This window comes from Halorubellus amylolyticus, from assembly GCF_034808145.1.
In the GTDB taxonomy this organism is placed as follows: domain Archaea; phylum Halobacteriota; class Halobacteria; order Halobacteriales; family Natrialbaceae; genus Halorubellus.
The window spans coordinates 1-56,125 of record NZ_JAXHGM010000005.1 but is presented as its reverse complement, the minus strand read 5'-3'; the positions used below and the strand labels follow the sequence as shown (position 1 = coordinate 56,125).

Genomic DNA, 56,125 nt, shown 5'->3' with positions numbered 1-56,125 from the left:
TCCCTCGGTCGTGCGCGAGCGGCGCCAGACCGTCCGGGGTCCGCGCCGACGATGGTCGCGTCAGGAGAAGTCGGTGAGTGTCGTCTCGGAGGCCTCCCGGGTCTCGACGTCGAACTCCGCGAGCCGCACGAACTCCATGTCGTTGTCCCGGAGCGCGCGCTTCACGCGGTCGCTCGTCGACGGTGCGACGAGCATCCCCCGAACCTCGGGATTGGACTCGCGGTAGAGCTCCATGTAGCGCTTCAGCTGGTCGAAGTGATTGAGCGTCGCCTGCCGGCGCTTGACCTCGACGACCACGGGCGTCCCGTCGGCGTCCTGCGCGAAGAAGTCGAGGTACCCGTACTGGGTCTCGCGCTCGTGCTCGACGAGACGGATCCCGGGTTCGAGCGCGGACTCGGGGTTCGACTCGATGTACTCGTGCATCTCCGCCTCCGTGCCGCGCTCCTGGTACTCGACCGCGTCCTCCGCGTCGAACCGCGACACCGAGTAGACGTCCTGGAGGTACACGCGCAGGAACTCGTTCGGGTTCGACCGGCGCGCGTACAGCAACGGCGCGTCCTCGTCGCTCTCGCCGGGCTCGACCTTGATCGTGGCGCCGCCAGGCATCCAGTTCACCGGCTTGTGCCCGGACGGCCGATGCACGAGGAGCGTGCCGTCGGGCTTGCAGACGACGAGCCGGTCGCCGGGCGCGAGGTAGCCGCCCGACCGGCCGTCGTACTCGACCTCGCACTCGGCCTCGATGGAGACGACCGCGCCCTCGCGGAGGCCGTCGCCGACGACGCGAGCGACCGTGGCCGCATCCGGAGTCGCGAAACGTTCGACAGTCACGACGACTCCGTTCCCCGGGGACGCCCAAATAGGTATCGTCAGCGGACGACGCGACGCCGCGTCGCGCCCGAGCCGTCGAAAGGGACGACCGAGGTCAGAGCGGGAGCGGGACCGCGACGACCGCCTTCACGAACTCGAAGCCGTAGATGTGGTTCAGCATGAGGTACGTGACGACGCCGAGGGACAGCGAGACGATCCACGCGCCCGCGGCGACCCGACCGACGCGCCGGTGCGGGGTCTCCTGGCGGAGTTCCCGCGGCGTGTGCGTGACGCCGAGGAGGATGGCGTACAGCACGACCGGCACGGAGACGATGGAGAGCAGGATGTGGATGGCGAGCATCGCGAGGTACGAGTAGTAGAGCGCACCGGATTCGAGCGCGATCTCCTTCGTACCGCCACCGCCGGTCTTCAGCAGGTACAGCACGAGGAACACGAGGATGAGCGCGAACGCGCCACCCATGAGCGCGCGGTGCCGGTCGACGTTCCCGCGTCGGATCTCGACCCAGCCGAGGACGAGGCACGTCGTCGCGAGCGTGTTTATCACCGCGATCGCGTCGCTCAGTGCGTTCACCGTGTCCAGTCCGATGTCGGGGTAGATCGGGAGCCCGAGGTAGAGCGTCCCCAGCACGAGCCCGTACCCGACGACCGTGAGCGCTATCGTCAGCGACCGCACCGACCCCTTGAGGCCTCGGAGCGGCGGTGTCGTCGTTTCCGTCATCGAGCGGCGCTAGGGAGAGCGCGAGTAATTGCTTTTGCATTCCAGTACGTGCCGCCGCCGACGTTCACCTGCTCCACTGCACGCGGTGGGCGGTGACTTCGGGCCTGGCCGTCGCTGACGGTACTGGAACCGCCGGTGGGCCGGTCCCACCGAGAACCCCTACCCGTACGAGGCGTCACACTTCCGTTAAAGTAAAACCTGCCGGAAGGGAACAGTCGTCCATGAGTCAGAGCCAGGAGGAGCGGTCCATTCGCTGCCTCGTCGCGAAGGTCGGCCTCGACGGGCACGACCGCGGTGCCCACGTCATCGCGCGGGCGTTCCGCGACGCCGGCTTCGAGGTCATCTACTCGGGGCTCCACAAGGCGCCCGACGAGATCGTGCAGGCGGCAGTCCAGGAGGACGTCGACGTCATCGGAATCAGCATCCTCTCGGGCGCGCACAACACGCTCGTCCCGAAGGTCGTCGACGGCCTCAAGGAGTACGACGCGTTCGAGGACACGCTCATCCTCGTCGGTGGCGTCGTCCCCGACGAGGACAAGGCCCACCTCAAGGACCTCGGCGTCGCCGAGGTGTTCGGTCCTGGGACGTCGATGGAGCAGACCATCGAGTTCGTCCGCGAGAACGCACCCGAGCGATGACGCTGTCGACGCAGGAACTGCTCGACGGCATCCTCGAAGGCAACCATCGTGCGCTCGCGAGAGCCATCACGAAGATCGAGAACCGGCAGGACGGCTATCGGGACGTCGTCTCCGGGCTCTACGAGCACACCGGGTCGGCTGACGTCATCGGTATCACGGGGAGTCCGGGCGCCGGGAAGTCGACGCTCGTGGACAAGATGGCGAAGGCGTACCGCGACCGCGGGCTGACCGTCGGTATCGTCGCGATCGACCCGTCGTCGCCGTACACGGGCGGTGCGGTGCTCGGGGACCGCATCCGGATGGCGTCGAACGTCGGCGACATGGACGTGTTCTTCCGGTCGATGTCCGCGCGCGGCAGCCTCGGCGGGCTGTCGACCGCGACCGCTGACGCCGTGAAGGCCTTGGACGCGTTCGGGAAGGACAAGGTCATCATCGAGACGGTCGGTGCCGGCCAGAACGAGATCGATATCGTGCAGGCCGCGGACACGGTGGCCGTGCTCGTGCCGCCGGCGTCGGGCGACAACGTCCAGATGCTGAAGGCGGGCATCCTCGAGATCGCGGACGTGTTCGCGGTGAACAAGGCGGACATGGACGGCGCGGACCGCACCGTCCAGGAGTTAGAGGAGATGGTGCACATGGACGACGGGCACGTGAGCGTCGCCGGCGGCCATCACGGCATGGGCGTCGACACTGACGTCGACATGCCCGAGAAGGGCGACGGGAGCGAGGACGCCGTCGAGCCGTGGGAGACGCCGGTCCTGGAGACGGTCGCGACGACGGGCGAGGGCGTCGACGAGTTCCTCGACACGCTCGAAGCGCACGCGGACTGGCTGGCGGACACCGGACGGATCCAGGCGAAGCGTCGGCGGCGGACCGCGGAGGAGATACGGACGTTGCTCCGGGAGGACGCGGGCGAACTCGTCGAAGGCGAGATCGCGGAGCACGGTGGTGTGAACGCGCTCGCTGAGCGCGTGCTCGACGGCGACACGGACCCGTACACGATCGCGAACGAGGTCCTCGACCCGGTCGCGGCGTGTCTCGACCGCGAGGACTGACGAGGACGCGAGTGCGGTGCGGTCGCACGCTCCGGGACTTTCTGGTATCGGTTCGTTCGGCGCTCCGGCGCGACGTTCAAGTCGTTGCGTTCCCTCTGTCGAGATATGAAACTGAAGAACGCGGCGTACGCCGCGGCTGGTGCCATCGGTGCGGTCGGTGCAGGCGTGCTCGTCGACCGCGCACTCGGACGGAAGGCCGGCGACCTCTCGCGGCCGCTTCCCGGGACCGGCGAGTCGTACCGCTGGCGCGGCATCGACACCTACTACACGGACCTCGGGAACCCCGAGCACCCGACGCTCGTCCTCGTGCACGGCGTGAACGCCGCGGCGTCCAGCAACGAGTTCGTCGCCATCGCCGACGCGCTCGCGGAGGACTACCACGTGCTCGCCCCCGACCTCCCCGGGTTCGGGCGGTCGGAACGACCACCCATCGAGTACGCGAACGAGCACTACGAGGCGTACCTCACCGCGTTCCTCCGGGACGTCGCCGGCGAGGACGCGACCGTGCTCGCGTCGTCGCTCTCGAGCGCGTACGCGGTCGCCGCGGCCGCCGACGACGAGACGAGCGTCTCCCGCCTCGTCCTCGTGTCACCGACGGCGTCGACGATGCCCGGCGGCGAGAAACCACTCGTCCGGAAGGCCATGCGCTCGCCGGTCCTCGGGACGCTCCTGTTCGACGTCGTCGCGAGCGAACGGTCGCTCGAGTACTTCAGCGACGACCACTCGTACTACGACGCCGACGCGTACTCGCCCGAACGCAAGCGCTACGACTGGGAGACCACCCACCAGTCGGGCGCGCGGTTCGCGCCCGCGTCGTTCGTCGCCGGCTACCTCGACAGCGACCTCGACCTCGGCGCCGCCATCGCCGACCTCGACGTCCCGACGACGCTCGTCTGGGGGCGCGAAGCGGACATCACGCCGCTCGCCGACGGGCGAGCGCTCGCCGACGACGCGAACGCGAAGCTCGTCGTCGTCGACTACGCCTCACTCCTCCCCCACGACGAGCACCCGGACGCGTTCCTCGACGGACTCGCCGACGACCTCGGACTCGACCGCGACGTCGACGCCGACCGCGTCGCCGTCGAGCGAGAGAACTGACCGGAAGAACTGACCGCCTGAAACCCGCTTCGTTCCGCTACTGCGGGCGGAAGACGACGAGGTCGTCGCCCGTCGTCGCGGTCTCGTCGATGTCGATACCGACCTCCATCCCGACCTCGACGTCCTCGACGGCGACGTCCCGGAGCTGACCGGTGACGCGGACGTCACCGAACCGCGCGATACCGACCGCGTACGGCGTGTCGTCGGCGAAGTTCGGCGTCGCCACGTGCGTGATTGTGAACGTCTCCACCTCGCCGCGCTCGGGGAGCGGCGTCTGCTCGATGTCGAGCGACCCGCAGTGCGGGCAGACGCGACGCGGCGGCAGCGACCCGTGGTCGTTCTCGCACGACAGGAAGTACCCCTCGCCCTCGCCGACGGCGTCGATCCACTCGTCGTAGCCTGCGTCCGCGACTTCTTCGTCGTCGCTCATCACTCCATCACCTCCAGCACGTGCACGACGGCAGACGCGACCGTCCCACCGGCGTTGTGCGCGAGCCCGCACTCCGCGTCCGCGACCGCGTCGCTGTTCGGGTGGTCGCCGCGCAGGAGCATCGTCAGCTCGCAGATCTGGCTCGCGCCCGTCGCCCCGACCGGATGCCCCTTCGCCTTCAACCCACCCGAGAGGTTCACGGGCATCTCGCCGTCCTGCGTCGTGCGCCCGTCCGCGGCCGCCGTCACGCCCTCCCCGACCTCGCAGAGGCCGAGCGACTCGAGCGCGAGCACCTCCGCGATGGTGAAGCAGTCGTGGACCTCCGCGACGTCGACGTCCGCGGGCGACACCCCGGCGTCCGCGTACGCCTCCTCCGCCGCCTCGTCCGCGGCGGGCGACCGCGCGAGGTGCTCGCGGTCGTGGAGCGCCATCAGGTCGCCGCCCTGACCGGAGCCCGTGACCGCGACGGACGCGTCCAGGTCGTGCTCGGCGGCGAACTCGTCGCTCACGAGCACGACCGCCGCCGCACCGTCGCTGATCGGACAGGAGTCGTACAGCCCCAGCGGTTCCGAGACCATCGGCGCGTCGATGACCGTGTCCACGTCGATCGCACGCTGGTACTGCGCCTTCTCGTTGTTCAGCGCGTTCTCGTGGTTCTTCACCGCGATCTCGGCGAGGTCCTCGCGACCCCCGCCGTACTCCGCGAAGTACGCCTGCGCCATCAGCGCGTACGCACCCGGGAACGTCATCCCCGCGCGGACCTCCCAGAGGTCGTCCGCGGCGATGGCGAGCGCCTCCGTCGCCCCCGCCGTCCCGAGGTTCGTCATCCGCTCGGTGCCACCGACTAGGAGGACGTCCGACTCGCCGTTCCGAACGCGCTTGACGCCCTCGCGGACCGCCACCCCGGAGGACGCGCACGCCGCCTCGAACCGCGTCGCCGGCGCGTCGATACCGACGGCCTCTGCCATCAACGGCCCCTGATGACCCTGGTGTTCTGCGAGCTCTCCCATGAAGTTCCCGTAGAGGAGCGCCTCCACGTCGTCGCGGTCCACGTCCGCGTCCGCGAGCGCGTCACAGCCAGCCTCCGCGAAGAGGTCCCGGCCCGTGCGTTCCGGGGACGCGCCGAACGACGTCAACCCGACACCAGCCACTCGTACACCTGACATGGCGTGAACTTCGCTATCGACCACTTAATATGTCGTGGTTAACGACGCGACGGCCGCACGACCGACGACCGCGTGGGCTGGAGACCCCGACCGGAACCGCCGTCTGGGGCGTTCCGTGACCTGTTTATGCCTGAACCCCTAACGGCGTCGTATGGCAAAGGAGCGCGTCGATGACGGGACCGCGAGCAGCGAGGGGAACCGCGCCGTCACCGACCACAAACCCTCTGCTAGCCTCTGGCCGATGTTCGTCGCGTTCGGGCTCGCGATCGCGGAGGTCGGCGTCGTCGTCGGCGTGTTCGTGTTCACGGTCGTCGGGTTCCTCATGTTCACGGGCGCCGTCGCCGGCATCCTCACCGAGTCCGGGTACGTCGAGCGCCCGTGGCGAACGGTCGGCGTCCTGGGAACCGTCGTGTTCGCCCTCGGCGCGGTCGTGTTCGTCGCGTTCGACGGTGTCATCGGCGGCCCCGAACTCGTCGCCGTCGAGAACGCCGTCGCGTACCGCGGGCTGTCGATGATAGCCGCCGGCGTCCTCACCGTCCTCACCGCCGGCGTCGGCTCCGTCCGCGGCGAACTCGCGTAACTCGACGCCGGTCGCGTCGAGGACCGATGAGCGCGTCGGCGACTGGAGGCTGCGGGCCGCGCGCTGGCGAGAACCGACAACCTATTTGTGCGTCACCCGAAAGCCCCTGATAGCAATGGCACAGCGCGTCTTCACGAAGGACACGATGCTCGACCTCGTGGTGAACATCATCCCACTGGGCATCATGGCCTTCTTCATCGGGTTGTTCGTCCTCTGGGGTCCGTTCAGCTGGGACCCGCTGTACAGCACCCTCATGCTCGGTATCATCGGCGGAGCGTTCGTCCTCCTGGCCATCCTCACCTACGTCTCCGCGGTCGCCATCGAGGGCGACGCGATCAAGAGCGAGGAGGCCGGTCGCGCGGCCCACGCCGACGAGGCGTCCGAGGTCGTCGACACCGCCGAGACGAGCGCGACGGACACGCCCGAGGACACGCCGGACGCGACCGGCGACGACGAGACCGACGAACGCAAGGAATCCCCCGAAGAAGCCGTCTGACGCTCTCCTCTCACCGGCCGCGAACGTGTGGCGTTCGCTCGAATCCTCGGTGCATCAGCTCACCCACCGACAGTCCCCCGACGAGCGTCCCGCTGGAACGCATCGAACCCGCCAGAGAGCGACCGCGGCGGGGACGAACCCGAGCCTTTCTTTAGGGTGCAATCCTGACCGTCTTCTATGGGTCTTAGCGGAGAGCTCGCAATAACACTCCTCACGGGCGTTCTCGTCCTCGTCGTCTTCGCGCTCGCCACGCGCTTCGACGACTGGCGGACGTACACGCCGCTGGCTGGCGGCGGCGCGCTCGGCGGAGAGACCGGGTACGGACACGACGAGAAGCCCGGTGGTATCGTACGTTGGTTGACGACCGTCGACCACAAGGACATCGGCATCCTCTACGGCGTCTACGCCATCGTGGCGTTCGCGTGGGGTGGCCTCGCCGTCATACTGATGCGGACCGAACTGATGACGCCCGCGATGGACGTCCTCGCCGGCGTCGGCGGTCGCGCGTTCTACAACGCGCTCCTGACGAGTCACGGCATCACGATGCTGTTCCTGTTCGGGACGCCGATACTCGCGGCGTTCTCGAACTACTTCATCCCGCTCCTCATCGGCGCGGACGACATGGCGTTCCCGCGCATCAACGCCATCGCGTTCTGGCTGCTCCCGCCGGGAGCCCTCCTCATCTGGGCCGGCTTCTTCCTCGGGCCGTTCTTCGACTCGATCAGCGCGTCGATGACGTCGTGGACGATGTATCCGCCCCAGGCCGTCGCGCAGACCGCGGCCGGGCAGGACGCGATGAGCTACGAGTACGCGGGACGCGTCATCGCGTCCTCAGAGATCGATACGTCCGCGCTGAACGCCGGGACCGACCTGATGCTGCTCGGCCTCCACCTCACCGGTGTGTCGGCGACGATGGGCGCCATCAACTTCATCGCGACCATCTTCACGGAGCGCGGCAGCGACGTCGGCTGGGACAAGCTCGACATCTTCTCGTGGACGATCCTCACGCAGTCCGCGCTCATCCTGTTCTCGTTCCCGCTCCTCGGGAGTGCGCTCGTGATGCTCCTGCTTGACCGGAACTTCGCGACCGGGTTCTTCGCGGTCGAAGGCGGTGGGACGATTCTCTACCAGCACCTGTTCTGGTTCTTCGGCCATCCCGAGGTGTACATCCTCGTGCTTCCGCCGATGGGTATCATCAGTTACGTCCTGCCGCGGTTCTCGGGCCGGAAGCTGTTCGGGTTCAAGTTCGTCGTGTACTCGACGCTCGCCATCGGCGTCCTGAGCTTCGGTGTGTGGGCGCACCACATGTTCGCGAGCGGTATCGACCCGCGGCTGCGGGCGTCGTTCATGGCGGTGAGTCTAGCGATTGCGATACCGAGCGCGGTGAAGACGTTCAACTGGATCACGACGATGTGGAACGGGAACATCCGGTTGACGACCCCGATGCTGTACTGTATCGGGTTCATCGCGAACTTCATCATCGGTGGCGTCACCGGCGTGTTCCTCGCGGCGGTCCCCGTCGACCTCGTGCTCCACGACACGTACTACGTCGTCGGGCACTTCCACTACGTCATCATGGGCGCTATCGCGTTCGCGGTGTTCGCGGGCGTCTACTACTGGTTCCCGATCGTCTCCGGTCGGATGTACCAGCGGACGCTCGGGAAGGCGCACTTCTGGCTGACGATGGTCGGGACGAACGTGACGTTCTTCGCGATGATCCTCCTGGGGTACGGCGGGATGCCGCGCCGGTACGCGACGTACGGCGGCGTCTCCCTGGAGGGCATTCTCTCGTACTTCACGAGCCTGCACGTCATCGCGACCGTCGGTGCGTTCATCCTCCTGGTCGGCCAGCTCGTCTGGCTGTGGAACATGGTGAACTCGTGGCTCGAGGGCCCGGTCGTCGGACCGGACCCGTGGAACCTCGAGGAGGACGGTCTCCCGAGTCGCGAGTTCGACTGGCACGCTGACCGTCTCGAGACGACGCTCGCCGACGGTGGCGAGCCCGCCGAGGACGAGCCGATGACCGACGGTGGCGAACCCGTCGACGACGACGCCGCTGCGGACGACACCTGACGTCGACGGCCGTTCTTCGATCTGCGCTGCTCGCGTTCGTGCTCTGTTCTCCGAGTGGTAGAGACGTCGTCGCCGCACTGGTTCTTGAAGCGGTACGAAGCGTCGCTCACCGTACTGAACGCTTATCGTGCGTGGTTGCGGGCGGTTCGTACGGGAGGACGCGGTCGACGTCTGGACGCGGTCGCTCGGGGAGAAGCGGGCGTGGGCGTGGCCCGTCGGTCGTGGTCGACGGGTTGTCTTCGGGGTGTCGTGGTCAGACCGTTGCGAGGACGAACCCGGTCGTGAACATCATGATGGCGACGAGTGCGAGCACGATGAGGAGTAACTCTTTCTCGCTCATACCCCTGCGTTGACGCTGGAATGCCAAAGGCTAATCGTTGCCCGACCCAAGCGTTCGACGTGACTGAGAACGCTCGTCTCTCGGCGGTGCTCTCGGGGCGGCGAGTCGTGGCGACGGTGTACCTCGGTGTCGTCGCGCTCGCCGGTGTCCTCGGGTACATCCTCGGCATCATCCTGCCCGCACAGAAGGACGTCTTCGTCGCGGAACTCGGACCGCTCGCGTTCGACATCACGCCGATCTCGTTCGCGGTGTACGGGATGGTGATGCTCGCAGTGACCCTGGGCGTGCTCCTCGGCCTCGTGGAGTTAGTCAGCCGGTACGACGACGCCGAGGGCTGACCCGAGAACGCTGACGCGTCGGTCGATGACGCGGTCTCCGACGCGACGGTTCGTCGGTCGCGGTGGCGGCGACTGCTCGCGGCGAGGTGACCTCCGAGCGCGTGCGTTCGCGTCGACGCGCTAGTGGTCGACGGCGGCCTGGATGTCCTCGACGACGTCGGGGTTGCGGAGCGTCGAGGTGTCGCCGAGGTCGTCGCCGTTCGCGACGTCGACGAGGAGGCGACGCATGATCTTCCCGGAGCGCGTCTTCGGGAGTTCGGGCGTGAAGACGACGGCTTCGGGGCGGGCGATGGGGCCGATGGCGTCCTCGACGCCCGAGATAATCTTCTCGCGGAGCGCGTCGCCGGGCGTGGCGTCGTCCTCCGTGATGACGTACGCGTGGACGGCCTCGCCCTTGACGTCGTGGTCGGCGCCGACGACGGCTGCCTCGGCGACGCCTTCGACGCCGACGATGGCGCTCTCGATCTCCATGGTGCCGAGGCGATGGCCGGAGACGTTGATGACGTCGTCGACGCGGCCGAGGACGGTGATGTAGCCGTCGTCGTCGATTTTGGCGCCGTCCTCGGGGAAGTACGTCCAGTCGTCGGGGTCGTCGCTGTCGGTGTCTGAGTACTCCGCCCAGTACTCCTGGACGTAGCGGTCGTCGTTCTGGTAGAGCGTGCGGAGCATCCCCGGCCAGGGCCTGTCGACGGTCAGGTACCCGGCGTCGCCGGCGTCGACCGGGTCGCCGGCGACGTCGACGACCTCGGCGCCGATACCGGGGAGCGGCGGGCCGGCGCTCCCGGGCTTCATCTCGCCGACGCCGGGGAGCGTGGTGATCATCATGCCGCCGGTCTCGGTCTGCCACCACGTGTCCACGACCGGGCACTCCTCGTTCCCGATGTGCGTGTAGTACCACTTCCACGCGCGGGGGTTGATTGGTTCGCCGACGGTCCCCAGCAGCCGGAGGCTGGAGAGGTCGTGGCGGTTCGGGTACTCGGTCCCCCACTTCATGAACGACCGGATGGCGGTCGGCGCGGTGTACAGCTGGTCGACGCGGTACTTCTCGACGAGCTCCCAGAGGCGGTCGCGCTCGGGGTAGTCCGGCGTCCCCTCGTACATCACGGTCGTCGTACCGAGTGCGAGCGGGCCGTAGACGATATAGGAGTGCCCCGTTATCCACCCGATGTCGGCGGCGCACCAGTACGTGTCCTCGGGCTTGACGTCGAGGACGTTCTGGCTCGTCCACGCGGCGTAGGACAGGTACCCGCCCGTGGTGTGCTTCACGCCCTTCGGCTCGCCCGTGGTGCCCGACGTGTACATGAGGAACAGCATGTCCTCGGCGTCCCTGCTCACGGGTTCGACGTGCGTGCCCTCGTGGCGGTCGACGAGAGCGTCGTAGTCGTGGGCGTGGTCGCCGAGGAAGTGCGTGAGTTCGTCCCCGAGCCGGTCGACGACCACGGTCTCGACGTCGTGGTCGACGCCACGCAGGCCCTCGTCGGCCTTCCCCTTGTGGTTGAGCGCGTCGCCGCGGCGGTAGTAGCCGTCGCACGTGACGAGGTACTCGCTGTCGGCGCTGTTCATCCGGGTCGCGAGCGCGTTCGCGGAGAACCCCGCGAACACGACGCTGTGGGGGGCGCCGATGCGGGCGCACGCGAGCATCGCGACCGGGAGCTCGGGGATCATCGGCATGTACAGCGTGACGACGTCGTCCGCCTCGACGCCGAGGTCGCGCAGGCCGGCGGCGAACGCGTTCACCTCCCGGTAGAGGTCCTGGTACGTGTACGTGCGCTCTTCGCCGAGTTCGCCCTCCCACTGGATGGCCGCGCGGTTCTTCGCGCCGTTCTCGACGTGCCGGTCCAGGCAGTTGTAGCTCGCGTTCAGCGACCCGCCGGTGAACCACTCGAAGAACGGCGGGTTGGAGTCGTCTAGGACGGTGTCGTACTCGGTGTCCCAGTCGAGGAGTGCGGCGGCGTCCTCCCAGCACGCTGGCCAGTCCTCCTCGAACGCGTCGTAGATGCCGTCGTCGGCGACGTTCGCCTGCTCGACGAACGATTCCGGCGGCTCGAACGTGTCCTGTGCGGCGAGTCGCGCTTCGAGTTCCACCGCGTCGTCGTCGGTATCGTCGGCCATGGTTCGTCTAGGCCGTCGACCGGACGTATGCTAAGTTTTCCCCCGGCGCCGGTGGTCGGTTCGTCGGGAACCCGCCGCGCTCTCTCGGGCGATACTCGATGGACAGGTACTCGGTAGTCGACCGACGAGGGGATGCCAATGAGCGATGCGTACTCGGTTCACGAGGACCGACTCGACGAGAGACTCGACGGCGCGGAGTTCGCCATCGCGGTCGTGACGGCGACGAAACCGGACTTCTACAAGCAGGCGCCCGTGGTGACCGCGGCGGACGAGCTCGGCGTCCCGTGTTTCGTCCTCCACACCGGCCAGCACTACGACGACCTGCTCGGGCACGGGCTCGCCGAGTACGGCGTCGAGGACCGCGTCGGCGTCGACCTCGGCGTCCGCGGTGGCCTCTCCCAGAAGACCGCGGAGGTGACGCGTCGGGTCGACGCGTTCACGGACTACCTCGAAGAGCATCATCCGGAGACGACCGTCGTCCCGCTCGTGCACGGCGACACGCACGCCGCGGCGACGGTCCCGCAGGCGTGGGCGTTCGCCACCGGCGAGCAGGTCGCGCACAACGAGGCGGGCCTGCGCGGGATGGCACCGGACTACGACGCCGTCGACCGCGACGCGCTCGCCGTCGGAGACGCCGACGCCATCGACGCGTTCGTCGAGACGCAGTGGGAGGGAGACTGGCACGTCGACCGCTCGGAGCCGTTCCCCGAGCAGTACGACACGTTCGTCGGCTCGGCCGCGTCCCTGTACCACTTCGCGCCCGTCGAACTGAACCGCGAGCACCTCGTCCGCGAGGGGTACCCCGAGGAGCGCGTGCCGGTCGTCGGGAACAGCGTCGTCGACGCCATCGACGCGAAGCGAGCCGCCGACCTCGACGAGAGCGTGTTCGACGTCTACCCGACCCTGGAGGAGCGCGACGACTGGATCCGCGTCGACATCCACCGGCGCGCGAACCTGCTTCCCGGCCGGTTCCGTGCCATCGTCGAGGGCGTCATCTCGCTCGTCGAGGACGGGTTCAACGTGAACTTCGTCGAGCTGACCGCCACCCGGAACGCCCTCGAGGCGACGGGCCTCCGCGACCGCTTGCTGGAGCTCGACGACCGTCGCGAGAACTTCCTGTTCACGGGGCTCTGGAAGAAGCACGCGCACGTCTACGAGTTCCTCGAGTCCGGGCAGTGTCTCGCGGAGTTCACGGACTCCGGGAGCATGCAGGAGGAACTGAACCACATCGACGAGGCCGCGTGTCTCACCGCGCGGTTCAACACCGACCGGCCGGAGACGGTCTTCGACGCGAACACGAACCTCCTGGTCCCGCCGATTGCCGGCGAGTTCGTCGCGGAGACCATCCGTCGCGTCCACGACGACGACGCGCTCCGCGAGCGGTTGCGCGACGGGCCCGCGCTCTACGGCGAGGACGTCGGCGCGGACATCGTCTCGTTCATGGACGAACACCGCGACGAGCCCGTCGAGTGGTCCCACGAGCGCGCGGGCTTCGACCTCGGCGACGCGACCGGGATGGACTACCTGTAGGGCGACGCCGCCGCGTCCCGCACCTCGCCGTTGCGTTGCCCGGTTCGTGACCGGTTAGGCACGTTGAAGTGCGTCCGCGGGACAGTTCGACCAATGACACGCAGACTCGCGACGGTGCTCGTCGTGGCGCTCGTCGTCCTCGCCGGGTGTAGCGGTGGGCCGGGGACGTCGACCGCGCCAGGAGACCGGACGGACGCGTCGACGGACGACCCGACCGCGACGGACGGTGACCGGAACCGGGTGACGGTCCCCTCGAACCTGATTGCGCCGGGAGCGTCCCAGCGCGGTATCGCGAGCCCGCGGACGCTCCTGCGAGCGCACGCTCGGGCGCTGTCGAACGTCTCGACGTCGTCGTCGACACGCTACACGGCACTGGGCGCGAACGCGACCGGGACCGTCGAGTACGCGCTCACGCACGCAGCAGGTGGTGACTACGTCTCGTCTCGCCGGTCGGTCGGGAACGGCACGACGACGGGGACGGACGTGTACTTCGCTGGCGGCACCGTGACGACGCGGTCCGTCCAACCCAACGGAACGACCTACGAGTACGCGGTCGGGCCGACGCGGACGCGCTTCCAGTACACCCGACCGAGTCGACCATTTGCCAGCGCCTCGCTCCTGTACTTCTCGCTGAGTGACGGCCTCCGAGCGTCGGACTTCGGGACGCGGAACGGTCAGAAGGTCGTCGAGTACGAGTCCACCGGCGTGAACGAATCGCGCTTCCGGCAGTACCGAGGGGCGCTCGGCGTGCCGAACGCGACGGTCGAGGACCTCTCGTTCACGGTGTTCGTCGCGGCGGACGGCGTCGTGCACGACGCCGACGCGACGCTGACCGTCGAGACGGGCGCGGGCGACACCGAAGAGTTCGTACTCGACCACGCCGTCGAATCGTACGGGGAGGCGTCCGTCGCGACGCCGTCCTGGCGGGACGAGGCGGTGCGAGTGAACGGCTCGCTCGTCGCGAACGGGACCGCGGTCGAACTGGAGAACGTCGGCTCGGCCACGCTGTTCGATCACTCCGTCGGCGTCGCGGGGAACGTCACCAGGTCGACGTCGGTGAACGAGTCGCTCGCACCCGGCGAGACGCGGTACGTCTACGTCACGACCACGGGGAACGAGACGACGGTACACGTGACCGACGACCGTTCGACGGTACCCGCGGCCGCCCAGTCCATCCCGAAGCGGACGTCCGCGTCCGTGTTCCTCGGGTCACCGAACGTCAGCATCAGCATCGGCCTGACCGCCGACGCGATGACCGGGAACGCCACCGTCGACCACCGCGACACCCGCAGTCGACCGACCGCACGCACCGGCGTCACCCCGACATCGACGTCGACGCTCGACACGAGAGCGCGACGGTAGAACGAGTCGACGCGAGACTCTGAAGATTCGGCGCGGGATTCTGTGACGCTTGATTCTGCTCTGGAAACGGCGCGACGGCCGCTTCTGCGTAATGTCATGTGAAGCCTCCGACCGCAAGTCGTGCGTGACCGGAGGTCCCACTGACCATTCGAACGGGCGCTTCGCGCCTGTGAAAAAAGTGCGGGGATGGCGAGCGAGTCGATCGGAGCGGAAACCGAGATCGTATTACACCAACAACGCTCGATGGTTGGCCGACTCTCCTTACCGAATCGCTATTTACATGGAGATATAGATCTGAATCTGTACTACGGATGGAGGTGCGTCGTACCGTTCCGGTCAAACTCGACGTGGCGGACAGCGACGCCGACCGCCTCCACGAGACCATCTCCGAGTTCCTCTGGGCAGCTAACTACGTCGTCGACCACGCCTGGCAAGGCGAGTACAAAACGACGAGCAAGGCCGAACTCCAACGCGAAACCTACGACGACGTGCGGGCAGAGACGCGACTGCAAGCGAACCTCGTCCAGAACGCCCGCAACAAGGCCGCCGACGCCGTCCAGAGCGTCGTCGCTCGCTGGAAGCAAGGCGACCACGCGGGGAAACCGCAGTTCTCGGCGCCGACGCTCGTCTACGACAAGCGGTGTGCGACGTTCAACGACGACCACGCCACGCTCTCCACCGTCGACGGTCGCATCACCGCCCAGTACATCCTCCCCGACGAGAGCTGCGAGACGCCCCACTCGGAGTACCTGTTCGACGACGAGTACGAGGTGACGGGCGCGGAACTGCACTATCGAGATGGCGAGTTCTACCTTCACGTCCGGACAAAGGCGGTCGTGGAGTCCGAGACTCCCGAAGAAGGCGACGTCGAGCACAGCACAGTCCTCGGCGTCGACCTCGGCATCGAGAACGTCGCCGTCACGTCCACCGGTACGTTCTGGAGTGGCTCGGAGTTGAATCACTGGCGCCGCGAGTTCGAGAAGCGACGCGCCTCGCTTCAACAGCATGGCACGCGGGCGGCTCACGACACCATCCAGTCGGTCGGACGTACCGAGACGGGCCGCTACGAGCACTTCTTGCACACCGTCTCGAAGGAACTCGTCGCGGAAGCCGTCGAGTACGACTGCGACGTGATCGCGTTCGAGAACCTGACTGGGATTCGAGAGCGAATGCCTTGCGCGAAGCAGTTCCACGCGTGGGCGTTCCGTCGCTTGGTCGAGTACGTCGAGTACAAGGCCGAAGTGGAAGGTATCTCAGTGGAACAAGTGAGTCCCGCCTACACCTCCCAACAGTGTTCGAAGTGCGGATTCACCCACGAGGACAACCGTCTATCTTCGGATGGGCAGGCTGTATTCGAGTGCTCGAAGTGCGACTATTCTCCACACGCGGACTACAATGCGGCGAAGAACATCGGTCTGAAGCATCTCCGCTCGGCGCAAAAGTCGTCGGGCGGAGGCGCACCCGTAGACGTGCGCTTGAATCGCGGGACGTTGAACGTGAACGGTGAGTATTCGCCTGCCGCCGATGGCGGCCAGAACGAGAGTCCACGCGAAAGCCCCAGTGACGACTCACGTTCGTCACGTCCTCAGGAACGGTCTGAGGGAACTCGGAACGAAGCGAACGGCGACGCCGTGAGCGAGTAGGGTGGGGTAGTTTACGCGAGCCCGATCTGTTCGCTGTACGCGCCGTACGCGTCCTCGAACACCGCCATTATCTCGCCCATCGTCGCGTACTCCTTGACGGCGGCGACGATGGCCGGCATCACGTTCTCGTCGCTCTCGATGGCGTCCGCGAGGTCGTCGAGCGCCGCGTCGACCGCGTCGTCGTCGCGCTCTTCTTTCGTGCGCTCCAAGCGGTCGAGCTGGGTGCGTTCGGTCTCCTCGTCGACCTTCAAGATCTCCGGACTCGTGTCCTCCTCGATTTCGTACTGGTTCACGCCGACGACGACCTCCTCGCCGGCCTCGACGCGCTCCTGGTACTCGTAGCTCGCCTCCTGAATCTCGCGGAGGAAGAAGCCCTGGTCGATGCCTTCGAGGATACCGTCGCGCACGGAGCCCTCGCCCATCTCCTTGATCTCCTCGATGTACGCCATCGCTTGCGCTTCGACCTGGTCGGTGAGCGCCTCGATCGCGTAGCTGCCGCCGAGCGGGTCGACGATGTCCGCGGCCCCGGACTCCTCGGCGATTATCTGCTGGGTGCGAAGCGCCACGCGAACCGCCTTCTCGCTCGGGAGCGCGAGCGCCTCGTCGAACGAGTTCGTGTGCAGGCTCTGGGTCCCGCCGAGGACGCCTGCGAGCGCCTGTACGGTGACGCGAACGATGTTGTTCAGGGGCTGCTGGGCGGTGAGGCTCTGTCCCGCGGTCTGCGTGTGGAACTTCAGGCGCTTGGACTCGGCCCGTTCGGCGTCGTACCACTCGTCCATCACGCGAGCGTAGATGCGGCGTGCTGCGCGGAACTTCGCGACCTCCTCGAAGATCGAGTTGTGCGAGTTGAAGAAGAAGGAGAGTCGCGGCGCGAAGTCGTCGACGTCCAGCCCGCGGTCGACGGCGTCCTCGACGTACCCGAACCCGTCCGCGAGCGTGAACGCGAGCTCCTGGACCGCCGTGGAACCGGCTTCGCGGATGTGGTAGCCCGAGATACTGACGGGGTGGAACTTCGGGGTCTCCTCGGTGCTGTACTCGATGGTGTCCGTGACGAGGTCGAGGCTCGGTTCGGGCGGGATGACCCACTCCTTCTGCGCGATGAACTCCTTGAACATGTCGTTCTGGAGGGTGCCCCGGATCTCTTCGCGGTCGACGCCCTGCTGGTCCGCGAGCGCGACGTACATCGCGTAGATGACGGGCGCACTCGGGTTGATCGTGAAGCTCGTCGAGATCTCCGCGAGGTCGATGCCGTCGAACAGGACCTCCATGTCCGCGAGCGTGTCCACGGCGACGCCCTCCTTCCCGATCTCGCCGTCGGCCATCGGGTCGTCGCTGTCGATGCCCATGAGCGTCGGCATGTCGAACGCCGTCGACAGCCCCGTCTGGCCGTTCTCAAGCAGGTAGTGGAAGCGCTCGTTCGTCTCCTCGGCGGTCCCCATCCCCGCGAACTGGCGCATCGTCCACGTGCGGCCGCGGTACATCGTCGGGTACGGTCCTCTGGTGTAGGGTTCCTCGCCGGGGAGCCCGAGGTCCTCGTCGTGGTCGAGGTCCGCGACGTCGGTCGGGTCGTAGACGCGGTCGACGTCGAGGTTCGACACGGTCGCGAACCGGTCCTTGCGTTCGCCGTAGGAGTCGAGGACCGGGTCGAGGGTCTCCGATTCCCACGCCTCGCGTGACTCGCGGATGTCCGCGAGGTCGTCGTCGTCGTACATGCGCGTAAGTTTTGCCGGACCGGCCTATAATGGTTCGGTAGCGGACGACGGCCGTGGCTGGTCGGCTTCGATTGGGGTCAGGTGTCGGCGACGGGTATCGCGACGACGAACACGGACCCGCGCGGGTCGTTCGATTCGACGTGCACGTCCCCGCCGTAACCGTTGACGAGTCGGTCGACGAGGTACAGCCCCATGCCGGTCCCGGGGCTGTCGACGCCTTTCTCGCCGCAACCGAACAGCGATTCCCGCACCGCGTCGGGGATGCCGGGGCCGTCGTCGGCGATTCGGACGACGACGACGTCCGCGCCGTCGACCGTCGAACGGTTCGCCTCGATGGTCACCGTCGGTTCGTCCCGGTCGTTGTGGACGATGGCGTTCCCGAACAGGTTGTCGAAGACCGACGACAGCATCTGGTTCGCGACGACCGCGACCGCGGGGACGTCGCCGTCGACGCGGACGGTCGCGTCCGGGTACTTCCGCCGCGTCTTCTCGACCTGCTGGCCGAGGACGACGTCGACCCGGATCGGTTCGACGGGCATCTCTCCGCCCTCGATGAGGACCTCGGCGAGGTCGCGTGCCTCCGTCGTCAACGCGACCGTGTGCGAGACCGCGTCCCTGACGTTCGCGAGCGCGTCCGCGCCGCCGTCGTCGACGTATGCCTCGAGTTCGTCGAGCCAGCCGTCGACGACGTTCATGTCGTTCCGGATGTCGTGCCGGAGGACGCGGTTCAGGACCTCGAGCTGCTCGGAGAGGTGTTCCAGGTCGCGTTCGCGTTCGCGGACGGCGGTCAGGTTCCGGAGGACGGCGACGACGTACTCGTCGTGCTGGGTGTACCGGACGTCGACGGGGACCACGTCGCCGGCGGGGTCGCGGAGTTCGAAGCTGGCGCGCTCGCGGTCCTCGTCGCCGGACGCGACCGCTCGATAGGCGGCCCGTCCGTCGGCCGTCGACTCGTTCGCGCCGTACTCGTCGAGGAGCTCTTGATGTGTTATCCCGAGCATCTCCTCGGTCGAGAGCCCGGAGACCTCGCCGACGCGCGCGTTCGCGTCCACGAGCGAGCCGCCCTCGTCGAAGACGTATACGGCGTCCTCGAGCGAATCGTGGAACTCCGAGAGGACGCCTGCAGGACCTGTCATGACCCAAGAATGGTCGCTTCCCGATAAAGGAGTTGTGGGGGTCAGTACTGGCCGAGGAGGCCGTCGCGTCGCGCGCGGCGTTCGGCGAACCGGAACGCGACGACGCCCGCACCCAGGTACCCGACGGCGGTCGCGACGAGGATGACGAGGTCGACCGCGGGGAGGTTCCAGAGGGCGACGCCGTCGGTCATCGCGCGCTGGAGGAGCGTGCTGCCCTGGGAGAGCGGGAGGACCGCGAACAGCGGGTACTCGTCGGTGGGGGCGGCGATGAGGAAGACGAGCCCGAAGTTCAGGAGCCCGAAGATGTTGTCGATGCGCTTGTAGACGAGTGCGAGCCCCGCGAACACGAACCCGATGCCGAGCGCGCTCGCGACGGTGAGGACGACGAGCGGGACGACGGTGAGGACGTCGAGCGAGAGCGACTGGCCGGTGGTCGCGAGCATCGCGACGAGGATGGCCGCACCCCACGCGAACGATTCGACGAGCCGGACGACGGCGTTCGCGGCCATCACGCGCTCGAACCCGTACGGCGACATGTAGAGCTGTTCGAGCGTCCCCCACTGGGCCTCCTGCATGATTGAGCGGGCGGCGCCGGCGAACGAGTTGATGGCCATCGTCCACACGAAGAACCCGACGATGATGCCGGGGAGGCTGTCGGTGATGGCCGCGCCGGCGACGGCCTGTCCGCCGAAGAAGATGCCCGCGAAGAACAGGTACGTCACCGCGAGCTGCGTGAGCGTGTTCACGGGGTACTCCCGGAGGATGACCACGCGCTTGCGGGCGAGCGCCTCGGTGAGCGTCAGGTAGCTCACCGGCCGTCACCTCCGTCGGTCACCGGCGACCGTGGCGTCCCGCGTTCGCCGGCGGCGTCCGCGTCGGTCGCCTCGCGCCCGTCGCCGCGAGTTATCCGGACGAAGACGTCCTCCAGGTCGGGGTCGACGCTCTCGAACGTCTCCAGGTCCGCGCCGCTCTCCCGGACGGCGTCGACGAGGTCGTAGAACGCGCCCTGGTCGGGGAGCACGACCTCGAACCGCACCACGTCGTCGCGCTCCGTCCAGGACTCGACGGTTCCGGCGGCGGCGACGGCGTCCCGGAGCCCGGGTTCGGCGGACGCACGAACGCGGTAGGCCTGCGTGGCGAACACCTCGACGAGGTCCTCGACGCGCTCGTCGGCGGCGACCCGGCCGTCCGCGAGGATGACGACGCGGTCGCAGACGCGCTCGACGACGTCCATGTCGTGACTCGACAGGACGACCGTGACGTCGTCCTCGCGCGCCAGGCGCCGTAGTTCGCGCTGGAGGTCGAGCGAGCTCTCGACGTCCAGGCCGAGCGTCGGCTCGTCGAGGAAGACGACGTCCGCCCCGCGAGCGAGCGTGCACGCGAGCGCGACCTTCTGCTTCTGGCCGCGCGAGAGCTCGCGGACGGGCACGTCGGCCTTCTCTGTGATCCCGAGCTTGTCGAGAAGGTCGTCGTGGCGGTCGCGGACGTCACCGGGGTCGGCGCCGCCGATGGCGGCGAAGAACCGCAGGTTCTCGCGGACGCTGAGCCGCCAGTAGACGTTCCGCGCGCCCTCCAGCATCGCGCCGACGCGCTCGTAGACGCGACGGGGACTGGTGGCGACGTCGACGCCGGCAACGGTCGCCGACCCGGCGGTCGGGACGATCAACCCGAGGAGCATCTTGATGGTCGTGGTCTTCCCGGCGCCGTTCGGCCCGAGGACGCCGACGATCTCGCCGCTCCCGACCTCGAAGGAGACGTCGTCGACTGCGAGCACGCCGCCGTCGGCCGGGTCACCGTACTCCTTCCGGAGACCGTCGGCCGCCACGGCGACGTTCGGGTCGTCGTCCGCTGTGCGAGGACTCGATGTCACGTTTCCACCGAAGGGCTCAACGAAGGTCAACGTTTCCTGAAACGAACTTCTACTCGAATACTGATAGAAACCGTTTAGCCGAGGCCGTCGCAACCGCAGTGCAGATGCACGACGACCCTCCCCGGGACCACGAAGCCCTGGACGCGCTCGGTCACGAGATTCGCCTCGCCATCATCGAACGTCTCGCGGCGGAACGGCGCGGAAGTTGGCGCGCCAGCGGCCTCGAGTTCGCCGAGCTCAGGAAAGCCGTGGGGGTCGACGATCCCGGGCAGTTCAATTACCACCTCGACAAACTGCTGGACACGTTCGTCGAGAAACGCGACGCCGAGTACGTCGTCACGACCGCCGGCCTGGAGGTTGCCGGGACCGTCGAGGCGGGGACGTACGACCCGGACGACGTCTCGTTCACTGCCACGGTCGAGGCCACGTGCACCGAGTGCGGCGACCACCTGGAAGCCAGCTACGAGCGAGGCACGCTGCAGGTGCAGTGTCCCGAGCACGGACTGTTCCACGGGAACGCCATCCCGCCGGCCGCAGTGCGGGACCGCGACCCCGAAACCGTCGTCGCGCTCACCCAGCTGAACGCGCGGAACGAACTCAGTCGCGCACTCGAGGGCGCCTGCGTGCACTGCTGGGGGACCATCGACGTCGAGACGCCGGTCGACCCCCCGGCGGAACTCCTCGACGACCAGCAGGCCAACGCCGACGAGGTCGAACAGGTCGTCGTCGAGTTCGCCTGCCGGGATTGCGGGATGACGTTCTGGACGGCCGCGAGCATCACTATCGTCCACCACCCCGCAGTCGTCTCCTTCTACCACGATCACGGCGTGAACGTGCACGACTGCGGCTACCTCGAACTCGCGTTCGTCGACGGCACGAACGGCATCATCGAGTCCCGTGACCCCGTCCGCGTCCGCATCGACGTGGAACTCGAGAGCGACGTACTCCGCGTCTGGGTCGACGACAGCGCCGAGGTCGTCGACACCGAACGAACCTGAGACCGCCCGCCGCGAACCCCCGAGCCGCTACTGCAGTCGCTTCGTCGTCTCGACGAGCGGATGGCGCGCGTAGTCGACGACGTTCACGTCCGCGAGCGACCGCAACCCCTCGCGTTCCGCGGTCTTCGCCATCCCGAGCTCGATGCGTTCCCCGATGACGATGACGTACGCGTCCATCGACTCCATCCCGATCCGGTCCGCCGCCATCACGCGGTGATGGCCGTCCGCGAGCAGCATCTCGCCCGCGTTGTCGATGACCACGAGCGGCTCCGCGAGCCCGCGCTCCAGCTCGTACCGTCGCCCCTCGAGCTCGTCCGCGTACACCTTCGTCTGCGTCGGCACCAGCCCCTCCAGGTCGACCTCCCGGCGTTCCTGTTCGAGCGTGATACCGTGGATGTTCTCCAGCGTCCGCCGGAGCTTCCCGACCTTCTCCGGGGTCGCGCGCTCGATCTGACTCCGGATGACGTCCGCGTTCGTGATGATCCCGACGAGGTTCCCCGCGTCGTCCACGACCGGGAGCTTCTGGATGCCCGACCGCAGGATGACCCTGGCGGCGTCGGTCACCTTCATCTCCGGGTGCGCGACGATGAGGTCCGTCGTCATCACCTTGAATATCGGCTCGTCGTCGTCCGCGAGCAGGAGGTCCCGCGCCGACACGAACCCCTCGACGCGCCGACGTTCACACACCGGGAACCCGCTGTGCTCCTCGTTGCCCGCGATAGCCTCCGCGACCTCACCCACCGTCTCGTCGGGCGACACCGTCACCACGTCCTGGGTCATGTACTCCTTCACGTGCGGCGTCCCCCGCCCGTCTCCGCCGTCGCCTTGCATGCGCCCGGCTTCGGTACGGGCGAGCAAAAATCTCTCCCTCGACCGACCGAATCAGTCGTCGTTCACGTCGAGGGCGTTATCGAACTCGAACCCGACCGACGCGTCGGCTTCCACGTCCGTCCCGTGCGGACGCTCCCGGAGCGCGTCGAAGAACGCCTCCGTCACGACCGCGCGGACCGCATCCAGTCGCTCGGTCTCGGTCTCGAACTCGCCGAACGCGTCCGTGATCGGGACCTGTGCGCCCGCCATGTCCGCGTGCCCGCCGGCGCTCCCGATGTGGTCGAACGCCACGCGCAGCGTCTCCCCGAGGTCGACGTCTCGGCCACGTGCCCGCGCGGACATCAGGACGTCGTCCGCCAGCACACCGTAGACGAGCACCGTCGTGATACCCTCCATCGTCAGGAGCTTGTCCGCGGCCTGCGGGAGCGCGTCACGGTCGTTGATGCACCCGGCGCAGGACACCAGCACGCTCCCGCGGACCTCGCGGCCCTCTATCGCCGCCGCGAGCGTGTTCATCGTATCGCCACTCACGCTCGGTGACTCCATCTTCGCGAGCAACGCGGCGTTCACGCTCGGCAGGATCGACGCACCCGCCTCGAAGTCCAGCGTCGACACCTCGCGCGCGAAGTCGTGCGTATCCACCTGGATACCGTACATGAGCGCGGTCGCGACCGTCGCCGACGGCGTGATACCGTACCGATGCAGGTGGTCGAGGATAAGCGTGCTCGTCGCCCCGACGTCCTCTCGGAGGTCCGTGTAGCGCGCCGGGACCGCGTCACGCGGCGGATGATGGTCGACGACCACGTCGACCGCCAGGTCCGGGGGGAGCTGGTCATTCACACCCGGACTCGAGTGGTCGACGAGCGCGAACCCCCCGAACCGCTCCACCGCAGCCTCCCCGCTCGCCAGGTTCTCCAGGTCCAGGTCGAGCAGGTTCACCATCGCGCGGTTCTCCTGGTGACTGATTTCCCCGAAGTAACACGGGACCGCGGGCGTCCCGAGCGCCTCCGCGAGCGTCGCGAGCGCCACCGCACTCCCGATAGCGTCCGGATCCGGGTTGTCGTGCATCACCACCGCGAGCTCGCCGTCGACGTCCCGGAGGACCTGTCGAAGTCGGCGAGTATCCTCGGCGCGCTCGCCGACGACCTGCCCGCCGACGTTCTCCACGAGCACCGACGTCGGATCCACGACCACGTCGGCGACCGACGCCAACGCGTCGCGCTGCGGGGCCGTCGCACGACTCCCCGCGTACGCCAGCACGAACACGTCACCGTACCGGTCCCGGACCGCTCGCGCGATGTCGCGGTTCGCGTCCGCGTCGTCCGTCGCCACGACCACCGCCGTCGCCGCCGGCAACGCGGCGAGCACGTCCACGTCCGTCGGGTCGCCGACCGTCGCCGACACGTTCTCCGACCGGAGCGCGTCCACGCGACTCTCGCTCTCGCAGACGACGGCCGCGACACCGCCACGGTCCGCCAGACGCGCCACCAGGCGCTGTCCGACGGCCCCACACCCCAGAACGACCCGCGAAACCATACCCCGGCTATCCCCTCCGGACGCTAAAACCTACCGACCTCGAAAGAACGAAAGAACCGCTGAAACGCCAGCTAGCGGGCGTTAGTGGCGTTCAACCGAAGAACGCTGTCGTCGTGTCGCCCGCGTTCGGCAGCACCGCGTTCGCCGCCTCGATAGCGGTCTCCGCGATCGGGAAGAACCCGGGCAGGAGCAGGACCGTCACGACCGCCGCCGCGACGACCGCCGCGTACAGGCCCGTCGGCCGACCCTGGAGCTCGTACTCCTCGTTCGGCTCCTCCACCCACATCGCCTTCACGACGCGAGTGTAGTAGTAGAGGCTCAGCGCGGAGTTCACCGCACCGACCGCCGCGAGCCACCAGAACCCGGCGCTGACCGCACCGAAGAACAGGACGTACTTCGAGAGGAAGCCCGCCCCGACCGGGAGGCCCGCGAGCGAGAACAGGAACACCGTCATCGCCGCACAGGCGACCGGTGCCTTCCGTCCGAGGCCAGCGTAGTCCTCGAACGTCCGACCGACGCCCCAGTACTCGACGAGCGCGATGAACAGGAACGCGCCCGTGTTCATGAACCCGTACACGAACAGGTGCATCATGCTCGCACCGAGGACGGTGTCACCCTGCGAGGCGACGCCACCGAGCGACGCCAGCCCGATGAGCACGTAGCCCGCGTGCCCGATCGACGAGTACGCGAGCATCCGCTTGACGTTCTCCTGGGTCGCCGCCGCGAAGTTCCCGAGCGTCATCGTCACGACCGCGAGAACCTGGAAGGCGAGCACCCAGTCGACGCCGAGGTTCGAGAAGAACCCGGCGGGCGTGAACGCGACCGTGAACACGCGGAACGCGATCACGAACCCGGCGGCCTTCGACGCCGAGGAGATGAACGCGCTGACGGGCGCGGGCGCCCCCTCGTACGCCTCCGGCGCCCAGAAGTGGAACGGGACGCTCGCGGTCTTGTACGCGAACCCACCGACGAGCATCAGCACGCCGAGACCGAGCATCCCGACGAACTCCGTGCCGCCCGACAGCGAACTCGCGACCGCGTCCAGCTGGAGCGACCCCGTGACCGCGTACACGAGACTGATACCGTACGCGAAGAAGCTCGAGGAGAGCGCACCGATCAGGAAGTACTTCAAGCCGGCTTCGACGCTCCCCTTGTTCTTCTTCAGGAACGCGACGAGCGCGAACGACGGCAGGCTCGCGAGCTCCATCGCGACGAACACGGCCGCGAGAGAGTTCGCGGCCGCCATCAGACTCATCCCGGTCGCCGCGAGCAGGACGAGCGCGTAGTACTCAGCCTGGTACGCGTACCCTTCGAGGTAATCGTAGGACGCGAGCGCGACGAGCGCCGTCACGCTGGCCGCGATCGCCATGAACAGCAGGCTCATCTGGTCGACGATCAGTTGATCGCCGAACAGGAGCGCGGCCTGGGCGTCACTCGCCGTCGCGAAGTACGCCAGGTAGTACGTCGCGTTCCCGAGGGAGAACACGGCGCCGGCGACCGCGACGGCCGCGACCAGCAACCGGTTCGACCCCGTCGGGTCGACGAGCCAGACCAGGAACGCCACCGCGAACGCGCTCGCCGCTGCGAACGCGTGCGCGCCGACGCCGAGTCCGAGGAGCGTTCCGCCGGTGAACGCGGCGACTCCCGCCGCACCGGCCGCCGCAACGCCGAACGCCGCAGACCCGAGCGCGAACGGGAGCCGCGTCGTCCTCCCGACCGAATCGAGGACGAGCACGACCAGGGCCGCCGCTGCCAGGTACAGCGCCGGTCCGAGCGCGAACAGGGACGCGTGACTACTCATCAGGCACCACCTCCGATGCTCGCGACCGGCTCAATCGCCGTCTCGATCATCTGCATGAACAGGTCCGGGAACACGCCGAGTGCGATGACGAGCAGGAGCAGGACGAACAGCGGCGCGACGTCGTGGAACGCCGCCCGCTCGACCTCGTAGTCGGTGTCCACCCGGAACTCGCCGAACAGCGTCTTCTGCATCGCCAGCAGCAGGTAGCCGGCGACGATGACGATACCGAACATCGCGGCGCCCGTGAACATCGGCGCCGACGGCAGGACCGTCGACTGGAACGACCCGACGAACACGAAGAACTCCGCGGCGAACCCGCTCATGAGCGGCAGGCCCATGTACCCGAACGCACCGGCGACGAGGATACCCACCGTCACCGGCATCCTGTCCGCCATCCCGGACATGTCCGAGACCATCCGCGTGTGCGTGACGTTGTAGATGACGCCGACCGCCATGAACATCAGCCCCGAGATGAGCCCGTGAGAGATCATCTGGAACGTCGCGCCACTCACGCCGATGGTGGTGTACGCGACGAGTCCGAGGATGACGTATCCCATCGAGCTCACCGAGGAGTACGCGACGATGCGCTTCAGGTCCGTCTGCGCGAGTGCGAGCATCGCACCGTAGATGACGGACACGACCGCGAACACCGCGATGGGGACCGCGAGGTCCGTCGCGATGTCGGGGAGCATCGTGAAGTTGAACCGCAGGAGCGCGTACGTCCCCATCTTCAGGAGGACGCCCGCGAGCAGCACCGACACCGGCGTCGGCGCCTCGACGTGCGCGTCCGGCAGCCACGTGTGCACGGGGACGACCGGCACCTTCACCGCGAACCCGACGAACATCGCCAGGAACGCGAACAGCTTCAGGGACTCGGCGCCGACGCCCGGCAGGCCGTCCGGCGCGACACCGGACCGCAGCGCCTGCGTGATCTCCGGCAGGCCGAACGTCGCGACGCTGTCACCGAGCCCGAACACGAGCGCGACGAACCCGATGAACAGCACGAGGCTCGCCACGTTCGTGTACACGAACATCTTGATGGCGGCGTACTTCCGGCGCGGCCCACCCCAGACCCCGATGAGTAGGTACATCGGGACGAGGACGGCCTCCCAGAAGACGAACCACACGAAGAAGTCCAGTGCCGTGAACACGCCGAGCAGCGACGCCTCCAGGAACAGCACGAGCCCGTAGAACTGGCTCTGCCGTTCGGCGATGGGCGTCCACGCGCTCACGAGCGCGAGCGTCGTGAGCACGGTCGTCAACACCACGAGCGGCATCGAGACGCCGTCGACGCCGACGAACCACTGGAGCGCGATACCGCCGAGGTCGAACCACTCGACCTGACTCATGTACCCGATGGCGGTGTCGCCGTCCACCAGGGCGTTCCCGGCCGGCTCGAACCCACTCCAGAGCACCAGACTGCCTGCGAGCGGCAACAGACTCAGTGCTGTCGCCAGCTTCGCGGCGTACCGGTCGGGGGAGACGAGCACGGCGAACGATGCGACCAGTGTCACCGCGATTAGCGCTTCGATAGTACCGTCAATCATCTAGAACCACCCTCCTGTGGCCGCCATGGCCACGAGCAGCACCAGGAACCCGAGCGTCAACAGGAGCGCGTAGTTCGTGACCAACCCGGTCTGCACGCGCTTGACGCGACGGCCCGAGAACAGGCTCACGCTGGACACGCCGTTGACCGCGCCGTCGATGACGCCCTGGTCGAACGTGTCCGCGGCCTTCGCGAGCGGCATCGTGACGCGCTCGGCGAGGAACACCTGGAACTCGTCCTGATAGTAGTTGTTGTACAGCACGTCCTTCGCCGCGCCGAGCTTGTCCGTGTGCTCGACGGGCTCGGGGACGTTGTAGAGGCGATACGCGAGCCCCGCTCCGGCGAGTGCGAGCGCGAGCGAGATTCCGGCGGAGATGAGGACCGTCCCCACCTCGCCGCCGGCGAGCGTCCCCGCCGTGTAGTGCGCGGCGTCGTGAAGCAGCACGTCCGCGTAGTGATGCACGGACGTCTGGTGCGCGAGCGACTCGGGACCGCCGAGCCACTTGTGCAGGAAGTCGATCTCCGCACCGGTGACCTTCTTCACCGGCACCATGTTCACGAGGCCAGCGACGGCCGCGAGGACACCGAGGACCGCGAGCGGCCCCTTGACGTTCCAGCGAACGCCGTGGGGGTCCTTCGCGGTGTCACTACGCGGCTCGCCGTGGAACGTGAGGAACACCATCCGGAACGTGTAGAACCCCGTGAAGAACACGGCGAGTAGTCCGAACCCGTACGCGACGAGCAGGAGCGTCCCCTGCGTCCCCGCGGTCCCGAGTCCGTGGACGAGCGCCTCGTAGAGGACCTCGTCCTTCGACCAGAACCCAGAGAAGGGAACGATGCCCGCGAGCGCGAGCGAGCCCGACAGGAACGTGTAGTACGTGACGGGCATCTTCTCTTTCAGACCACCCATGTCCCACATGTCCTCGTTGTGGTGCATCGCGATGATGACCGACCCCGCACCGAGGAACAGCAGCGCCTTGAAGAACGCGTGCGTCATCAGGTGGAACGTCGCCGCGACGTACCCACCGGCACCGAGTGCGAGCATCATGTAGCCGTACTGGCTGATGGTGGAGTACGCGAGCACCTGCTTGATCTCGCGTTTCACGACCGCCATCGTCGCCGCGAACAGCGCCGTGAACCCGCCGACGAGCGCGATGATACCGAGCGCGGTCGGCGACAGCAAGTAGAACCCGTACATGCGAGCGACGAGGAACACACCGGCTGCGACCATCGTCGCCGCGTGGATGAGCGCGGAGACCGGCGTCGGGCCCTCCATCGCGTCCGGCAGCCACGTGTGCAGCGGGAACTGCGCGGACTTCCCGACCACGCCACCGAGGACGAGCAGTCCGAGTATCGTGAACCACAGTTGCGGGTCCATGCCACCCGGGATGACCGCCGTCGCGGTCCCCTCGGTCACGCCGAGGTACTTCGCCGCCTCGACGGGGAACGCCGCCGCGGCCGCGTCGTGCCCGACCGCGAACCGACTCGTCCCGAACGTCGCGATGATTCCGACCAGACCGATGAGGAAGAAGTAGTCCCCGAACCGCGTCACGAGGAACGCCTTCTTCGCCGCGCTCGGCGGTGCGTCCTCACGGAACCAGAACCCGATGAGGAGGAACGAGCAGAGGCCGACGAGCTCGAAGAACATGAACGCCTGCAGGAGGTTGTCCGCCATGACGAAACTGAGCATGGAGAACGTGAACAGGCCGAGTCCGGCGTAGTACCGCGGGAGACCGGTCTCGCCCTCGTCGTTCATGTACCCGAGACTGAACACGTGCACGAGCATCGCGATGAGGCTCACGATGATGAGCATCATCGCGGACAGCGGGTCCAGCAGCAGCCCGAAGTGGAGATTGATGTCCCCGAGCACACCGCCAGCGTCGAGTATCGTCCACGTGTGGATGTCGTGCACGTACGCGCTGCCACCGGAGACGGTGACGAACACCCACAGCGACAGCAGGAGCGACCCGGCGGTCGCGATGATACCACCGAGCGCACCGCCCTTCGGCATCCTGTCGCCGAACGCGAGCGCGATCAGGAACGATACGAACGGGAGCACCGCGATAGCCGGTGCGAACTCGAACGCGAAAGGCGTAGTTCCTGTCATCTTACCACCTCATCCCCGTTGCGTCGGTCACGTCCACGTCCCCGAAGTTACGGTAGAGGACGAGGATGATGCCGATACCGATGGCGACCTCAGCAGCCGCCAACGCCATCGTGAACAGTGCGAACGTCTGCCCCGTCAGATTCCCCCAGTAGAGACTGAACGCGACGAAGTTGAGGTTCGCCGCGTTCAACATGAGCTCGACGCTCATCAGGAACATCAGGGCGTTCTTCCGCGTGAGGATGCCAGCGAGGCCGATGCAGAACAGGCCCGCCGAAAGAACGAGATAGTACTCCGCAGGGACCGCCATCAAGCGTCACCTCCGTCCGTCGACTCGTCGGCCACGGTCGGTTCGCTCCCACCGTCAGCCGCGACAGCGCCACTCGGCGCCTCGTCCTCGCTGGACGTGAACAGCGTCACGACCGTTCCGAGGTCCTCGCGTCGCGCGAGCGTCACCGCGCCGACGAGCGCCGCGACGAGCACGAGGTCGATGATCTCGAACACCGCGAGGAAGCTCTCGCTCGTCAACTCCCCGGGAATCTGGTCGTTCAACCCGAACATCGCGTACCCGATGGTCTCCGTGACGCTCACGGGGTCGGACACCACACCGTACGCCGACCCGCCGGCCGTGACGACCGTCGCGTTCACGCCGGTGTCCTCGGTCAGCAACGTCGACTCGTTCCCGCTGGCCGTCGACACCTGCGCGAACGTCCCGTTATCCGTCGTCTGGATGCTCGCGTTCGACGCGACGCTCGCGTCACCGATGGACTCGTTCGCAACCTCGACGTTCTGCGGGAACCCGGCAGCATCACCCACCGGCGCACCGAGGAACACCACCGCCATCACCACGAACAGACCGACCGCCGCAACCGCCGGCAGAAGGCTCCCTGTGTCGCGTAACTCAGGACTGGTCGTCATGTCTGTACCACCCCGTCGTCCGTCTCGCTGTCGCGCGTCAACATCACGGCGAACGTGATGAGGATGAGAACCCCGCCCACGTAGACGAGGACCTGCATCGCCGCGAGGAACTCCGCCTGCAGCATCACGAAGTGAACCGCGACGCTGAGGAGGCTGATCCCCGTGAAGAGTGCGGCGTGCCACACGTCCTCTACGAGGACCACCCCGGCCGCCGCCCCGAGCGTCACGAAGGCGAACAGCGCGAAAGCGATGGTTTCTGCTAGTGCCATTGTTTCGTTTGCTTACTGATAGTCGACTTCGCCATCGCCCTCACCGATCCACGCACCACGGTCCGGTTCGCGGGATTCGAGGGGGTCGATGTCTTTGTACCACGGAACGCTCTTCAGCTGTTCCTTGTTGTACACCAGTTCGTCCTTCGTGTCGCCCGTGAACTCGAAGTTCTGCGTGAGCAGGATCGCGTCCACCGGACACACCTCCTCGCACAGCCGACAGTAGATGCACTGCCCGATGTGGAGGTTGTACTGTTCGCCCTGGCGCTGGTCGTCGGTCACGATGTGGATGGTGTCGTTCGGGCAGACGTTCTCGCACTGCCGACACCAGATACATCGTTCCTGACTGAACTTGTGCACCCCACGGAACCGCGCGGACACCTCCGGCGTCTCCTCGGGGTACTGCACGGTGAACTTCTCGCCGTCCAGCGCGTGCTTCATCGTCGTCGCCATGCCTTTCAGGATTCCAATCATGCTATCACCCCGACGAGAACGGCGGTCAGGAGCAGGTTCGCGAACGAAAGCACGAGCATGCCCTTCCAGCCGATCTCGATGAGTTGGTCGATGCGGACGCGCGGAATCGCGCTTCGGCACCACTGCGTGAACAGGAACACCCCCCAGATCTTGATCGTGAACCAGATGAATCCGGGAAGGATGGGGCCTGCGGGACCGCCGAGGAAGAGCGTCGCCGCGATGGCGCCGCCCAAGAAGATGTGGAGGAACTCGCCGAGATAGATGAGGACGAAGTACACGGAGGAGTACTCCGTCTGGTACCCGGCGACGATCTCCGTCGGCGCTTCAGGGATGTCGAACGGGTTCCGGCCGACCTCCGCGAGGTTCGCGACCATGAACAGCACGAACGCGAACGGGTTCACGAACGCGAACCACGGCGGAATCTCGAGTCCGCCGATGCTGAACAGCGCTTCGGTGCCGCCACCGACCGTCTGCGCGGCGACGATTTCGCTCATCTGGAGCGACCCGGCGAAGATGACGACCGACGCCGCCGTCAGAACGAGCGGAATCTCGTACGCGATGTTCTGTGCGATCGCCCGCAGCGCGCCCATGAACGAGAACTTGTTCGAGCTCGCGTACCCCGCCATCGTCAGGCCGAGCGTCGCGATGGACGCGACGGCGAACACGTACGCCAGCCCCGCTTCGGGGTCAGCGACCTGGAGGTTGATGCCGAACAGGCTCCCCATCGGGATGACCGCGAACCCGAGGAGCGCCGACCCGGCGACGATGAGCGGTGCGATGTCGAACGCGGGGCGGTCCACGCGTTCGGGGATGATGAGCTCCTTCGAGAGCAAGCGGACGGCGTCGGCGGGGATCGTGAGCAGGCCGAACGGCCCCATGCGGTTGACCGCGTACCGGTCGGTGAACGCCGCCGTGATCTTCCGCTTCGCCCACGGACCGGCGATGCCGGTGTACGTGAGCATGATGGTGCCGACGATACCGGCGCCGACGATCGCGGCGAGGAACTCGCCGGCGACGCCGTAGCCACCGAGCCCGGTGACCTCGCTGATGAACTCCGGCAGGGTCTGCGTCGCCATCAGCGGTCCACCTCGCCGAGGACGATGTCGAGGCTCCCGAGGCTCGCGATGAGGTCAGGGATGTACTCGCCCTGGGACATCTCCGGGAGCGTCTGGAGGTTCGAGAACGACGGGGCGCGGATCTTGAATCGCGCGGGCTTGTCCGTTCCGTCCGCGCGCATGTAGATACCGAGTTCGCCCTTCGCCGCCTCGACCGCGCGATACGTCTCCGTGTCGTTCTCCGGCTTCAGCGTCCGGGGAACGTTCGACTGGATGGTGCGTTCCTCCTCGGGCCACTCCTCGAGCAGGTCCACGCACTGCTTGATGATCTTCGCGGACTCCTCGACCTCCTGCATCCGCGTGAGGACGCGCGCGTAGTTGTCCTTCCCGTCCTCGGTGACGACGTCCCAGTCGAGTTCGTCGTAGTACCCGTACGGGTCGTCGCGTCGGATGTCGTAGTCGACGCCGGACGCGCGAGCGACGGGGCCGGTCGCGCCGTAGGACTTCGCGACGTCGGGCTCGAGGACGCCGGTGTCGACGCACCGGAGCTGGAAGATTTCGTTGGACGTGATGAGGTCGTGGTACTCCTCGAGCTTGCCCGGAAGCTCGTCGAGGAAGTCCCGCGTCATCTCGAAGAACTCATCGCGGGGCTCGGGGAGGTCCCACGCGACACCGCCCAGGCGGAAGTAGTTGAACATCATCCGCTGGCCGGTGAGCTCCTCGAGGATGTTCTGGACGACCTCGCGGTCGCGGAACGCGTACTGGAAGATAGCGGTGAAGTCACCGTAGACGTCCAGCGCGAACGTCCCGAGCGCGAGCATGTGCGCGGCGATTCGGCAGAGTTCCGCGCCCATCGTCCGGATGACCTGCGCGTACTCGGGGACCTCGATGTCCGCGAGGTCCTCCGCGGCGCGTGCGTACGCCCACTCGTTGAGAAGGCCGGCGGAGACGTAGTCCCACCGGTCGGGGTACGGCATGATCTGGTGGCGGTACGTGCCCTTCTGGGCCATCTGCTCCTCGCACCGGTGGAGGTACCCGATGTCGGACTCGACGTCCGCGACCGTCTCGCCGTCGAGCACGGTCTTGACGTGGAGGACGCCGTGGGTCGCCGGGTGGTGCGGACCGATGTTGAGGAACATCGTGTCGTTGTCCTCGTCCCGGTGGTCGTCCTTCAGCGGGTTGTCGTGCTGACCGAGCGTGACGACCTGCGGGCGGTCCTGGTCGTAGTCCATCGACAGCGGGTGTCCCTGCCACGTCTCGGGCATGAGGATGCGCCGCATGTCGGGGTGGTTCTCGTACTCGATACCGACCAGGTCGTACGCCTCGCGCTCGTGCCAGTCGCACGTCCGGTACGCGGCGTTCCCGGACTGGCTGACCGGGTCGTCCTTCGTCGCGGGTACGACGACGCTGACCTCGTTCGTCGGGTCGTCGTACTGCTTCAGGTGGTAGATGGACTCGTAGCGGTCCTCGTACTCCTGCGCGGTGACGAGCGAACAGTGGTCGAACCCGGCGTCGTCGCGGAGCGCGAGCAGCGTCTCCTCGACCGCGTCCGGGCGAACGACGACCGCGAGGTCGGCGTTCATGTGCTCCTCGACGTCGAGCACGCGGTCGCCGAGCAGGTCGAGGATGGCTTTCCGGTCGACGTCGCCGTGCGCGTCGAGCGTGTCGTCGCGCGGTCGTTCCAGGCTCATGGCGAATCAGCCCAGTTGTACCGCATCGCGAGCGTATCCTCGTCGATCTCGTCGGCGAGCTCGTCGATGACCTCGTCCTGGTCCATGTCCCCGAACTGCTCGAGTTCGTAGGGCTTGACCGTGACGGGGCTGGACTCGCCGTTCGCGACGCGCTCCTGAAGCTTCGCGACGCCGTAGATGAGCGCCTCGGGACGCGGCGGGCACCCCGGGACGTGGATGTCCACGGGGATGACCTCCTCCGCGCCCTTCACGACGTTGTAGCCCTCCTGGAACGGGCCGCCGGAGATGGTACAGCTCCCCATGCCGACGACGAACTTCGGTTCGGGCATCTGGTCGTACACGCGCTTCATGCGGGGCGCGAACTTCGAGACGATGGTGCCGGGCACGATGATGACGTCGGCCTGCCGCGGGCTCGCTCGCGGGATGCCCGCGTGGAACCGGTCGAGGTCGTGCTTGATGGCGTACGTGTGGATCATCTCGATACTGCAGCACGCGATACCGAACTGCAGCATGAACATCGAGGATCCCCGCACCCAGTTCATGAACTTGTCGAACTTCGTGAGGATGAACGGGGAGGAACCGAAGGCCTCGCGGAGCTTCGAGTTGAAGCGGTCGTCGAGCCCTGGGCCCATCCGCGCCTCGCGCGTCTTGGTCAGTGCGTCTGTGCTGCCGCCGTCCGTGGTGTTGTCGGAACTCATTGTTTGAACGGGGTTACTGTGTCTCACTCGCCTGCGGGTCGCGCGCCCACTCCACGGCGCCGTTGTGCCACGCCCAGGCGAGTCCCACGACGAGGACGCCGATGAAGATGAGCATCGGCGCGAGCACGGTCGCCAGCCCGACGCCGCCTTCGAGAGCAGACCGATAGATGACCGTCCAAGGGAAGATGAGGACGGTCTCGATGTCGAAGACGACGAACAGGAGTGCGACCATGTAGTACTGGATGTTGAAGCGGATGCGAGTCCCGCCGGTGGGGACCTCACCGCTCTCGTACGTGGTGCGCTTACTGTCTTCTGGAACGCTCGGCCGCAGCAGCGACGATACCAGCATCATACTCACCGGTATCAGCACTGAAACGACCCCGAGCGCCCCGACTGCTATCCATGGATTCATACCGTGTACTCCGTATCATCTGCGGCTTTGAAGCGCACCCATATAAGGGTTGATTCTTGGGGTTTTCAAGGGCTGGCTGGGGTTTGCAGTGGGATATCGGGAGAATCCGCCCGGGACGGCTTCGGTGCCGCGGTTTGTTTCATTCGAGCGCTTGCGCGCACGTTGGGGGGTGACATCGCGGTGGACGCCGAACGCGAGTGGACCTCGGCGTCGACCGGGGGCCGCTGGCCCAACCGGAGGCGCTGGCGCGCGTTCACGCGGCGGCTGACGTTGACGGGGACCGGGTCGTGGAGACGCCGACGTTGCAGCGGTCGGCGTCGTCGTCGATGGCGCCGTGGGACCGGGCGAGCATCGTCGTGCCCGTCAGTGCTCGCCGGCGGACCTTGGCGGTTCGCTGAAAGACGATTTTCGCCGTGCGTCAGTCGTGCTTCTCGCGGAAGCCGGGCGTACCGAGCGAGTGGAGGTCGTGGGAGACGTCGGCGACGTCGCTCTTGAGGCCCTCGTGGTAGTCGACGAGGCGCTCGCGGAGCTCGTCGTGTTCCCGCGCGAGGATCATCGCGGCCGAGAGTGCGGCGTTGAAGCTCTTGCCCGCGTCGACGGCGGTGAGCGGGGCGCCGGTCGGCATCCCGATGACGGAGTCGACGGACTTCTCCTGGACGGGGACGCCGACGACGGGGACGGGGTACGCGATGCTCGCGGTCATGTTCGGGAGGTCCGCGGACTTCCCGCCGGCACCCGCGATGACGACGTCGAGACCGCGTGCCTCGGCGGTCTCGGCGTACGCGTACATGAGTTCGGGCGTGCGGTGCGCGGACACCACGAACGTCTCGAACGAGAAGCGTGCGTCGGGCGCGTCGCGGTAGTCGGTCTGCTCCTCGAACCCGAGTTCGTCGACGAGCGCGTCGTACGCGCCGGCGGCGTCCTCGGTCCCCATCATGACGTCGAGGTCGGAGTCCGACCCCATGACGATACCGACGTCTGGGGTCGCTTCGGGTGGTCTGTCGTCGTCGGCCTGTGCGTGGAGGTCGTCGATGAGCGCTTGGAGTCGGTCTGTCATGTGATTGCTGTCGGTGGTGGTGGTCGTCGCTCAGCGGAAGTCGATGCTGTCCCGGAGGGTGCGTGCGCCGGCGAGGAGGTCGCCGACGGATTCGTCGTCGGTCTGGACGCACGTGACGTGCCCCATCTTCCGGAGCGGGCGCGTCTCGTGTTTCCCGTACCAGTGGAGGTTCGCGCCGGGGGCTTCGAGGACGGCGTCGACGTCGTCGACCGTCGCGGGACGGGTGTCCTCGCCGTCGCCGAGGAGGTTCGCCATCGCGGTCGGACCGCGGAGGCCGGTGGCTGCGAGCGGCCAGCCGAGGACGGCGCGGACGTGCTGTTCGAACTGACTGGAGTGCGCGCCCTCGATCGTCCAGTGCCCGGAGTTGTGGGGGCGTGGTGCGATCTCGTTGACGGAGATGCTGCCGTCCTCGTGCTCGAAGAGCTCGATACCGTAGACGCCGCGGCCGTCGAGGACGTCGAGGACGTCGAGTGCGACGTCGCGGGCACGGTCGAGGACGTCGTCGCCGGTGCGCGCCGGGACGACGGTCTCGCGGAGTATCTGGTCGCGGTGGAGGTTCTCGCCGACGGGGAACGCGGCGGTCTCGTCGTCGCCCTGGACGGCGATGACGGAGAGTTCGCGCTCGTAGTCCACGAACGACTCAACCATCGCGTTGCCGTCGCCGCCGACCTCGGCGAGCGCGGCCGCGTGGTCGGTGTCGTCGTCCACAGGGACGTTCCCGCGGCCGTCGTACCCGCCGGTGCGTGCTTTGAGCATCGCGGGCGCGCCGAGGGCGTCGAGCGCGTCGGCGACGTCCTCGGGCGACTCGACCTCGCGGAAGTCCGGGACCGGGACGCCGGCGTCGGCGAGCGCGCGCTTCTGGACGAGCTTGTCGTGGATGAGGTCGAGCGTCGCCGGCTTCGGGTGACAGGGGACGCCGGTGTCGCGTTCGATGCGTTCGAGCGCGTCCTGGTCGGCGAGCTCGATCTCGAACGTGAGGTAGTCGGCGCGTTCGGCGAGCGCTCGGATGGCGTCGATGTCGTCGAAGTCGGCGACGACCTGGTCGCGCGCCGGTGGCGCGGCTGGACAGTCGGGCGTCGGGTCGAGAACGAGGACGTCGACGCCGAGGGGCGAGGCGGCTTCGGCGAGCATCCGTCCGAGCTGGCCGCCGCCGACGACCCCGAGCGTCGGGCCTGGCGTCGAGAGCGTCGTCATCACGCGAAGCGTTCCCCGGGGTGGCGCTTAACGGTTCCTCCTTCTATCCACGCTCGCGTTCGCGGCGGCCGTCGGCGCCGTCACGCTGGCTGGGGAGGCCGTGACGTCGCGGTCGACGAAGACGGTGACGGTGACGTTCCGCTGGGTGAGGTTGAACGTCGTCCGGTCGTAGCCGCCATCGAGTACCCTGGAGACGTTCTCGGCGAGCTGCGAGCGGACGACGACGACGGGCGGGTCCGTCGCCGCGAGCCGGTCGAGGCCGGCGGCGGTCCGCGCGCTGTCCGTCGTCGCGTTCATCGCTTCGGTGTACCACGGGAGCGGGAGGCGGTTGTACCAGCCCTCGTTGTCCTCGACGAGCTCGTACTCGCCGTCGTCCCGTTGCGTGTAGACGTCGCCGACGGGGAGGCGGTCGACGCGCTCGGGGTTGTCGACGTGGAAGTACGCGCCGTAGTAAACGACGTCCGGGCCGTCGTCGTTCGCGGCGGCCGCGGCGTCGACGCGCTCGAGCGTGTCGCGGACGTCGTCGGCGGGCTGGCCGTACTGGACGAGCGGGTTCGTCTGCCCCTGCGGGTGGAGGTACGCGGTGCCGGCGGCGGTGGTGAGCGGGACGGCGAGTGCGACGCAGAGCACGATGGCGGCGACGCCGGCGACCGCCGGGTCGCGGTCGCGCGCCGCGGTCGCGAGGCGCCTGGCGACCGCTGCGAGGGCGACCGCGGCGGGGATGGCGAGCGGGACGACGACGTGGACGGCGTGCCAGGGCGCGTTCACGAGCATCGCGAGCGGGGAGACGAGCACGGCGAGGGCGGCCCAGAGGAGCGCGAACTCGACGAACTCGTCGCGGTCGCCGTAGCGGTTCGCGAGGAATCCGAGGCCGCCCGCGGTGACGACGGTGAGGCTCGTGACCGCGAGCGTCTTCACGAGCGGGACGGCGAACGTGAGGTAGTCGTTGTGGTTGCTCGCCACCCAGACGCCGTAGTAGTCGGCGAGCGGGTGGACGAGGCCGGATTCGACGAGCGCTGGGAGCTGGAGGGGGTTCGCGAGCGCGCTCCAGAGTCCGAGCCCGTTCGGGTCGCGGGGCGCGAACAGGACGAGCGTGAGGACGAGGAACCAGACGGTGGCGAGGACGCCCGGCGCGCGCCAGCGGCGGACGCGCTCGCCGAGGTCGGTGCCCCGGAGGAGGACGCCGACGACGCCCGCGGCGGCGGCGACCCACGTGAGGGCGAACGCGACCTGCCGACTGCCGGACGCGAGCGGCGACCCGAGGAACCCGGACGCGCCGACGTACGCGGCGACGACGCCGCCGACGAGCCAGACCGCGTTGCGGTCGACGACGCGGTCGGCGTCCTGGAGCGCGACCCCGGCGAGGAACGCGACGACGGCGACGAGGATGGCGACGACGACCGTCGAGAACGGCCCGAACGCGAGGACGACGACCGGGTTGAAGACGGCGACGACCGCCATCTCCGGCGTCCCGCGCGCCCGAACGGCGTCGACGAGTTCGCCGCCGCGACGGTGGTCGAACACCGGCCGTCGTGCGACGGCCCGGAGGAACGCGCGCTGGTCGGCGACGACGAGCGCGGCGGCGACCCAGAACGCGACGTAGAGGAGCGCGTTGGCCTTCGACGCGAACGCGAGCGCGCCGACCGTGCTCGCCGCGTACAGGTATCGAGCGTCGCCCGTGCGTCGCGTTCGGACGAGGAATCCGAGCGCGGCGAGCGCGAACGCGGCGACGAGCACGTCGTTCCGGAGGTGCCGCGAGTAGTACACGAGCACGGGGTTGGCGGCGAGGAGCGTCCCGAACGCGAGCAGTTCACCGTCCCGGAGGTGGTCGTGGAACAGCCACGCGGCGAGCGGCAGCAGGCCACCGACCACCGCGACGGGGAGTCGCGCGACGAGGTCTGAGGGGCCGAGAAGGTCGAAGAGCACGCGGTCGACGTGGTAGAGCAGCGGGCCGTGCGTGACCGGTCGGTACTCGAACACGCCGGTCGCGGCGTACCGGAGGACGTCGTACCCGAGGCGTGCCTCGCCCCAGGCCGCGATGCGGTCGCCGAGCGCGAGCAACCGCGCGAGCGTGGCGCCGGCCGCGAGCGCGAGGAGCGCGGCGAACGTGGCGCGTCGGTCGGTCCGACGTGAGGTCATCGTTCCCCACCTGTCCCCCGGACGGTAAGGGCTTTGTCAATCCTCACGACCGCCAGGCGTCCGGCCGCGGTCGACAGCAGGCGCGTCGGTTCGCTCTCGCTCGCCGCGGACGGTCGTCAGCCTCGCCGTCTGGCCGACCTTCCGGCTCGCCGTCGACGGTCCTCGGCGCGAGCGCGGCAACGTTTGCTCGCGCGTCCGGTCCCGGTAGGTTCTTGTGGCGTCTCGGCAACCGGTGGTGTATGGCACGGCTCGGACTGGTGGTCGCCGATTTCAACCGGTCGGTCACCGCGGAGATGGAAGATGCTGCGCTGTCGGCAGCGGCGTCGCGCGACGCCGACGTCGTCGACGTCACGTCGGTCCCCGGCGCGTACGACTCGCCGCTAGCCGCGGACAGACTGGCGCGACGGGACGACGTCGACGCGGTCGCCGTCGTCGGCGCGATCGTCACCGGCGACACGAACCACGACGAGGTCATCGGGAACGCGATCGCGCAGAAGCTCACGGACGTGAGCCTGGAGCGCGACACCCCCGTCACCCTCGGCGTGACCGGGCCGGGAATGAGCGGTGCGGAAGCCAGGGAGCGCGTCGAGAACGCCGCGCACGCGGTCGACGGCGCGCTCGACCTGGTAGCCGAACTCGGAGACGACTCATGACAATGGATTTCGCTTCTCGCGTCGAACGCGTGGAACCGTCCGCGACGCTGGCCATCTCGAACGCCGCCGCCGAACTCGAAGCGGAGGGGGCGGACGTGGTGGACCTCAGCGTCGGCGAACCAGACTTCCCGACCCCGGAGAACGTCGTTCGAGCCGGGAAGGACGCGATGGACGCCGGCCACACCGGCTACACGTCCAGCAACGGCATCCCCGCGCTCAAGGACGCCATCGTCGACAAGCTCGCCGACGACGGCCTCGAGTACGCGACCGACGAGGTCGTGGTGACGCCCGGCGGCAAACAGGGTCTGTTCGAGATCATCATGAGCCTCGTCGACGACGGCGACGAGGTCGTCCTCCTCGACCCGGCGTGGGTGTCCTACGAGGCGATGGTGAAGATGGCGGGCGGCACCCTCAGTCGCGTGGACACGTCGCCGCACGACTTCCAGCTCGAGCCGGCACTCGACGAGCTCGGCGAGGTCGTCACCGACGACACCGCGTTGCTCGTCGTGAACTCGCCGAGCAACCCGACCGGCGCGGTGTACTCCGACGCCGCCCTGGAGGGCGTGCGCGACCTCGCCGTTGAGCACGACGTCGCGGTCATCAGCGACGAGATATACAAGGAGATCACGTACGGCGTCGAGTCGACGAGCCTCGGCTCGCTCGACGGGATGGGCGACCGCACCATCACGCTGAACGGATTCTCGAAGGCGTACTCGATGACGGGATGGCGCCTCGGGTACTACGCGGCGCCGCAGGCGCTCGTCGACCAGTCCAGCAAGCTCCACAGTCACTCGGTGTCCTGTGCGGTGAACTTCGTCCAGCACGCCGGCGTGGAAGCGCTGGAGAACACGGACGACGCGGTCGCGGAGATGGTCGAGGCGTTCGAGTCCCGCCGCGACCTCCTCGTCGACCTGTTCGACGACCACGGCGTGCACGCGGCGACGCCCGACGGCGCGTTCTACCTGATGCCCGAGGTCGCCGACGACGACCAGGCGTGGTGCGAGGCCGCCATCGAGGACGCGCACGTCGCGACCGTCCCCGGAAGCGCGTTCGGTACGCCCGGCTACGCGCGCCTCTCGTACGCCGCGAGCGAGGAACGTCTGAAGGAGGGCGTCGAGCGGCTCGCCGACGAAGGCCTGCTGTAGGTCGACGCGGTCTCTTCCTGGCGGTCGGTTGCGGTCTCGTGCATTGCTCGGACGTCCTCGGCGTCAGCGGGCGAGACGGTTCTTGATACCGCGGACGGTCGGAGCGAGATTGGCTTGCAGCAGGTGGTATGCGAACGCGAGGACGACGGCGCCGAGAACGGCAGCCCACGCGGCGAGGGCGGTGTCGCCGGCCTGGAACGTCGTCATCGCGAAGCGCTCGATGTAGACGCCGCCCACCGAGAGGCCGACGCTGACCGAGCTGAAGAACAGTACCTGCAGGATTTCGGGGAGGATCTCCATCACTGTCGAGAGCATGGCCCTCAGTTCGTAATCCCGAGCTGAAGCCCTTTCGGATTACGCAACCGAAACTGCTTTTATATTGTATAGTTTTTGTACTTCTATGACCGGTCGATACGGTGACCTCGATTATCCGTCGCTCACGAAGCGAAGCTTCCTCGTCGGCGTGGCCCTCATCGTCGTCGGCGAAGCCGGCGACGCGTTCCTCAGTACGTCCGCGTCGTCCGTTCCAGCGTGGGAACACCAGCTGCTCGTCGGTGCAGCCATCCTCGGCGTCCTCGTCGCGCTCTGCTCGCCGTTCCTCTTCGGAATCGTCCTCCCGCTGACCGAGTGACGGCTCGCTACGTGCGCTGCTGGTTCGCGTCGCGACTCTCGAACGCCGCGACGAGATCCTCGGGGAACGACGCGGGCGAGAAGATCGAGACGACGTCGCCCGCGACGATGCGCGTGTCGCCGTTGGGCGTGATGCGTTCCTCGCCGCGTTCGATGCTGACGACGAGCGCCTCGTCCGAGAGCAACCCGTCGTCGTTCGCGTCCTCGAGCGTCAACCCACAGATGTCCGCGTCCTCGGAGACCGTGAACTCGACGACCTCCGCACCGCCGGCGACGTTCTGGAAGTCTCGGACCGCGGACCGCGGCTCGTCGCCGTTCGGCGCGAACGACTGGTAGGGCCGGAACGACTCGTTCCGGAGGATGTCCTCGCGCTTGATCGTCGCGCCGAGGTCCGAGAGCTGGCGTGCGATCCGGTCGATGTCGTCCGTTGTCTCCCCGACGACCGTGATGAGGAGGTTGTCCTGGCCGGCGAGGAGTTCGCGGACGTTCACGACCCCGTGCTTGGCCAGCGCATCGGACGCGATCTTCGAGCGGTCGCTCACCGGAACGGTGCACGTGAACTGCGTGACGACCTTCCCGTCCGTCGCTTCGTAATCGACGTCCGCGTGATACCCGCGGATGATGCCGTTCTCCTCGAGCTGTCGGATCCGGTTCCGGATGGTCGCCGGCGTGACGTCGACCTCGTCGGCTATCATCGGCGCGGACGTGTTCCGCGCGTCCGACGCGAGGTGATACAGGATCAGCTTGTCTATCTCGTCGATACGGTAGTTCATGACGGGACCTTCTCCGGGTTCGATGAAAGGCATTACGCACCCCAGGAACGCGAGGGAGGGGCGTCACGCCGTTCCCTCTCCGCATCTGGAGCGAACTGACGCCACTCTCTCCAGTCCGGTCCTACGCGGTCGGTTTCGTGAACGTGAGGCAGTAGGAGTGGTCGTAGCCGTAGCCGAACGTGCCCTCGCCGTGGTCGCCGTCCTCGCCGGCCGTCCAGCCGACGACGACCTCGCCGTCGAAGTGGAGGACGTTCGAGACGCGGTCGGCGACGTCCCACGCGAGCGTCGTCACGCGCCCGTCGTGTTTCATGTTGGAGACGTCGACGACGACGCGCGCGCCGGGGACGAGGACCGACTCGACGCGAGAGAACGCGCGCTCGACGTCGTCGAGGTAGTCGTCGTACGTGCTCTCGCCCGCGTAGTTCTCGAACGGATTCCGGGTGTCCGTTCGCTCCATGAACGGCGGGGACGTGAAACAGCAGTCGCAGGTGGGGACCCACGACGGGTCGAGGTCGAGGACGCTCCCGTGACGCACGCGGTCGTCGTCGGAGACCGCTTCCCGGGCGTGCCGGAGGCGGTCGGCGTCGTACTCGATACCGTAGCCCGTCCGGTCGAGGCGTTCGGCGACCGCGAGCGTCGTCCCGAAGCCGGCGAACGGGTCGAGGACGCGGTCACCGGGGTCGGTGTACTCGGCGAGGAACCGTTCGACGAGCGCGTTCGGCGTCCGGAACTCGCTGTCGACGCCGTCGGGGAGTGCAGTGTCGTGCGCGTACTCGAGCGCGAGGAACGACTTCATCCTCCGACCGTCTCCGTGGGCGGGATTCAGTCTTGGGATGCCGTGGGACGCGATACCGTCGACCGGTCCTCGTCTCACCGGGCTGGGAGTGAGAGCATGGGTAAACCCCTTCACGGCGGTGGTCGTGTATGGACGTATGAGCTCGCAAGATAGAGTCACGGTCGAGGACGTGATGTCGTCGCCGCTGGAGACGATCTCGAAGGACGCGACCGTCAAGGAAGCGACCGAGCGGATGCGGGAACTGGACATCAACGCGCTCGTTGTGCCGACGACGCCGCGCGCTATCGTCAGCAGCACGGACGTCCTAGACGCGGTCGCGGACGGCCGGAACGTCGCGGACCTCCAGGTCTCGGACGTGATGACGACCGACGTCGAGACGGTGAGTCCGGACCTCTACATGGAGGAGGTCGCGGCGATGATGACCACGTACGGCATCAAGCACCTCCCGGTCGTCGAGGACGACTACGTCGGGATGGTGTCGTCCACGGACGTCACGGCGTACCTCTCCTAGAACCCGCGGTCAGTCGCCGCGTTCTTCGAGGACGCGGTCGATGATGCGGCCCGTGGAGAGCAGTTCGTCGTCGTAGCGTCGTTCGCGAGCGCTCGCGCGCCTGACCTCGCAGTCGATACCGCGGTCCTCGAGTGCGGCCTGGATGCTCGCTTCGTCGTGATGCTGGTCGTGCCCGAGGACGACGTAGTCCGGGTCGATGCGTTCGATGGGGACGAAGATGTCCTCGCGGTCGCCGAGGTGCGCTTCGTCGACCACGTCGAGCGCGCCGACCATGTCCCGTCGCTGCCGGTCGGCGAGGATCGGTTTCTCCTTGTGCGTGACGTTCCCGCGTCGTGCGATGATGACGTGGAGTTCGTCGCCGTACGACGCTGCATCCTCGAGGTAGTGCACGTGTCCCGGATGAAGGATGTCGAACGTGCCCTGTGCGATCGCTCGTGTCATCTAGTAGTTGCCTCCGGACCGGAGTTCGTCGTCGATGTCGTACTGGTCGAAGTCGAAGAACGCTTCCGGGTCGTCGAGGTCGACGTCGAGGACCGGGAGCGTGGTCGCGTCCCCTTCCTGGTCGAACGCACGCCAGTCGCTCCTCCGGTAGGGTGCGCCCATGATGACGTGCACGCTCCCGGACGTGAACGTCGCCAGGTCCGCGTCACTCGGCTTGAGGACGCCGTTCGGGTGCGAGTGAATCGAGCCGACGGTCCGCATGTCGTTCGGAATCATGTTGTTGTCGACGGTCGCACTCATCTCGTTCGACGTCGTCCCGGGGATGACGAGGACGTCCGTCACCACGTAGTCGTCCGGGTGAATCTCCTCGCCGAGGTCGAACTCGCGCGCCGGCGTTCCACGCATGAACCCCATGTACTCGTTCGGGTGCGTGTCTTCGGCGGACGAGAGCGCGAACTCGAGCGTGTCCCGTGCGATGCCCGCGACGTCCCGCGACCGGAAGAACCGGTCGAACAACCCCATGCCCGCCACTCGTCGTCTCGGCTACCTGAACGTTGCGGATGCGGCCCGCACGAGCATCATGCGGCCCGCACGAGCGTACGGCGGCCGCCAGGCCCCCGTTCCTCGGTTGCTGTCGGCGTCGTCGTGTCTGCAGTGGTCGCTGCGTCTGCAGTGGCCGGGGGGTGGCGTCGTCCGGTGGTTGGTGTGGTCGACGCGAGCGAGCAAGTGGCGGTTTCTGGCGGGGCGAGGTGTCTTGGCAAGGATTAAACGGCGGCGGAGCGAATCTCGGGTCAACATGACTGCTGAATCTGCCGACGGGGCGGAGCGACCGGTCGTCTTCGACCTCGCTCCGGCGTGTACCGTCGACGACGTGGATGCGGACGTGCCGTACCTGGCGACGGTGAACGGGGTTGTCGAGTACGGGGTGTTCGTGGATCTCTCGGAGTCGGTGTCTGGTCTCGTGCACGAGTCGAACCTGGACGCGTCGTACTCGGTCGGTGACGAGCTCGTCGTGGAACTGGAATCGGTTCGAGATAACGGTGACCTGTCGTTCGTGCTCGCGGACGTCGCCGACGAGTACGACGTGGAGCGCGCGTCGGAGGACGTGGCGCTGACGGCGTCGAGCGCGTTGTCGACGCAGCTCGGTGAGCGCGTGCACGTCGAGGGCGAGGTCACGCAGATCAAGCAGACGGGCGGGCCGACGGTGTTCCAGGTTCGCGACGAGCACGGCGTGGTGCCGGCGACGGCGTTCGCGTCCGCTGGCGTTCGCGCGCACCCCGAGATCGAGGTCGGTGACGTCGTCCGTATCGCGGGCGAGGTGGAGAAGCGCGAGGGCACGCATCAGATCGAGGTGGAGCACATCCAGACGCTGGAGGGTGACGAGGCCGATGCGGTCCACGAGCGCCTGGAGAGTGCGATGCTCGACGCGGCGGAGCCGAACGACGTGGAGCCGCTCGTGGAGTGGGACGCGTTCGAGAAGCTCCGCCCGGACCTTGAGGCGGTCGCGCAGGAGTTGCGGAAGACCGTCATCGAGGGGCGCCCGATTCGACTGCGGCATCACGCGGACGGCGACGGGATGTGTGCGAGCGTGCCGGTGCAGGCCGCGCTGGAGGCGTTCATCGAGGACGTCCACGAGGACGTGGACGCGAAACGGCATCTGTTCAAGCGCCTGCCGAGCAAGGCGCCGTTCTACGAGATGGAGGACGCGACGCGCGACCTCAACTTCGCGCTCGAGGACCGGTCGCGGCACGGCCAGAAGCTCCCGCTCCTCCTCATGCTGGACAACGGCTCGACGGCGGAGGACGTGCCGGCGTACGAGACGCTCGCGCACTACGACATCCCGATCGTCGTCGTCGACCACCATCACCCCGACCCGGACGCGGTCGACGACCTCCTGACGCATCACGTGAACCCGTACCTGTACGACGAGGATTACCGGGTGACGACGGGGATGATGTGCGTGGAGCTCGCGCGCATGATCCACCCCGAGTTCGCTGACAAGCTCGATCACGTGCCGGCGGTCGCCGGCCTGGCGGACCGGTCGAAGGCGGAGGCGATGACGGACTACCTAGAGCTCGCAGCGGACGCGGGCTACAGCGAGGACGACCTCCGCGACATCTCGGAGGCGCTGGACTACGGCGCGCACTGGCTCCGGTACAACTCCGGCCAGCACCTCATCGACGATGCGTTGAACGTGCGCTGCGACGACGAGGAGCGTCACGAGGAGCTCGTGGACTTCCTCGCGTCGCGGTCTCGGGAGCGCGTGGACACGCAACTCGACCGTGCGATGGAGCACGTCGAGCACGAGGAGCTCGAGAACGGCGCGCAGCTCTACCGGATCGACGTCGAGAACCACGCGAAGCGGTTCACGTATCCGGCGCCGGGGAACACGACCGGTGAGATCCACGACCGGAAGGTCAAGGAGACCGGTGACCCCGTCATCACGATCGGGTACGGGCCGGACTTCGCGGTGCTGCGGAGCGACGGCGTGCGACTGGACATCCCGAACATGGTGACGGAGCTCACGGAGGAGGTCGCGGAAGGCGGTGTCTCCGGCGGCGGGCATCTCGTCGTCGGTTCGATCAAGTTCGTGAAGGGCCGCCGCGAGGAGGTCCTCGACGCGCTCGTGGAGAAGATGGCGGAGGCGGACATCGACGAGGACGTGTCCAGTCTCTCCGTGGTCGACGACGTCTGAACGGGTCGAATCGGGTGGGGTATCGGGACGCGAGTCGGTTTCTCGCGGTCAGTTCTCGAAGTGGATGCGTCGTGCGAGTAGCGCGAGGAGGACGAGGACGGCGACGGCGGTGGCTGCGGCGAGCCACGATGGGATTGGTGTGCTCGTGCCGCCCTGCCAGTCGCGGTCGAAGCCGTCGGCGTAGTAGTCGGCGACGGCGTCGCCGTGGAGGGCGACGGCAACCTCGCGGTTCTCGCGGAGCGAGTGGTCGTTCCAGTTGATGGAGCCGAGGACGACGCTGTCGTCGACGACGACGCCTTTGGCGTGCACCTTCTGGAATCGGTTCCCCGGGTCGACGAGGCGGGCGTCGAGCGGGAGGGATTCCCGGTCGGCGGCGGCGTTGAGTGCGTCGACGACCGCTTGGTTCTCTTCGCGGGCGTACCACGCGGACGAGAGGAGGATGCGGACGTCGACGCCGCGGCGGGCGGCGGCGATGGTCTCGCGGACGAGGACGCCGTCTCGCGCGGCGGTCATCTGGAGGACGCGGACGCGGTCGGTGGCGTTCCGGAGTCGGGAGACGAGTGCGCGCTCGGCGTTGTCGGGCGCGGTGAGGACGGTCACGGCGTCGGCGGTGACGTTCCGCGACCGGACTCGCGTCGGGTAGGTCGCGTTCGCTGGCGGTTCGGTAGGTCCGGTCGCGTCGACCGCGACGGCCGTCCAGTTCCGGGCGTCGGGCGCGCGCCAGTCGCCGTCGAACACGCGCCGGAGTCCGCTGGCGGTGTCCGGGTCGCGTAGCACCACGCCCCAGCCGCGGTTGGCGTGCCCGCCGGTCCCGGACGGCTTCCAGTTCTCCGTGAGGACGACGGCGGTGTTGTCGGCGACAAGGTACTTCGCGTGGTGGTAGTCGTAGCGCGCGCGGCCCCCGCCGAGCGCTCGCACGGCGACGCCGCTCGCGGCGAGGTCGTCGAGGACCTGACGTTGTCGCGGAGTGATGCCGCCGACGGGGGACTCGTCGACGATGACGCGGACGTCGACCCCGCGGGCCGCGGCGCGCTCCAGTGCGACCGCGACGCGCTCGGACGCGAACGTGTACCCGGCGAGTTCGACCGAGTCGGTCGCCGTCCGGATGGGTTCGAGCGGGACGGCGACGTCGGGCGTGAGGAACGCCCGCGCGGCGACGTCGGTGGTGGTCGCGGGCGCGTGGTCGGTCGCTCCGAGCGGTCGGAACGCGCCGTCGACGAACCGTTCGCCCTCGGGCGCGTCCCCGTATCGCGCTGCGTCGACCGTCCCGCCGGACGCGTTCGCGAGCACGAGTGCCTCGCCGGCGTTCGATAGCGAGAGCCCGGACGCGGCGACGACGGTGGCGTTCGAGGGGTCACCGCTCGCCGTCGAGGCCGCGAGTCCGGTGGCGGCGGTGACATTCGCCGCGACGAGGACGACCCCCGAGACGGTTCGGTTCGGAAGCGAGACGGTCGTCTCGCCGTCGCCGAGCGTCCACCCTTCGACGTCGGTACGAGCCGGGAACCGCAGGGTGACGTACTCGCCGACGTCGCCGTCCACGACCGGGTTCGGGTAGACCGTCGCCACGCTCGGTCCCGACTCGTTCTCCGGCGACGGGGGCGCTCGCGAGAGCGCATCCGGCCCCGTCGACGACGGGACCGTCGACCAACTATCGGCGACCGGTCCGGCACCAGCGCCGGCCGCGACGGCTGGCGTGACGAGAACGCAGACCACGACCACCGCGAGAGCACGCCGTACTGACACGCCGACCGTAGCCGCGCCTCCCTACAAGAACCCTCGCCCGGAGCGACCGCTACACGCACCGACTCGTCGGCGAGCGAGAAAGGAGTCCCGCGTACGGGACGGGAGAGAACGAGCGAACCGCGTTCAGACGGCCTTCTCGGCCTCGGCCTGTACGATGAACGCGCGGTCGTCGACGTACCCCGAGACCTCCTCGAGCGCGGCCTCGGTCCCGATCTGGTTGAGTGCCCACGCGGCGCTCGCACGCACGCGGTCGGCCTCCTCGTCGTCGCCGAGGACGTCCGCGAGCGGGCTGATGGCGCGCGTATCACCGAGGAGTCCGAGCGCGCGAGCGGCACGGGACCGCGTGTCCTCGCTGTCCGCGACGAGCTTGTTTGCGATCGGCTGCGTCGCCTCCTCGCTCCCGATCTCGCCGAGCGCGCGGAACGTCGCCTTCTGGAGCTCGGGGTCGGAGTCCGCGTCCACGTAGTCGACGAGCGTGTCGACGGGCTCGTCGCTCCCGATCTTCCCGAGGATGCGGATCGCGGCCTTGTCGCGGCGCTGTGCGCGCTGCTGCATCTCGTCCAGGGCTTCCTCGGGACCGAGCTTCTCGAGGACCTCCATGCAGTGCCGTTCCATGAAGTCCGAGTCCATGCGGTCGAGGACGACGAGCACGCCCTCCGCGTCGAAGTGCTTCTCGTAGACCTTGAGCGCGTGCCACTCCGGCGGGAAGTCCTTCCGGTGGTCGATCTGGTCGTAGACGCCGTGGTAGTCGAGCTGCTCGCGGATGGAGAGGTCGTCCCACTCCTCGGCGTCCTCGACGCTCGACGAGAGCGCGTCGGCCGCCTCGAGCAGCGCCGCGATGACGTCGGCGTCGTCGTCAGCGTCGAGCCCGGCGCTCTCGATGGCGTCCGCGACCGCTTCGAGCGCGTCCGCGAGGGCTTCGGGTTCCTCGTCGTCGACGTCGAACGAGTCGTCGAGCGCGTCCCCGGCGTCGTCGACGAACGTCTCGACGGCCGCGAGGACGTCCGCGTGACCGTCCTCCGTCCAGCGCGTGTCCGCGACGGTACCGGCGACGTCCGTCACGTCGCTCGCGACGTCCTCCGCGTACGGCCCGCGTGCCTCCTCGAGGTCGCTCTCGACGTCCTCGATCTCGGCGAGGAGTTCCTCCTCGGGCGCGTCTTCGTCCTCGTCGTCCGCGTCGGGGAGGTCGCTCGCGTCGACGTCCGCTTCGAGCTGCTCGATCTCGGCCTCCACGTCGTCGAGGTCGTCCTCCGTCTCCGCGGCTTCGAGGAGTTCGTTGAGTTCCTCGAGGCGCTCGCGGAGCTCCTCGACGGTGTAGTCCTCGGCGTCGTCGGCGGCGTCTTCGACGTCGGCGTCGCCGTTCTCGGGTTCGTCCTCGCTCATGGGCGAACACCAGCCGTGTGAGTCATACCGAATCCTCGGGCCAGCGGTTTCCTAAGCGTTTCCATACAGGTTCGCGACGGCGGGGTCGTCGTCGCGCCAGTAGAACCACGGCCCCGCCACCAGGTACGCGACGCCGAGCGTGAGGATGGCGTAGGGGAACGTCCGCCCGAACGCGTACGGAACGAGGACGGCGAGTGCGTGCACGACGCCCATGAGGAGGGCGTCGCGCGCGAGGAGGTCCGGGTACGTCACCGTGGACACCATGAGGTAGACGAACGCGCCCGTGGCGGCGACGAGAACGCGTGGGTCGGTGACCCCGGAGAGGACGGCGGCGGCGAGGATGGTGGCGGCGAGCGTCGTCTGCACGCCTTCAGTGTGGTCGTCGGCGGTGTCGTACGCGGTGTACAGTCCGAGTCGGACGACGCCCATCGCGACGAACAGCGCGGGAACGACGAGCACGAGTGCGAGGAGCGGGTCGGGGTCGGCGACGGAGAGCGCCCACGCGTCCCTGACGGTGACGTACACGACGACCGCCGGTGCGACGCAGAACGACGCGACGTCCGCGAGCGAATCCAGGTACGGGCCCGCGGCGGACCCGCCCGAGTACCGCGCGACGACGCCGTCGAGGCCGTCGGCGATACCGGCCAGGAGGACGATTCTCGCCGCGAGTTCCGGGTCCGCGAACGCCACGACGACGGCGACGAAGCCCAGGCAGGCGTTCGTCGTCGTGACGGCGTCCGCGAGACTCAATCGCCCGACAAACCGCGGCAACATATCGAACGACTGCGTGAAGCGCACCAATAGGACTTGCGTTCTCCCCGTCCGCGGCCGCGTCACCGCGGGCTCGCCGCGCGAGACGGGCCGCTGGTTCGCGGGTCGAACGCGCCTCGCGAACCGCGGCGCATTTGTTCGGGAGGCCCTAACGCCAGCGCATGAACCGTCGTTCGGTCCTCGCGTCCGGGGCGCTCGCGACCGCGGGCGCGCTCTCGGGGTGTCTCGCCGTGTTCAACAGCGCCGGCGGTGCGAGCGGCGACTACGACGTCGGGATGTCCGACAGCGCGTTCGAGCCGGCGACCGTCACGGTCTCCGTCGGTGACACCGTCGTCTGGAAGAACACGAGCGGTCGGTCCCACACCGTCACCGCGTACGACACCGGTATCCCCGAGGGCGGCGCGTACTTCGCCTCCGGCGAGTTCGCCGACGAGCAGGCGGCGCGGGACGCGTGGCAGCGCGGCGCCGGCGGCATCGTCTCCGGCGACACCTACGAGCACACGTTCGAGACCGCGGGCGAGTTCCAGTACTTCTGTATCCCGCACGAACGCCAGTCGATGGTCGGTAGCGTCGTCGTCGAGGACTGACCTTCGACGGCCGTCGCCGGTCGACTACACGCGCCACTCCTCGTTCGAACCCGTCGGTAGAGGACCGCACAAACACCCACCACGTTTGCACGTGAAGAAAGGTGTCTCGGGCACGCGAACGTCGCGTGAACGGAGAGTTCGATTACTCCTCGTCGTCGGCTTCGATGTCGTCCGCGACCTCCTCCTCGTCGACGTCGACCGCCGTCTCCTCCTCCGCGGCGACCTCCTCGGGACGCGCCTCGAGCGTCATCTTCTGGATCTCCACGCGACGCAGCGGGTAGATCGTCTTCGCGTCGCTGTAGATCGCCGAGGACATCCGACCCTCGACGACGCTGTCGACGAGCGCCTCGAACGTGCGCTCCTCGGCAGCAGCCTCGACCTGGTCGATCATCGCGCGACGGATCGCCTTCTCCTGGCTCGCGTCCGCCTTCTTCGTCGTGAACGCGACCGGCTGGATCTGGACGCGGTAGTCGTCCGTCGACAGCACCGTGATGTACGCCTCGACCTTCGAGGCACCGCGACGCACGAGACTACGGAGGTAGTCTCGCGTCAGCTCGTGGGACACGAACTCGGTGTACGCCGCGTCGCTCCCCACGTCGTTGATTTTGAACGTGAGCTTGGTGTTGTTCTCGCTGGCGTCCCGCTTGAGGTCGCCGAGCGTCGTTTCGATGGTGCGACCGAGCACCTGGTCCGGTTCGTCTGCGGGCGTGGTACCGAGTTCCTCGCGGCCGAACTGCTCGGGCGCGTGAATCGTGTACCAGCGTTTCTGGTCCTTCTTACGGGAGACTGATCGTTCGCTCATGTGTTGTGATTCGTTGGTCGGTTGGCAGTCTGTACGACTCGCTCCGCGACGTCGACGTTCACGACGTAGTCGTCGACGGTCGACTGGAGGCCGCTCGTCGTCTCGCGCTCGATGCGCGTCACGACGCGGTCCCCGTCGGTCGTCGTCGTCATCTCGCTCGTGTTGTCCGGCGCGAGTGCCGCCGCGACGAGCGCAGCGTCGTCGTGGGTCGTCTCGATGGTCGCGGTTCTCATAGTGCAGCCCTCAGGGAGTCGACGAACGCGTCGGTCTCGCAGTTGATGGTCGCGTATCCAGTTGTGGTGGTCCCATCGTGCTCGCCGCCGGTCTGCGTGCTGACGCGCGCGAGCACGTGGCCGACGCCCACGTCGGGCGTCCCGGCGACGGCGACGGCGTCACCACCCGGGTCGACGGCGGCGACGACGGGTTCCGGCGAGCGGTAGTCTCGGACGAGTCGCGCGGTCGTCGAGAGCGGCGCGTCCACGTCGTGGACGACGACGAGGCCGTCGTGGCGAGCGCGCTCGCAGGACGCGACCGCCTCGTGGGCGGCCGTCGCGTGCTCGCGCCACGCCGACAGCGCGCTCTCGCGGACGTCGTGCCCGAGCGCCACCGCGACGCCCGTCCCCGGCGCGCGCTCCGCGAGCACGGCGAGGACGTCCGCGTACCCGGCGACGGTCGCGAACGCCGCGTCCGCGGCCGTGAGCACGTACGGTCGGAGTGCGCGCTCGACCGCATCGCCCGACCGCGGCGGTGCCGCCTCGGCACCCGTCGTGGCGATGGCGACGAACGACGCGATCCGGCGCCGATCGTCGGCAGCCAACGTCACGTCGCCCGCGACGGCGTCCGCGTCGACGGACAGCGCACCGAGCGCGTTCCGCGCGGCGTCCTCGTCGCCCGAGAACGACGCGTGCACGAGCGTCGAGTGCGCGAGCGCGTCCACCGCGTCGTCGACGGGGCCCGCGATACCGGGGCGACGGTCCAGCCGCCCACCGGCCTCCGCGGACTCGACGAGCCGCGCACTCGACCCGGCACCGGGCGTCACGCCAGCCGCGGCGACGCCGACGAGCGCCAGCACCGAGTCCGCGGTCGCACCGAGCTCGCCGGCGAGCCGCCACGCCGCGACGCTCGCCGGCTCGTCCTCGGGGTCCACGTGGAGCGCGTCGCCCGCACGCGAATCCCCGACGACGACCGTCACGTCACCGGCCGCGGCGTCCTCGACGCGGCGCGTCCGGTCCGCGACGGTCCGCCCGACGGTCACCTGGAACGGCGTTCCGCGCGCAGCGAGCACCCGCCCGAGTAACCCGGCGGCCGCGACCGCGTCGCCGCTCGCGCGAGCGACGATACGCACGAACGGCGCGTCGGCTACCTCGGTCGCGATGCTCGCCGCATCGAGCCCGCCGTCGGCACCACTGCGACCTGACTGCGACATCCGACGGTTAGTCGTCGTACCCGAGGAGTTCCTTCACTTCCTCGTGCTCGTACGTGAAGTCCTCGTCGAGGACGTCACCACGGTAGTACGAGACGAGACGGCGCACCTTCGACTCCGCGTTCTGGAGTGCGCGCTTGTTCGACGCGTCCTGCGGGTTCTCGTTCACGTGATCGCGCAGACGCACGGCGCGCTCCATGAGGTTCCGGAGGTCCTCCGGGAGGTCGTCCGTCGCGTCGTGCTCCGCGAGGATCTCGGTGACCTTCTTTCCGGTCGCGAGCTTGACGTCCGGCACCGGCGTGCCCTGGACGCCCTCGTCGCGCAGCTTCATCCCGATCTGGGACGGGTCGTACCCCTGTTCTTTCAGTTCGACGACGCGGTCTTCGACAGCGTCCGCGTCGACGTCGCTCCACTCCGGCGGTTCGTCCGCCGAGGGCTTGTCCGAGCCGGACGAGCCTCGACGCCGCGTGTGCATTCGAGCCATTGTATTGAGGATAGGAACCGCAGCGGCGCAGATAGTCTTCCAACCGCCACCCGACGCTGCGCGCAGGGCTCGCGGTCGGACCGCACTATCGCAATCCCAAGCCACCCGTAGCCGGGGGCGAGTCAGATTTGCGACCGTGCCGTTCCCGCTAGTACGACCGTCGAGCGCGCTCAAAAGGGTTTCCAAACCAACCCACCCGACCGTGACAAGAATACGCACAGCAGGACCGGCGAAATTCGAGGGGTTTATCAATCACCCACGGGCAACGTATTGACGCGAAGCGGGCTCGTAGATCAGGGGTAGATCACCCCCCTGGCACGGGGGAGGCCGCGGGTTCAAATCCCGCCGAGTCCATTCCCATTCTGACGACTCCACACGACGAGCGTAGCGAAGAGGCTGTGTTGGGGTCTGTCAGTTACTAGTGGTTCTCCCCACGAGATTGAGCGTGAACGTGCTCGCGGCCGCTGCGGTCCAGACCACTCTCTCGATAGTCGACGACGCATCATCGTCGTCGGCCAAGTTCCAGAGGTCGCCGTAAGAAAGATGTCGAGTGTTAGAACGCGACCGTACCGGTGCCAATGATGCTCGTAGACTCACTGCTGGACGAACTCCACACGACGACAATCTTCTCACCGTCTTCTATCTCACCAACGCCAGAGCTTTCGTGTTCGTCGTCCTGAATTTGAAGCGTGTCTCCAGCGGTGATTCCAATGCTAGAATCCTTCCATGCAGCATCGTTAGACCCTGCAAAGCTGAATTTGCCACTGGTGCTACTGCTTGCATAGACTTCTTCCCCGCCGACGCTGACACTCAGCAAGTCCGAGTCCATTTCCTCTCCCCCCCTGTGAGTAATCGAGATCGTCTCTTTACCGTTAATATCATCCTGATTGTTCGAGTCGAACTCCCAGCTCGCCTGAGGGACTTGTTCCTGGCTACCGCCGATGCCGAGGACGAACGCGCCGATGACGGCTGCGAGAATGACGGTGATCGCGACCATCAGGATAACCCCGATGACCGGTGACACGGCGTCCTCGTCCGCGAAGAGATTCTTCAGTTGCATTGTTGTGTTTTCGACACCGGGGGCGGCGCCACCCACGCCGCTGCGGTGTTAAGTGAACCAGTTAGTTGGTTGAATATGAATGCATCGGCCATTGCGGTTCGTGGTCGTGCCAGAGGTGTATCGGCCTTGTCCGTATCGCGGTAATATACGGCTTTTACGCAGGGATTGAAACCCGTTCAAAACCGGTTCCATCCTTCGATTCACGGATTTAATCCACTATACTCGCACATACGTTATTATTTCCTTGATTATGGTCGCCGTTAGAACCCAGGCCAGTAGACATATATACTTGCTCTCTTCCGACGGTCGCGTTCAGATTAGCTGATTCCATGCGAAGGCGAATGATTTTAGCCACTCGTCAGCCGTTTCTGCCTTGGCGT

The 56,125-nt window shown here is 67.6% G+C and carries 55 protein-coding genes and 1 tRNA gene; 18 read left to right on the top strand and 38 right to left on the bottom strand.

Annotated elements, in window-relative coordinates; all coding sequences use genetic code 11:
- Positions 1-60 precede the first annotated feature (60 nt).
- Positions 61-828 carry an endonuclease NucS gene (gene nucS, locus SM754_RS13235; RefSeq protein WP_323676713.1) on the bottom strand — a complete coding sequence of 256 codons (768 nt, stop codon included), beginning with the start codon at positions 826-828 and terminating at the stop codon, positions 61-63.
- Positions 829-922: 94 nt separating this feature from the next.
- A complete protein-coding gene (locus tag SM754_RS13230) occupies positions 923-1,546 on the bottom strand; it encodes a DUF420 domain-containing protein (protein ID WP_323676712.1) in 624 nt (207 codons plus the stop codon).
- 221 nt (positions 1,547-1,767) lie between these two features.
- Here SM754_RS13230 and SM754_RS13225 point away from each other — a divergent pair, with 221 nt between their 5' ends.
- From SM754_RS13225 to SM754_RS13215, 3 genes are all read left to right on the top strand, one after another.
- Positions 1,768-2,184, top strand: a complete 417-nt coding sequence (locus tag SM754_RS13225; protein WP_323676711.1) for a cobalamin B12-binding domain-containing protein — start codon at positions 1,768-1,770, stop codon at positions 2,182-2,184.
- Entirely contained in the window at positions 2,181-3,239 is a 1,059-nt protein-coding gene (meaB, locus tag SM754_RS13220) for a methylmalonyl Co-A mutase-associated GTPase MeaB (RefSeq protein WP_323676710.1), read from the top strand. The genes SM754_RS13225 and meaB overlap by 4 nt, the downstream gene beginning before the upstream one ends.
- Before the next feature lie 105 nt (positions 3,240-3,344).
- On the top strand, positions 3,345-4,337 hold the full coding sequence (locus SM754_RS13215) for an alpha/beta fold hydrolase (RefSeq protein ID WP_323676709.1): 993 nt from the start codon (positions 3,345-3,347) through the stop codon (positions 4,335-4,337).
- A gap of 37 nt (positions 4,338-4,374) precedes the next feature.
- Here SM754_RS13215 and SM754_RS13210 read toward each other — a convergent pair whose 3' ends face one another.
- The gene (locus SM754_RS13210; RefSeq protein WP_323676708.1) at positions 4,375-4,767 is read right to left on the bottom strand and encodes a Zn-ribbon domain-containing OB-fold protein; all 393 of its coding nucleotides are present in this window, start codon (positions 4,765-4,767) and stop codon (positions 4,375-4,377) included.
- On the bottom strand, positions 4,767-5,933 hold the full coding sequence (locus SM754_RS13205) for a thiolase domain-containing protein (protein ID WP_323676707.1): 1,167 nt from the start codon (positions 5,931-5,933) through the stop codon (positions 4,767-4,769). Before SM754_RS13205 ends, SM754_RS13210 begins: the two co-directional genes overlap by 1 nt.
- A gap of 151 nt (positions 5,934-6,084) precedes the next feature.
- Between SM754_RS13205 and SM754_RS13200 the strand changes: the two genes are divergently transcribed.
- The 4 genes from SM754_RS13200 to SM754_RS13185 all read left to right on the top strand — a co-directional run bounded on the left by SM754_RS13200 (position 6,085) and on the right by SM754_RS13185 (position 9,760).
- A complete protein-coding gene (locus SM754_RS13200; RefSeq protein ID WP_323676706.1) occupies positions 6,085-6,513 on the top strand; it encodes a DUF7541 family protein in 429 nt (142 codons plus the stop codon).
- Between the two features lie 115 nt (positions 6,514-6,628).
- On the top strand, positions 6,629-7,009 hold the full coding sequence (locus SM754_RS13195; protein ID WP_323676705.1) for a DUF6684 family protein: 381 nt from the start codon (positions 6,629-6,631) through the stop codon (positions 7,007-7,009).
- 177 nt (positions 7,010-7,186) lie between these two features.
- Positions 7,187-9,082 (top strand): cbb3-type cytochrome c oxidase subunit I, encoded by a 1,896-nt coding sequence (locus SM754_RS13190; RefSeq protein ID WP_323676704.1) that lies wholly within the window; start codon positions 7,187-7,189, stop codon positions 9,080-9,082.
- Positions 9,083-9,481: 399 nt separating this feature from the next.
- Positions 9,482-9,760 (top strand): DUF7520 family protein, encoded by a 279-nt coding sequence (locus SM754_RS13185; RefSeq protein ID WP_323676703.1) that lies wholly within the window; start codon positions 9,482-9,484, stop codon positions 9,758-9,760.
- Between the two features lie 120 nt (positions 9,761-9,880).
- On the opposite strand, the gene acs is transcribed toward SM754_RS13185, so the two are convergent.
- A complete protein-coding gene (gene acs, locus SM754_RS13180) occupies positions 9,881-11,872 on the bottom strand; it encodes an acetate--CoA ligase (protein WP_323676702.1) in 1,992 nt (663 codons plus the stop codon).
- Positions 11,873-12,010: 138 nt separating this feature from the next.
- On the opposite strand from acs, the gene SM754_RS13175 reads away from it, so the two are divergent.
- The 3 genes from SM754_RS13175 (at position 12,011) to SM754_RS13165 (ending at position 16,407) form a co-directional block, all read left to right on the top strand.
- Complete coding sequence (locus tag SM754_RS13175; protein WP_323676701.1) at positions 12,011-13,402, top strand: UDP-N-acetylglucosamine 2-epimerase; 1,392 nt, start codon at positions 12,011-12,013, stop codon at positions 13,400-13,402.
- A gap of 93 nt (positions 13,403-13,495) precedes the next feature.
- A complete protein-coding gene (locus SM754_RS13170; RefSeq protein WP_323676700.1) occupies positions 13,496-14,764 on the top strand; it encodes a DUF7537 family lipoprotein in 1,269 nt (422 codons plus the stop codon).
- Positions 14,765-15,075: 311 nt separating this feature from the next.
- Complete coding sequence (locus SM754_RS13165; protein ID WP_323676699.1) at positions 15,076-16,407, top strand: RNA-guided endonuclease InsQ/TnpB family protein; 1,332 nt, start codon at positions 15,076-15,078, stop codon at positions 16,405-16,407.
- Between the two features lie 11 nt (positions 16,408-16,418).
- On the opposite strand, the gene SM754_RS13160 is transcribed toward SM754_RS13165, so the two are convergent.
- The 4 genes from SM754_RS13160 to SM754_RS13145 form a co-directional block, all read right to left on the bottom strand.
- The gene (locus SM754_RS13160; RefSeq protein WP_323676698.1) at positions 16,419-18,119 is read right to left on the bottom strand and encodes a methylmalonyl-CoA mutase family protein; all 1,701 of its coding nucleotides are present in this window, start codon (positions 18,117-18,119) and stop codon (positions 16,419-16,421) included.
- Positions 18,120-18,196: 77 nt separating this feature from the next.
- Positions 18,197-19,255, bottom strand: coding sequence for a PAS domain-containing sensor histidine kinase (locus SM754_RS13155; protein ID WP_323676697.1), 1,059 nt, complete (start codon positions 19,253-19,255; stop codon positions 18,197-18,199).
- A gap of 41 nt (positions 19,256-19,296) precedes the next feature.
- The gene (locus tag SM754_RS13150; protein ID WP_323676696.1) at positions 19,297-20,067 is read right to left on the bottom strand and encodes an ABC transporter permease; all 771 of its coding nucleotides are present in this window, start codon (positions 20,065-20,067) and stop codon (positions 19,297-19,299) included.
- Positions 20,064-21,125, bottom strand: coding sequence for an ABC transporter ATP-binding protein (locus SM754_RS13145; protein ID WP_323676695.1), 1,062 nt, complete (start codon positions 21,123-21,125; stop codon positions 20,064-20,066). The genes SM754_RS13150 and SM754_RS13145 overlap by 4 nt, the downstream gene beginning before the upstream one ends.
- A gap of 104 nt (positions 21,126-21,229) precedes the next feature.
- Between SM754_RS13145 and SM754_RS13140 the strand changes: the two genes are divergently transcribed.
- Positions 21,230-22,123 carry a DUF7351 domain-containing protein gene (locus tag SM754_RS13140; RefSeq protein WP_323676694.1) on the top strand — a complete coding sequence of 298 codons (894 nt, stop codon included), beginning with the start codon at positions 21,230-21,232 and terminating at the stop codon, positions 22,121-22,123.
- A 27-nt stretch (positions 22,124-22,150) separates the two neighbouring features.
- On the opposite strand, the gene SM754_RS13135 is transcribed toward SM754_RS13140, so the two are convergent.
- From SM754_RS13135 to SM754_RS13060, 16 genes are all read right to left on the bottom strand, one after another.
- Positions 22,151-22,954 carry a CBS pair associated ParBc domain-containing protein gene (locus SM754_RS13135; protein ID WP_323676693.1) on the bottom strand — a complete coding sequence of 268 codons (804 nt, stop codon included), beginning with the start codon at positions 22,952-22,954 and terminating at the stop codon, positions 22,151-22,153.
- Between the two features lie 51 nt (positions 22,955-23,005).
- Complete coding sequence (locus SM754_RS13130; RefSeq protein ID WP_323676692.1) at positions 23,006-24,490, bottom strand: NAD-binding protein; 1,485 nt, start codon at positions 24,488-24,490, stop codon at positions 23,006-23,008.
- A 91-nt stretch (positions 24,491-24,581) separates the two neighbouring features.
- Positions 24,582-26,291, bottom strand: coding sequence for an NADH-quinone oxidoreductase subunit N (locus SM754_RS13125; protein WP_323676691.1), 1,710 nt, complete (start codon positions 26,289-26,291; stop codon positions 24,582-24,584).
- Entirely contained in the window at positions 26,291-27,838 is a 1,548-nt protein-coding gene (locus SM754_RS13120; RefSeq protein ID WP_323676690.1) for a complex I subunit 4 family protein, read from the bottom strand. The genes SM754_RS13125 and SM754_RS13120 overlap by 1 nt, the downstream gene beginning before the upstream one ends.
- The gene (gene nuoL, locus SM754_RS13115; RefSeq protein ID WP_323676689.1) at positions 27,839-29,944 is read right to left on the bottom strand and encodes an NADH-quinone oxidoreductase subunit L; all 2,106 of its coding nucleotides are present in this window, start codon (positions 29,942-29,944) and stop codon (positions 27,839-27,841) included.
- Between the two features lies 1 nt (position 29,945).
- On the bottom strand, positions 29,946-30,251 hold the full coding sequence (gene nuoK, locus SM754_RS13110) for an NADH-quinone oxidoreductase subunit NuoK (RefSeq protein ID WP_323676688.1): 306 nt from the start codon (positions 30,249-30,251) through the stop codon (positions 29,946-29,948).
- Complete coding sequence (locus SM754_RS13105) at positions 30,251-30,859, bottom strand: NADH dehydrogenase subunit 6 (protein ID WP_323676687.1); 609 nt, start codon at positions 30,857-30,859, stop codon at positions 30,251-30,253. The genes nuoK and SM754_RS13105 overlap by 1 nt, the downstream gene beginning before the upstream one ends.
- Positions 30,856-31,128 carry an NADH-quinone oxidoreductase subunit J gene (locus SM754_RS13100; protein WP_323676686.1) on the bottom strand — a complete coding sequence of 91 codons (273 nt, stop codon included), beginning with the start codon at positions 31,126-31,128 and terminating at the stop codon, positions 30,856-30,858. Before SM754_RS13100 ends, SM754_RS13105 begins: the two co-directional genes overlap by 4 nt.
- 12 nt (positions 31,129-31,140) lie before the next feature.
- Entirely contained in the window at positions 31,141-31,602 is a 462-nt protein-coding gene (locus SM754_RS13095; RefSeq protein ID WP_323676685.1) for a NuoI/complex I 23 kDa subunit family protein, read from the bottom strand.
- Complete coding sequence (locus SM754_RS13090; protein WP_323676684.1) at positions 31,599-32,678, bottom strand: complex I subunit 1/NuoH family protein; 1,080 nt, start codon at positions 32,676-32,678, stop codon at positions 31,599-31,601. The genes SM754_RS13095 and SM754_RS13090 overlap by 4 nt, the downstream gene beginning before the upstream one ends.
- Positions 32,678-34,348, bottom strand: a complete 1,671-nt coding sequence (locus SM754_RS13085) for an NADH-quinone oxidoreductase subunit D (protein WP_323676683.1) — start codon at positions 34,346-34,348, stop codon at positions 32,678-32,680. The genes SM754_RS13090 and SM754_RS13085 overlap by 1 nt, the downstream gene beginning before the upstream one ends.
- Positions 34,345-35,046 carry an NADH-quinone oxidoreductase subunit B gene (locus SM754_RS13080; protein ID WP_323676682.1) on the bottom strand — a complete coding sequence of 234 codons (702 nt, stop codon included), beginning with the start codon at positions 35,044-35,046 and terminating at the stop codon, positions 34,345-34,347. The genes SM754_RS13085 and SM754_RS13080 overlap by 4 nt, the downstream gene beginning before the upstream one ends.
- Before the next feature lie 13 nt (positions 35,047-35,059).
- Positions 35,060-35,458, bottom strand: a complete 399-nt coding sequence (locus SM754_RS13075) for an NADH-quinone oxidoreductase subunit A (protein ID WP_323676681.1) — start codon at positions 35,456-35,458, stop codon at positions 35,060-35,062.
- Between the two features lie 418 nt (positions 35,459-35,876).
- Positions 35,877-36,515: an AIR carboxylase family protein gene (locus SM754_RS13070; protein ID WP_323676680.1), complete on the bottom strand. Its 639-nt coding sequence runs from the start codon at positions 36,513-36,515 to the stop codon at positions 35,877-35,879.
- Between the two features lie 30 nt (positions 36,516-36,545).
- Positions 36,546-37,709, bottom strand: coding sequence for a 5-(carboxyamino)imidazole ribonucleotide synthase (locus SM754_RS13065; protein WP_323676679.1), 1,164 nt, complete (start codon positions 37,707-37,709; stop codon positions 36,546-36,548).
- A 27-nt stretch (positions 37,710-37,736) separates the two neighbouring features.
- Positions 37,737-39,848: a flippase activity-associated protein Agl23 gene (locus SM754_RS13060; protein WP_323676678.1), complete on the bottom strand. Its 2,112-nt coding sequence runs from the start codon at positions 39,846-39,848 to the stop codon at positions 37,737-37,739.
- Between the two features lie 239 nt (positions 39,849-40,087).
- Here SM754_RS13060 and ribH point away from each other — a divergent pair, with 239 nt between their 5' ends.
- A complete protein-coding gene (ribH, locus tag SM754_RS13055) occupies positions 40,088-40,501 on the top strand; it encodes a 6,7-dimethyl-8-ribityllumazine synthase (protein ID WP_323676677.1) in 414 nt (137 codons plus the stop codon).
- Positions 40,498-41,646: a pyridoxal phosphate-dependent aminotransferase gene (locus SM754_RS13050; protein ID WP_323676676.1), complete on the top strand. Its 1,149-nt coding sequence runs from the start codon at positions 40,498-40,500 to the stop codon at positions 41,644-41,646. Before ribH ends, SM754_RS13050 begins: the two co-directional genes overlap by 4 nt.
- Before the next feature lie 63 nt (positions 41,647-41,709).
- On the opposite strand, the gene SM754_RS13045 is transcribed toward SM754_RS13050, so the two are convergent.
- A complete protein-coding gene (locus SM754_RS13045) occupies positions 41,710-41,961 on the bottom strand; it encodes a DUF8151 family protein (protein WP_323676675.1) in 252 nt (83 codons plus the stop codon).
- A gap of 85 nt (positions 41,962-42,046) precedes the next feature.
- On the opposite strand from SM754_RS13045, the gene SM754_RS13040 reads away from it, so the two are divergent.
- Positions 42,047-42,277 carry a DUF7860 family protein gene (locus tag SM754_RS13040; protein ID WP_323676674.1) on the top strand — a complete coding sequence of 77 codons (231 nt, stop codon included), beginning with the start codon at positions 42,047-42,049 and terminating at the stop codon, positions 42,275-42,277.
- Positions 42,278-42,284: 7 nt separating this feature from the next.
- On the opposite strand, the gene SM754_RS13035 is transcribed toward SM754_RS13040, so the two are convergent.
- On the bottom strand, positions 42,285-43,049 hold the full coding sequence (locus SM754_RS13035) for an Lrp/AsnC family transcriptional regulator (protein ID WP_323676673.1): 765 nt from the start codon (positions 43,047-43,049) through the stop codon (positions 42,285-42,287).
- A 121-nt stretch (positions 43,050-43,170) separates the two neighbouring features.
- Entirely contained in the window at positions 43,171-43,845 is a 675-nt protein-coding gene (locus SM754_RS13030; protein WP_323676672.1) for a DNA methyltransferase, read from the bottom strand.
- 136 nt (positions 43,846-43,981) lie between these two features.
- Here SM754_RS13030 and SM754_RS13025 point away from each other — a divergent pair, with 136 nt between their 5' ends.
- The gene (locus SM754_RS13025) at positions 43,982-44,356 is read left to right on the top strand and encodes a CBS domain-containing protein (protein ID WP_323676671.1); all 375 of its coding nucleotides are present in this window, start codon (positions 43,982-43,984) and stop codon (positions 44,354-44,356) included.
- Positions 44,357-44,365: 9 nt separating this feature from the next.
- Here the strand turns inward: SM754_RS13025 and SM754_RS13020 are convergent, their stop codons facing one another.
- Positions 44,366-44,797 carry an FAD synthase family protein gene (locus SM754_RS13020; RefSeq protein WP_323676670.1) on the bottom strand — a complete coding sequence of 144 codons (432 nt, stop codon included), beginning with the start codon at positions 44,795-44,797 and terminating at the stop codon, positions 44,366-44,368.
- Positions 44,798-45,319, bottom strand: coding sequence for a Mov34/MPN/PAD-1 family protein (locus SM754_RS13015; RefSeq protein WP_323676669.1), 522 nt, complete (start codon positions 45,317-45,319; stop codon positions 44,798-44,800). It abuts the gene before it with no gap.
- A gap of 274 nt (positions 45,320-45,593) precedes the next feature.
- On the opposite strand from SM754_RS13015, the gene han reads away from it, so the two are divergent.
- Positions 45,594-47,492 carry a Hef-associated nuclease gene (han, locus tag SM754_RS13010; protein WP_323676668.1) on the top strand — a complete coding sequence of 633 codons (1,899 nt, stop codon included), beginning with the start codon at positions 45,594-45,596 and terminating at the stop codon, positions 47,490-47,492.
- Positions 47,493-47,540: 48 nt separating this feature from the next.
- Here the strand turns inward: han and SM754_RS13005 are convergent, their stop codons facing one another.
- The 3 genes from SM754_RS13005 to SM754_RS12995 all read right to left on the bottom strand — a co-directional run bounded on the left by SM754_RS13005 (position 47,541) and on the right by SM754_RS12995 (position 51,392).
- Positions 47,541-49,235 carry a phospholipase D-like domain-containing protein gene (locus SM754_RS13005; protein ID WP_323676667.1) on the bottom strand — a complete coding sequence of 565 codons (1,695 nt, stop codon included), beginning with the start codon at positions 49,233-49,235 and terminating at the stop codon, positions 47,541-47,543.
- A 123-nt stretch (positions 49,236-49,358) separates the two neighbouring features.
- Entirely contained in the window at positions 49,359-50,618 is a 1,260-nt protein-coding gene (locus SM754_RS13000; protein WP_323676666.1) for a HEAT repeat domain-containing protein, read from the bottom strand.
- 51 nt (positions 50,619-50,669) lie between these two features.
- Positions 50,670-51,392 carry a protein sorting system archaetidylserine synthase gene (locus tag SM754_RS12995; protein WP_323676665.1) on the bottom strand — a complete coding sequence of 241 codons (723 nt, stop codon included), beginning with the start codon at positions 51,390-51,392 and terminating at the stop codon, positions 50,670-50,672.
- A gap of 158 nt (positions 51,393-51,550) precedes the next feature.
- On the opposite strand from SM754_RS12995, the gene SM754_RS12990 reads away from it, so the two are divergent.
- Positions 51,551-51,976 (top strand): cupredoxin domain-containing protein, encoded by a 426-nt coding sequence (locus SM754_RS12990; RefSeq protein WP_323676664.1) that lies wholly within the window; start codon positions 51,551-51,553, stop codon positions 51,974-51,976.
- A 142-nt stretch (positions 51,977-52,118) separates the two neighbouring features.
- On the opposite strand, the gene SM754_RS12985 is transcribed toward SM754_RS12990, so the two are convergent.
- Genes SM754_RS12985 through SM754_RS12970 form a run of 4 tightly spaced genes read right to left on the bottom strand, consistent with a single transcriptional unit; the run spans position 52,119 to position 54,685 of the window.
- Positions 52,119-52,778, bottom strand: a complete 660-nt coding sequence (locus tag SM754_RS12985) for a 30S ribosomal protein S3ae (protein ID WP_323676663.1) — start codon at positions 52,776-52,778, stop codon at positions 52,119-52,121.
- The gene (locus SM754_RS12980) at positions 52,775-53,011 is read right to left on the bottom strand and encodes a KEOPS complex subunit Pcc1 (protein ID WP_323676662.1); all 237 of its coding nucleotides are present in this window, start codon (positions 53,009-53,011) and stop codon (positions 52,775-52,777) included. Before SM754_RS12980 ends, SM754_RS12985 begins: the two co-directional genes overlap by 4 nt.
- Entirely contained in the window at positions 53,008-54,204 is a 1,197-nt protein-coding gene (locus SM754_RS12975) for a serine/threonine-protein kinase (protein WP_323676661.1), read from the bottom strand. Before SM754_RS12975 ends, SM754_RS12980 begins: the two co-directional genes overlap by 4 nt.
- A gap of 7 nt (positions 54,205-54,211) precedes the next feature.
- Positions 54,212-54,685 (bottom strand): 30S ribosomal protein S15, encoded by a 474-nt coding sequence (locus SM754_RS12970; protein WP_323676660.1) that lies wholly within the window; start codon positions 54,683-54,685, stop codon positions 54,212-54,214.
- A 282-nt stretch (positions 54,686-54,967) separates the two neighbouring features.
- On the opposite strand from SM754_RS12970, the gene SM754_RS12965 reads away from it, so the two are divergent.
- Positions 54,968-55,039, top strand: a tRNA-Ala gene (locus SM754_RS12965).
- A 199-nt stretch (positions 55,040-55,238) separates the two neighbouring features.
- On the opposite strand, the gene SM754_RS12960 is transcribed toward SM754_RS12965, so the two are convergent.
- A complete protein-coding gene (locus SM754_RS12960; protein ID WP_323676659.1) occupies positions 55,239-55,781 on the bottom strand; it encodes a type IV pilin domain-containing protein in 543 nt (180 codons plus the stop codon).
- Positions 55,782-56,125: the final 344 nt, after the last annotated feature.

Coding starts and splice junctions, on each gene's coding strand:
- SM754_RS13230 (WP_323676712.1), bottom strand. CDS start 1,546: ATGACGGAAACGACGACACCGCCGCTCCGAGGCCTCAAGGGGTCGGTG.
- SM754_RS13225 (WP_323676711.1), top strand. CDS start 1,768: ATGAGTCAGAGCCAGGAGGAGCGGTCCATTCGCTGCCTCGTCGCGAAG.
- meaB (WP_323676710.1), top strand. CDS start 2,181: ATGACGCTGTCGACGCAGGAACTGCTCGACGGCATCCTCGAAGGCAAC.
- SM754_RS13215 (WP_323676709.1), top strand. CDS start 3,345: ATGAAACTGAAGAACGCGGCGTACGCCGCGGCTGGTGCCATCGGTGCG.
- SM754_RS13210 (WP_323676708.1), bottom strand. CDS start 4,767: ATGAGCGACGACGAAGAAGTCGCGGACGCAGGCTACGACGAGTGGATC.
- SM754_RS13205 (WP_323676707.1), bottom strand. CDS start 5,933: ATGTCAGGTGTACGAGTGGCTGGTGTCGGGTTGACGTCGTTCGGCGCG.
- SM754_RS13200 (WP_323676706.1), top strand. CDS start 6,085: ATGGCAAAGGAGCGCGTCGATGACGGGACCGCGAGCAGCGAGGGGAAC.
- SM754_RS13195 (WP_323676705.1), top strand. CDS start 6,629: ATGGCACAGCGCGTCTTCACGAAGGACACGATGCTCGACCTCGTGGTG.
- SM754_RS13190 (WP_323676704.1), top strand. CDS start 7,187: ATGGGTCTTAGCGGAGAGCTCGCAATAACACTCCTCACGGGCGTTCTC.
- acs (WP_323676702.1), bottom strand. CDS start 11,872: ATGGCCGACGATACCGACGACGACGCGGTGGAACTCGAAGCGCGACTC.
- SM754_RS13175 (WP_323676701.1), top strand. CDS start 12,011: ATGAGCGATGCGTACTCGGTTCACGAGGACCGACTCGACGAGAGACTC.
- SM754_RS13170 (WP_323676700.1), top strand. CDS start 13,496: ATGACACGCAGACTCGCGACGGTGCTCGTCGTGGCGCTCGTCGTCCTC.
- SM754_RS13165 (WP_323676699.1), top strand. CDS start 15,076: ATGGAGGTGCGTCGTACCGTTCCGGTCAAACTCGACGTGGCGGACAGC.
- SM754_RS13160 (WP_323676698.1), bottom strand. CDS start 18,119: ATGTACGACGACGACGACCTCGCGGACATCCGCGAGTCACGCGAGGCG.
- SM754_RS13155 (WP_323676697.1), bottom strand. CDS start 19,255: ATGACAGGTCCTGCAGGCGTCCTCTCGGAGTTCCACGATTCGCTCGAG.
- SM754_RS13140 (WP_323676694.1), top strand. CDS start 21,230: ATGCACGACGACCCTCCCCGGGACCACGAAGCCCTGGACGCGCTCGGT.
- SM754_RS13135 (WP_323676693.1), bottom strand. CDS start 22,954: ATGCAAGGCGACGGCGGAGACGGGCGGGGGACGCCGCACGTGAAGGAG.
- SM754_RS13130 (WP_323676692.1), bottom strand. CDS start 24,490: ATGGTTTCGCGGGTCGTTCTGGGGTGTGGGGCCGTCGGACAGCGCCTG.
- SM754_RS13125 (WP_323676691.1), bottom strand. CDS start 26,291: ATGAGTAGTCACGCGTCCCTGTTCGCGCTCGGACCGGCGCTGTACCTG.
- SM754_RS13120 (WP_323676690.1), bottom strand. CDS start 27,838: ATGATTGACGGTACTATCGAAGCGCTAATCGCGGTGACACTGGTCGCA.
- nuoL (WP_323676689.1), bottom strand. CDS start 29,944: ATGACAGGAACTACGCCTTTCGCGTTCGAGTTCGCACCGGCTATCGCG.
- nuoK (WP_323676688.1), bottom strand. CDS start 30,251: ATGGCGGTCCCTGCGGAGTACTATCTCGTTCTTTCGGCGGGCCTGTTC.
- SM754_RS13105 (WP_323676687.1), bottom strand. CDS start 30,859: ATGACGACCAGTCCTGAGTTACGCGACACAGGGAGCCTTCTGCCGGCG.
- SM754_RS13100 (WP_323676686.1), bottom strand. CDS start 31,128: ATGGCACTAGCAGAAACCATCGCTTTCGCGCTGTTCGCCTTCGTGACG.
- SM754_RS13095 (WP_323676685.1), bottom strand. CDS start 31,602: ATGATTGGAATCCTGAAAGGCATGGCGACGACGATGAAGCACGCGCTG.
- SM754_RS13090 (WP_323676684.1), bottom strand. CDS start 32,678: ATGGCGACGCAGACCCTGCCGGAGTTCATCAGCGAGGTCACCGGGCTC.
- SM754_RS13085 (WP_323676683.1), bottom strand. CDS start 34,348: ATGAGCCTGGAACGACCGCGCGACGACACGCTCGACGCGCACGGCGAC.
- SM754_RS13080 (WP_323676682.1), bottom strand. CDS start 35,046: ATGAGTTCCGACAACACCACGGACGGCGGCAGCACAGACGCACTGACC.
- SM754_RS13075 (WP_323676681.1), bottom strand. CDS start 35,458: ATGAATCCATGGATAGCAGTCGGGGCGCTCGGGGTCGTTTCAGTGCTG.
- SM754_RS13070 (WP_323676680.1), bottom strand. CDS start 36,515: ATGACAGACCGACTCCAAGCGCTCATCGACGACCTCCACGCACAGGCC.
- SM754_RS13065 (WP_323676679.1), bottom strand. CDS start 37,709: ATGACGACGCTCTCGACGCCAGGCCCGACGCTCGGGGTCGTCGGCGGC.
- SM754_RS13060 (WP_323676678.1), bottom strand. CDS start 39,848: ATGACCTCACGTCGGACCGACCGACGCGCCACGTTCGCCGCGCTCCTC.
- ribH (WP_323676677.1), top strand. CDS start 40,088: ATGGCACGGCTCGGACTGGTGGTCGCCGATTTCAACCGGTCGGTCACC.
- SM754_RS13050 (WP_323676676.1), top strand. CDS start 40,498: ATGACAATGGATTTCGCTTCTCGCGTCGAACGCGTGGAACCGTCCGCG.
- SM754_RS13045 (WP_323676675.1), bottom strand. CDS start 41,961: ATGCTCTCGACAGTGATGGAGATCCTCCCCGAAATCCTGCAGGTACTG.
- SM754_RS13040 (WP_323676674.1), top strand. CDS start 42,047: ATGACCGGTCGATACGGTGACCTCGATTATCCGTCGCTCACGAAGCGA.
- SM754_RS13035 (WP_323676673.1), bottom strand. CDS start 43,049: ATGAACTACCGTATCGACGAGATAGACAAGCTGATCCTGTATCACCTC.
- SM754_RS13030 (WP_323676672.1), bottom strand. CDS start 43,845: ATGAAGTCGTTCCTCGCGCTCGAGTACGCGCACGACACTGCACTCCCC.
- SM754_RS13025 (WP_323676671.1), top strand. CDS start 43,982: ATGAGCTCGCAAGATAGAGTCACGGTCGAGGACGTGATGTCGTCGCCG.
- SM754_RS13020 (WP_323676670.1), bottom strand. CDS start 44,797: ATGACACGAGCGATCGCACAGGGCACGTTCGACATCCTTCATCCGGGA.
- SM754_RS13015 (WP_323676669.1), bottom strand. CDS start 45,319: ATGGGGTTGTTCGACCGGTTCTTCCGGTCGCGGGACGTCGCGGGCATC.
- han (WP_323676668.1), top strand. CDS start 45,594: ATGACTGCTGAATCTGCCGACGGGGCGGAGCGACCGGTCGTCTTCGAC.
- SM754_RS13000 (WP_323676666.1), bottom strand. CDS start 50,618: ATGAGCGAGGACGAACCCGAGAACGGCGACGCCGACGTCGAAGACGCC.
- SM754_RS12995 (WP_323676665.1), bottom strand. CDS start 51,392: ATGTTGCCGCGGTTTGTCGGGCGATTGAGTCTCGCGGACGCCGTCACG.
- SM754_RS12990 (WP_323676664.1), top strand. CDS start 51,551: ATGAACCGTCGTTCGGTCCTCGCGTCCGGGGCGCTCGCGACCGCGGGC.
- SM754_RS12985 (WP_323676663.1), bottom strand. CDS start 52,778: ATGAGCGAACGATCAGTCTCCCGTAAGAAGGACCAGAAACGCTGGTAC.
- SM754_RS12980 (WP_323676662.1), bottom strand. CDS start 53,011: ATGAGAACCGCGACCATCGAGACGACCCACGACGACGCTGCGCTCGTC.
- SM754_RS12975 (WP_323676661.1), bottom strand. CDS start 54,204: ATGTCGCAGTCAGGTCGCAGTGGTGCCGACGGCGGGCTCGATGCGGCG.
- SM754_RS12970 (WP_323676660.1), bottom strand. CDS start 54,685: ATGGCTCGAATGCACACGCGGCGTCGAGGCTCGTCCGGCTCGGACAAG.